Origin of the sequence: Sphingomonas sp. PP-F2F-A104-K0414 (assembly GCF_004340945.1) — a bacterium.
Classification (GTDB): domain Bacteria; phylum Pseudomonadota; class Alphaproteobacteria; order Sphingomonadales; family Sphingomonadaceae; genus Sphingomonas.
The window spans coordinates 519,045-575,146 of record NZ_SLYD01000002.1; the positions used below are offsets into that span (position 1 = coordinate 519,045).

The following is a 56,102-nucleotide window of genomic DNA, read 5'->3' on the forward strand; positions in this document are numbered from 1 at the left end:
CAGCGCGGCGCCACGGCAGTGATGCCGTATTCGGCGCGGGCGAGAGCGGGTGCGCCGGTGGCGGCACCAGTGTCGTGGACCGAGTTGCGCGATATCGAGACTGCCGCGCGGTGGGGCGTGAAGGATGGAGCGGAACTGATCGAGCGGGCTGGGTCGCGGGCGCTGGCGGGGTGGGGTGTGGCAGATCAGGTGCTACCGGATTTGTGAGCCTTGCCTCTCCCCGACCTACCACCACCCCGGCGAAGGCCGGGGCCCAATTGGAAAGGTGGTCGTAACGAAGCGATGCCCTTCACTAACGCCGTCCCCCCAATTGGGCCCCGGCCTACGCCGGGGTGGTGCTATGGTGGTGGGGAGTCTTTGCACTCCTCCCTCGCCTTGCCCCTATCGCTCCCCCTCCCCCGTCATCCCAGCGAAAGCTGGGATCTTAATGGGGCGAGCGTCACGTCCGCCAAGCGGAATATCCCAGCTTCCGCTGGGATGACGGGTGTGGCGGGGGATGAGGCAGATACTGCCGGGAGAACAAGGAGGTGAGGCCTCCCCAGCACGCTTTTATGTTGCACCGCCGCGTTGAAAGGTGAAACACCGCCGCCAGTATTCAGGGGCTCGAAACATTGGAAACCGCGACGCAACCGGCGACCCCCGCCGCCAATACGGCGTTCGACGCGATGATCCACGCCGAGCGCTGGATCGCCGACTATTGCGCGCGCAGCACCAGCGCCGACGTGCTCTGCGAAGATGCCGACCCCGCCTGGGCGGCGATGTTCGCCGAGCTGGCGACAGTCGCCTCCGACGACCTCGGCCACATCCGCGAGCGCGTCCAGCGCCACGCCACCGACATCGGCACCGGCTTCCGCATCGCCGACGAACCCGATGAGCGCCCCTGGCCCGTCTCCCCCGTCCCGCTCCTGATCGAGGCAGGCGAGTGGGCAGGCATCGAGCGCGGCGTGATCCAGCGCGCAACGTTGATGGAGACGGTGATCGCCGATCTCTACGGCGCGGGCAATCTGGTCGCCGACGGCCACATCCCCGCCGCGCTCGTCACTGGCAGCCCGTTCTTCCTCCGCCCGATGGTCGGGCTCGATCCACCCGGCGGCCGCCATCTCGATTTCATCGCGATCGATCTCGGCCGCGGCCCCTCCGGCGAATGGCGCGTGCTCGCGGATCACCTCCGCGCACCCGCCGGCGCCGGGTATGCGCTGGAGAACCGCATCGCCGTCAGCCGCACGCTCGGCGGGTTGCAGGATCGGCTCAACGTCCAGCGGCACGCGCCGTTCTTTGCCGCGTTTCGCGCAGGGATCGCGGCGATGTGCAAGCGGACCGATCCGCGGATCGGCCTGCTCACGCCCGGCCGGTTCAACCCGAGCTATCCTGAACAGGCGCATCTTGCACGCTATCTGGGGCTGCTGCTGGTCGAGGGCGCCGATCTCGCCGCGCTCGAGGACAAGGTGTATGTCCGCACAATTGGTGGGCTCAAGCGGATCGATGCGCTGTGGCGGCGACTCGACCCACGGCTGCTCGATCCGCTGGCGTTCGACACGCATTCGCAGATCGGCGTGCCCGGACTGATCGACGCCTATGCGGCCGGCAACGTCGTGTTGTCGAACGCGCCGGGCTCGGCGGTGCTGGAGGCGCCGGCGTTTTCGGCGTTCCTGCCGCAGCTGGCGAAATCGCTGCTCGGCGAGGACCTGATCCTCCCCAACATCGCGACATGGTGGTGCGGGCAGGACGGCGCGCGGGCGCAGGTCGAAGCCGATTTCGACCGTCTGCTGATCGGGCCCGCCTTCCATGCGCGCCCGCTCGGCATGACCGGCGGCCCGACCACCGGCGCCGACATCACCGGCGAAGACCGGACGCGCTTGCTCGCAGACATGGCGAACAGGCCGCAGGATTATGTCGGGCAGGAGCTGGTCCAACTCTCGACGATGCCGGTCGTCGTCGGCGATGCGCTGGTCCCGCGGCCCTTCACGCTGCGCGTGTTCGCGGCGCGTAACGGCGACGGCGAATGGACCGTCCTCCCCGGCGGATTCGCGCGGATCGGCGAGCATCCCGACGCGCGGGCGGCGGTGATGGGCGAAGGGATCTGGTCCGCCGATGTCTGCATCTATGGTGCCGAGCCGGTCGCGCCCGTATCGCTGCTGACCGCCGCGGACTCGCTTCAGGTGCGGCGCAATCCCGGGACGTTGCCGAGCCGGGTGGCGGACAATTTCTACTGGCTCGGGCGCTATCTGGAGCGGGGCGAGGCTCTGCTCGGCGCGATCCGGGTGATGCTGGGCAATTCGATCGACGTCGACGGGGGGGCGGTGTTGTCCCCCACCACGGTCGGCAAGCTGGTGGGGCTGATCGTCGGCGCGGGCAGCGCGCCGCACCCGCCGTCGCTGCGCCGTGCAGACCTGACCGCGCTCGCCCGTACCGCGATGGAGGACGAACGCTGGCAGTCGATCCTGACGCTCAACCGGCATGCGCGCGAGATCGGCGAAGGCTCGCGTGATCGGTTGTCAGCGGACATGGTGCGGCTGCTCGAGGCCCCCTTCCCTACGCATCGCGGGATGCTGGAGAGAGCCGGGTCGTTGCAACGGCGGTATGCTGCAATCGCGGGGCTATCGGCCGAGCATATGGGGCGGACGGCGGCGTGGCGGTTCCACGATCTCGGCCGGCGGATCGAGCGGGCGATGGCGATGGCGCGCGCGATCCGGTTGTTCGGGATGCCGGGCGCGTCGCCGGACGATTTGTCGGTGCTGCTCGACCTTGCCGACAGTCAGATCAGTTATCGCCAGCGCTATCCGACCGGGATCGCGCGGGTGCCGGTGATGGACCTGGTGGCGCTCGATCCGGGCAATCCACGGTCGTTGGCGTTTTCGGCGGAGCGGATTGCGGCGCGGTTGGCGGAGTTGCCGGTACTGAGCGACGACGAGATGGCGGAGCCGCAACAGGCGCAGGCGACCGGATTACAGGCGATCGTGATGACCGCGACCGCGGCTGAGCTGAATGCGGAGACGCTGGGGGATATCGAGCGGCGCTTGGGTGCGGTGTCGGATGCGCTGGCGCGGCGGTATTTCCTGCAGGGGGCCGAACCCTTGCGGACGAGTGGGCTGACGTTGGCGTGAGGAGCGGTGTGAGGGTAGATCTGCAAATCCTCCCCGGTACGGGGAGGGGGACCATGCAGCGCATGGTGGAGGGGGCTCTCCACCAGCGCACCGTTCGTAGCGCCCCCCCTCCACCACCAGCAAGCGGCTGGCGGTCCCCCTCCCCGTGCCGGGGAGGATTTTGATGATCTACGATATCCGCCACGTCACGACGTTCGATTACGGCGCGAGCGTGAAGTTCGCGCGGTGCAATCTGCGGTTGAAACCGATCGACTGGCCGGGGCAGCATCTGGACTCCTACACGCTGTCGGTGCATCCGGCGGGCCGCACCAGCGCCGCGAGAGCCGAGGCGGGGCTCGCCAACGTCACGCGACTGGTGGTCGACAGCCCGGTGCGGCACCTGACGATCGAGAGCCGGTCGCGGATGACGGTAGATCGGCTCGTGCCGGTGCCCGACGCCAGCGATCCGACTCTCGCAGAGATCGCGGCGATGGCGCGGACCAGCACCGATCTGTCTGCGGCGAGCCCGGCGAATTATATCTACCCCTCGCCGCTGATCCCTCTCGACCAGGCGATCGCGGACTATTGCGCACCCGATCTCGATCCTTCGCGCGGCGCACTGGAGGCCGGCATCGCGCTAGCGCGGCGAATCCAGCAGGAGTTCGAGTTCGACGCCGACGCGACGCTGGTCGATACCCCGCCGCACGAAGCGTTCCTGCAACACAAGGGCGTGTGCCAAGATTTCGCACAGATCATGATCACGGGTTTGCGGGCGGCGGGCCTCCCCGCGGCGTATGCCTCGGGCTACATCCGCACGATCCCGCCCGAGGGCCAGCCGCGGCTGGTCGGCGCGGATGCGACGCATGCGTGGGTGCTGCTGTGGTGCGGGCCGGTGCGTGGCTGGGTCGGGGTCGATCCGACCAACGGAATCTGGATGGCGAGCGATCACATCGTGATGGCGGTCGGGCGGGATTATGCGGAGATCGCGCCGGTCGACGGCGTGGTGCTCGGGTCGGGCGCGCAGAATATGGACGTCAGCGTCGATGTTGCGCCGTTGGAGTCCGCATAAGAGCGATGCGATCCTCCCCTGCAAGGGGAGGTGGCTGGCACTTGCCAGACGGAGGGGTGACACCGTCTCGATGGCGGGTCATCCCTCCGTCAGCCCAAGCGGGCTGCCACCTCCCCTCATAGGGGAGGATGAAGGCGTTACTTCTCGTCGTGCGGGTTCGGATACGAGCCGCCGCCGCTTTCGCCGCTCTTGTCCTTGGCCGGCGCGTTGTTGACTCCGTCCTTCTCCTTCGCGCCATCGTCGTTCTTCGGCACGCCCTGCATCGGTTGCTTGTCGGTCATGATCGTTCCTCTCGTTCAACCAAACACCCCGCGCGCAATTGCGTTGCGCGGGCGATCCCCCCACATAGACGCGCAAGGTATAATGGGGACGTAAGTGGCCGATCCGTACAAGACTCTGGGTGTAGCGCGCGACGCGACCGAAGCCGACATCAAGAAGGCGTACCGCAAGCTCGCAAAAGAGCTTCACCCCGACCGCAACAAGGACAATCCGAAGGCGTCGGAGAGGTTCAGCACGGTCACCAACGCGTATGACCTGCTGAACGACAAGGACAAGCGCGCACGGTTTGATCGCGGCGAGATCGACGGCGATGGCAACCCGGCGTCGCCGTTCGGCTTTGGCGGCGGTGGCGGCGGGCGACCGCAGCCCGGCGGCGGCTTCCGCAGCGAAGGCTATGAGAGCGGCCCCGGGGCCCCCGACATGAGCGACATCTTCGAGGGCCTGTTCGGCGGCGCGCAGCGCGGCGGTGGCGGCGGATTCTCCGGCGGCTTCGGTCGCAGGCCGCAGCCCAAGGGCGAGAACGTCGCGTATCGCCTGCAGGTGCCGTTCGTCGAAGCCGCAACGCTGGAGCCGCAGCGCGTGACGCTGTCCGACGGCAAGACGCTCGACCTCAAGCTCCCCGCCGGCGTCGAGACCGGCACGCAGATGAAGCTTGCCGGCAAGGGCGAGCAGGGTCCGGGCGGCGCCGGCGATGCGATCCTGACGATCGAGGTCCAGCCGCACAAGTTCTTCACGCGCGACGGCGACGACGTCCGCCTCGAACTGCCGATCACGCTGGCCGAGGCGGTCCTGGGCGGTTCGATCAAGGCGCCGACGGTCGACAAGCCGGTGATGCTGACGATCCCCAAGGGCACCACTTCGGGCAAGACGCTCCGCCTCAAGGGCAAGGGTTTCCACAAGAAGGGCGGCACGCGCGGCGACCAGCTGGTCACGCTGATGATCGACATTCCCGCGAGCGATGCGGCGCTGACCGCGTTCGTCGAAAGCTGGGATGGTCGCGATGCGGGGAACCCGCGGGGGGCCATGGGCGTCTGAACGCCTTGTGAACGATAGTCCCCTTACGCCCGAAGCGCGCGCGCACGAACATGGCGCCGCGCGATCCCGTCTCAACCGCGGCATGGCGAAGGTCAGGCCCGGCAGCTACGCATTTGAAGTATTCAAGCGCGCCGCGATCGGCGTGTTCAACGACGGCTTCATCCACGCCGGGAACCTCGCCTATCTCGCGCTGATGACGGTGTTCCCGTTCTTCATCGTCGCCGCCGCAATCCTGTCGCTGTTCGGACAGAGCGTCGAGACGGTGCGGGCGGTCGAATCGTTCCTGAACGTGTTGCCACCCAATGTCGGCGATCTGTTGCGCAAGCCGATCGCCGACGTGCTCGCCGCGCGGACCGGATCGCTGTTGTGGCTAGGTGCGCTCGTTGGTCTGTGGACGGTCGGCAGCTTCGTCGAGACGATCCGCGACATCTTCCACCGCGCCTACGGGATCAAGGCAACCGCGCCGTTCTGGAAGTCGCGGCTTGGCTCGTCCGCGGTGATCATCCTGTCGGTGGTGATCGCGCTGCTGTCGTTCCTGGTGCAGGGCATCCTGACCGCGGCCGAGCAGTTCATCTACCGCCTACTGCCGTTCGCGCAGGACGCCGCCGGGTGGGTTGGGCTATCTCGTCTTATCCCCGGCCTGCTGATGTTTGGCGCGCTGTACCTGCTGTTCTATTCGGTGACGCCGTCGCGCTATCGCTATTCGAAGTGCCGTAAATGGCCGGGTGCGCTGTTCACGACCGCCTGGTGGGTCAGCGCGACCGCGTTGCTGCCGGTTATCCTGTCGCGGCTCGGTGGTTACGACCTGACCTATGGCAGTCTGGCTGGCGTTGTCATCATGCTGTTGTTTTTCTACGTCATCGGGCTCGGGCTGGTATTCGGCGCCCATCTCAACGCGGCACTGGCGGAACCACCCGAAACAACGCTAGAGCAGCCTGCTACGGATATGCAGGAATAGGCGGGGACGGCGTGAACGGTTTGATGGCGGGCAAGCGTGGGTTGATCATGGGCCTGGCGAACGACAAGTCGCTCGCCTGGGGGATCGCCAAGAAGCTGTCCGAAGCGGGCGCGGAACTCGCGTTCAGCTACCAAGGCGAGACGATGATGAAGCGCGTCCGCCCGCTCGCCGAGCAGCTTGGCGTTGCGCGGCTGTTCGATTGCGACGTATCGGACATGGGTGCGCTCGATGCTACGTTCGCCAAGCTCGCCGAGGAATGGCCGACGATCGACTTCGTCGTCCACGCGATCGGCTTTTCGGACAAGAACGAGCTGCGAGGGCGGTTCGTCGACACCAGCCTCGACAATTTCCTGATGACGATGAACATCTCGGTCTATTCGTTCGTCGCGGTGGCGCAGCGCGCGGCCAAGATGATGACCGAGGGCGGCGCGATGCTGACGCTCAGCTATTATGGCGCCGAGAAGGTGATCCCGCATTACAACGTGATGGGTGTGGCGAAGGCCGCGCTCGAGACGAGTGTGCAGTATCTGGCGGTCGATCTCGGCCGCGACAACATCCGCGTCAATGCGATCTCGGCAGGTCCGATCAAGACGCTGGCGGCGAGTGGCATCGGCGATTTCCGGCTGATTTTGAAGTGGAACGAGCTGAACTCGCCGCTGAAGCGCAACGTGACGATCGACGACGTCGGCGGCGCGGGTCTGTACCTGCTGAGCGACCTGGCGAGCGGCGTGACCGGCGAGACGCACCACGTCGACGCCGGCTACAACGTGATCGGCATGAAGGCAGAAGACGCCCCCGACATCGCGCTGGTCTAGTGCCAACCGTGCTCCGGCTGCATGGCCTGCGGTTCATGATCTTCCTCGACGATCACGCACCAGCGCATGTTCATGTATTCGGAGACGGCGAAGCGAAGATCGAGATCGGAGGCGACGGGGGCTCTCCGCGCATGTTATACGCGGAACGACTGAGCGGCGCGATGCAGCGGCGTGCGCTTGCCGCCGTCGCACGGAACCGGGCAATGCTGCTGACGAGATGGGTCGAAATCCATGGCCGAACTGACTGACGAAGATATTCTGGCTGCGAACGAGCGCGGTCGCATCGCAATGGCGACCAAGCCACGGGCCAAAAGCGCCCGCTACGATCGGGACCAGGATCGGATCGTGGTCGATCTGGTGAATGGATCGACGTTCGCGTTCCCTCCGCATCTGTTGCAGGGCTTTGATCGCGCGACCCCGGACCAGATCGCCGAAGTCGAAATCCTGGGCGTCGGATTTGGCCTGCATTGGGAGTCGCTCGACGCTGACTTTACCGTGGCGGGGCTCATGGCCGGCCGCTTCGGCACGGCGCGCTATATGGCAGAGCGGTTCGGCGCCGCCTGGGACGCGGTCGCAGCGGAATGAGCTTCAATACGTTCGGACGGCTGTTCCGCTTTACGACTTGGGGTGAGTCGCATGGGCCTGCGCTCGGTGCGGTGGTCGATGGGTGCCCTCCTGGCATTCCGTTGAGCGAGGCCGATATCCAGCCCTGGCTTGACAAGCGTCGCCCCGGCACCTCGCGCTTCACCACGCAGCGGCGCGAGCCGGATACTGTCCGCATCCTGTCGGGCGTGTTCGAGGGGCGCACCACCGGCACGCCGATCAGCCTGATGATCGAGAATGTCGACCAGCGCTCCAAGGACTATTCCGACGTCGCCAAGGCGTATCGCCCCGGTCACGCCGATTATGCCTATGACGCGAAATACGGGTTTCGCGATTTCCGCGGTGGTGGCCGCTCCTCCGCGCGCGAGACCGCCGCCCGCGTTGCCGCCGGTGCGGTCGCACGCCTCGTCGTCCCGCAGGTCCGTATCCGCGCGTGGGTCGAGGCGATCGGCGGCGACGCGATCGACCCCGCGAACTTCGACGATGCACAGATCGACCAGAACCCGTTCTTCTGCCCGGACGCCGCCGCTGCCGCCCGCTGGGAGATACTCGTCGATGCCGCCCGGAAATCCGGATCGTCGCTCGGCGCTGTGATCGCGTGCGAGGCAACCGGCGTGCCAGCCGGCTGGGGCGCGCCACTCTACGCCAAGCTCGACTCCGAACTCGCCTCCGCCTGCATGAGCATCAACGCGGTCAAGGGCATCGAAATCGGCGACGGGTTCGCGGCCGCTGCGTTATCGGGCGAAGCAAATGCAGACCCAATGCGTCCAGGTGTGGATGGCCCGGAGTTCCTCGCCAACCATGCGGGCGGGATCGCCGGCGGGATCGCGACCGGCCAGCCAATCACCTTGCGCGTCGCGTTCAAGCCGACCAGCTCGATCCTCACCCCGGTCGAGACGATCAGCCCGACCGGCGAAGCCGCGACGATCGCCACCAAGGGGCGTCACGACCCATGCGTGGGCATCCGCGGAGTCCCCGTGGTCGAGGCGATGGTGGCGCTCGTGCTCGCCGACCAGGCGTTGCTGCATCGTGGACAGTGCGGCTGACGTCGGAACCTATGCGGAACTGAAGCGCTTGCTCTTCAACAACATAGGAGAGCGAAATGCGTATTCTGACTTCGATCGCAGCGGCAGCGTTGATCATTCCGGGCGTGGCACTGGCACAGACGGGCACCGGCGGCTCGATGGGCGGTACCACGGGTGGCACGATGAGCGGCGGCACCATGGGCGGTTCGACCGCAGGCAGCACGACCGGCGGCATGTCCACCGGCACGATGGATCAGGCCAATCCCTCGACCAGCACCCGTTCGACCACGACGCGCACGCAGCGTGGCACCAAGGCTCGTAGCCGCACGCGCGGTACTACGTCGGGCTCCATGAGCGGCACCGGCACGACGGGCAGCACGATGTCGGGCACGACCGGCAGCACGATGGGTGCCGACACGATGGGCGGTACGACGGGTACCAACGGCACGATGGGTGGCACGACCGGCACCACGGGCACGATGGGTGGCACGACCACCGGCACGATGGGTTCGACCACGGGCGGGACGACCGGCACGACGACACCGCGCTGATCCGACGTCGCCCCAGTAAATGAAAAGCCGGGCGAGCGATCGCCCGGCTTTTTAGTGTCCGCTCAGTCCGAGAACGGATCGCGGACGAGGATCGTGTCGGCACGCTGCGGGCTGGTCGACACCAGCGTCACCGGGCAGCGGATCAGCTCCTCGATCCGGCGGATGTACTTGATGGCCTGCGCGGGAAGGTCGGCCCAGCTGCGCGCACCGGCAGTCGTCTCCTGCCAACCTTCCATCGTCTCGTAGATCGGCTCGACCAGCGCCTGGTCCGCCGCATGCGCCGGGAAATAGTCGAGCGTCTCGCCGCGCAAGCTGTAGCCGGTGCAGATCGACACCGTCTCGAACCCGTCGAGCACGTCGATCTTGGTCAGCGCGATCCCGGTGATGCCACCGACCGCCGCCGCCTGGCGCACCAGCACAGCGTCGAACCAACCGCAGCGGCGCTTCCGCCCCGTGACCGTCCCGAACTCATGCCCGCGTACGCCGAGCCGCTCGCCGGTCTCGTTCTCGAGCTCGGTCGGGAAAGGACCCGAACCAACGCGCGTCGTGTATGCCTTAGCGATCCCCAGCACGAAGCCGACTGCCGATGGGCCGAGGCCGGAACCACCAGCCGCAGCGCCTGCGATGGTGTTCGACGAAGTGACGAACGGATACGTGCCGTGGTCGACGTCGAGCAGCACGCCCTGAGCGCCCTCGAACAGGATACGTTTGCCGGCCGAGCGCGCGGCATTGAGATCGCGCCATACAGGCTTGGCGAACGGCAACACGAAGCCAGCGATCTCGCGCAGTTCAGCGATCAGGCGCGCACGGTCGATCGGCGGCTCGCCGAAGCCGGCACGCAGCGCGTCGTGATGCGCGGTGAGACGATCGAGCTGCGGCCCGAGGTCGTCGAGATGCGCGAGATCACACACGCGGATCGCGCGGCGACCGACCTTGTCCTCATACGCAGGCCCGATGCCGCGGCGGGTCGTGCCGATCTTGCCGGCGCCGCTGGCGTCCTCTCGCAGACCGTCGAGGTCGCGGTGAAACGGCAGGATCAGCGCGCAGGTGTCGGCGATCCGCAACGTCTCGGGCGTGGCAACGACGCCCTGAGCACCCAACCGCGCGATCTCGTCCTTCAGCGCCCACGGATCGAGCACCACGCCATTACCGATGAACGACGGAGTCCCGCGGACGATGCCCGACGGCAGCAGCGACAATTTGTACACGTTGTCGCCGACGACCAGCGTGTGGCCGGCATTGTGCCCGCCCTGGAACCGCACGACCATGTCGGCGCGCTCGGCGAGCCAGTCGACGATCTTGCCCTTGCCTTCGTCGCCCCATTGCGCGCCGATGACTGCTACGTTGGCCAAACTCTATCTCCTGAGGATTACGCGCAGCGCCTACAGCGCGCGGGGCTCGCCCGCCACCCATAGATGCGTGCAGACTTGTGCTTCGGGGGTGTCGCCGGCGTCCAGAGCGGCGACGGTGACCCAGCCTTGCGCGCGCATTGCGGCGCCTTCGCCGGCTGTCGTGCCGAACGGGAGGAAGAGGCGGCGGCGATCGACGGTAACGACGCGTTCGACGAGCGCATCGGCGAACAACGAGAAGCCCGTCGCAGCTTCCTCCGCGCCGTTCTCGTGGACGATGGTGTAGGTGCCACCGCGGCCGACTTCGCGTGCGCTACCGTCGGCGAAGAGCGAGAAGCCGAGCCAGGTCTGGTATTCGAAGCCGTGCCGCTCGGTTGGGTCGAGCGTCAGCGCGACGCGGCCGTCGAGTGCTTCGGCGATGCGCGCGAGGCCGTCGAGGCGAGAGGCGAGCGCGCCGGTCGTGTCGAAGGCGCGGAGGCGGTCCATCGCCTGGTCGAACGGGCCCGCGGCTTCGATCAGCGGGAGGTAGGTGGGCGCGAGTGCGGCCACGGCGCCCGCGTCCTTTGCGTCTAGGCGGTCGCGCAAGGTTGCGACGAGGTCATCCGCGACCGGCAATGGTCCAGCGGCCAGCGTCGGCACCAGATCGGGCAGCGTAAAGTCGATCGATGCGCCGGTAACATCGGCGGCGGCAATCATTTCGACTGCAACCGCGACCAGTTCCTGCGCCGCGGCAACCGAGTCGAGCCCGATGAGTTCGCACCCGATCTGCCGCGTCTCCCGCGCTGGCGCGAGTTGCGACGCGCGCAGTTTCAGCACGGAGCCGGCATAGCTCAGGCGAACCGGCCGCGGGTGGTGGCCCATCCGCGTCGCGGCGATCCGCGCGACCTGTGCGGTGATGTCGGGGCGGATCGCGAGCGTCCGCTGCGACACCGGATCGACGAAGCGCACCGCATCGTGGAGGCCGCCGGCTTTGAGTCGCATCTCAAGCCCATCGGCGAATTCGGCGAGCGGCGGATCGACGCGCTCGTAGCCGTGGAGTCGCGCAGCTTCGAGCACGCGGGCTTCCAGCGCCGCCGCCGAATCGGCGAACGGGGGGAGGCGATCTCGGAAGCCTTCGGGGAGGAGTGCGGTCATCGTGTCAGATCCACGCGTGTGACAAGTGCATCGCCCAACACCTGCAAAACGCCTTCGAGATTGGTCATCACATCGGTATTGGCGAAACGGATCACCCGATATCCCTGCTCTTCCAGCCACGCCGTCCTGCGGGCGTCGCGTGCTTGATCGGTGTGCGTATCGCCGTCAAGCTCGACAACAAGCATGTGCGAACGCGCGACGAAATCCGCGATAAATGGGCCGATCACGACCTGGCGGATGAACTTCACGCCTTGGAAGCGCTTGGCTCGAACTTCGTACCAGAACCGCATTTCCGGTCCGGTCTGCCCGGACCGCATCGCCTTCGCCCGGCGCAGCATGCTGTCATCGGTTTTGGGCACGACTCCCTCTCCCCTTTGGGGAGAGGGCCGGGGAGAGGGGCGCCCCAAACGCCATCTCTTGGTACTGCCCCTCTCCCCTACCCTCTCCCCGAGGGGAGAGGGAGTCTTGTTAGAAGTTCAGGCCCATTGCGGTCTTTACGCCTGGCAGCGCGCGGACCTTGGTGAGCAGGTCGGGCGTCACCGCTTCGTCAACCGACAGCAACAACACAGCCTCGCCGCCCGCCGACCGACGCCCGAGGTGGAACGTCCCGATATTCACGCCAGCCTCGCCCAGCGCCGTCCCGAGACGACCGATGAACCCAGGCGCATCCTCGTTGACGACGTACAGCATCGGCCCCGCCAGATCGGCCTCAATCTTGATCCCGAGCAGCTCGACCAGACGCGGCGCCGAATCGCCGAACAGCGTGCCCGCCACCGAACGCTCGCCATCCTCGGTCTTCACCGCGACGCGCAGCAGCGTGTGGTAATCCGCCTCGCGCTCAGTACGCACTTCGCGAACCTCAAGACCACGCTCGCGTGCCAGCACCGGCGCATTGACCATGTTGACGGTCGCGGTCTGCGTCTGGAGATAGCCGGCGAGCACCGCGCTCACGATCGGCTTGGCGTTCAGATCCGCCGCCGCGCCCTCGGTATGCACCGAAATCCGCGACACCGCGCCGGTGGTGAGTTGCCCGACCAGCGACCCCAGCTTCTCCGCCAGCGCCATGTACGGCTTCAGCTTTGGGGCTTCCTCCGCCGACAGCGACGGCATGTTGAGCGCGTTGGTGACGCCGCCCGACATCAGGAAATCGGCCATCTGCTCGGCGACCTGGATCGCGACGTTGACCTGCGCCTCGGTGGTCGACGCGCCGAGATGCGGCGTGCTGACGAAGTTCGGCGTGTTGAACAACGGCGACGCCTTGGCAGGCTCCTCGACGAACACGTCGAGCGCTGCGCCGCCGACCTGCCCCGAATCAAGCGCCGCCTTCAGCGCGACCTCGTCGATCAGCCCGCCGCGCGCGCAGTTGATGATGCGGACACCCTTCTTGGTCTTGGCGAGCGCCTCGGCCGAGAGGATGTTGCGCGTCTGGTCGGTCAGCGGCGTGTGCAGCGTGATGAAGTCGGCGCGCGCCAGCAGTTCGTCGAGCGTGACCTTCTCGACGCCGATCTCGATCGCGCGCTCGGGCGTCAGGAACGGATCGAACGCGACGACCTTCATCTTGAGGCCGCGCGCACGGTCGGCGACGATCGAGCCGATATTGCCCGCACCGATCAGCCCGAGCGTCTTCGACGTCAGCTCGACGCCCATGAAGCGGTTCTTCTCCCACTTGCCGGCCTGCGTGGAAGCGTCGGCCTCGGGCAGCTGGCGGGCGAGCGCGAACATCAGCGCGATCGCGTGCTCGGCGGTGGTGATCGAGTTGCCGAACGGCGTATTCATCACGACCACGCCCTTCGCCGACGCGGCGGGGATGTCGACATTGTCGACGCCGATCCCGGCGCGGCCGACGACCTTCAGGTTGGTCGCGTGCTCGAGGATTTCCTTGGTGACCTTGGTCGAGCTGCGGATCGCGAGGCCGTCATACTCGCCGATGATCGCGATCAGCTCGGCGGGCGTCTTGCCGGTGATCTCGTCGACCTCGACGCCGCGCTCGCGGAAGATCTGCGCCGCACGGGGATCCATTTTGTCGGAAATGAGGACTTTTGGCATGGGATTGCTCCTGGGAATTCGGTGAATTGGGGTGTCGCCTTCCGTTCCGATCCTGCCCCCCGTCATCCCGGGCGGAAGCCGGGACCCACGGTTGCGGTCCGCATCATGAGCGGGCGCTCCGTGTCCATGGGTCCCGGCGTGCGCCGGGATGACGGAGTAGGGGTGGTAGTTGGAAGGAGGGCGTAAAAGACGCGGTAGCTAGCTAGGCGGCCTTGGCGGTCGCGTAGGCCCAGTCGAGCCAGGGGCCGAGCGCCTCGATATCGGCGGTGTCGACGGTCGCGCCGCACCAGATACGAAGCCCCGGAGGCGCATCGCGATAGCCCGCCACGTCATACGCCGCGCCAGCCTTTTCTAGCGCCGAAGCCATCGCCTTGATCAACGCCTCGTCGGCACCCTCGACCGTCAGGCACACGCTGGTCTTCGACCGCGTCGCCGGATCGACCGCGAGATGGCCGAGCCAATCGCGCTCCGCGACGATCTTGTCCAACGCCGCCGCATTCGCATCCGAGCGCTTGATCAGCCCGTCTTCGCCGAGCGACTTCGCCCATTCGAGACTAAAGATCGCATCTTCGACGGCCAGCATCGACGGCGTGTTGATCGTCTCGCCCTTGAACACACCCTCGGTCAGCTTGCCCTTAGAGACGAGACGAAACACCTTCGGCAACGGCCATGCCGGCGTGTAGCTCTCAAGCCGCTCGACCGCGCGAGGCCCGAGGATCAGCACGCCGTGCGCGCCCTCGCCGCCGAGCACCTTCTGCCACGAGAAGGTGGCGACATCGATCTTGGTCCAGTCGATGTCGTACGCGAACACGCCGGAGGTCGCATCGGCGAACGACAGACCCTCGCGGTCGTCGGGGATCCAGTCGGCATTCGGCACGCGCACGCCGCTCGTGGTGCCGTTCCAGGTGAACAGCACGTCGTTCGACCAGTCGACCGCGTTCAGATCGGGGATCTGGCCGTAGTCGGCGCGCACGACGGTGGGATCGATCTTGAGCTGCTTCACGGCATCCGTGACCCAGCCCTCGCCGAAGCTTTCCCAAGCGAGCGCGGTGACGGGCTTGGCGCCCAGCATCGTCCACATCGCCATCTCGTACGCGCCGGTGTCGGAGCCGGGGACGATGCCGATGCGGTGCGTATCGGGGAGCTTGAGCAGCTCGCGCATCAGGTCGATGCTGTACTGGAGGCGGGTCTTGCCGATCTTCGAGCGATGCGAGCGACCGAGCGATGCGGTGGCGAGCTTGTCCGCGGACCAACCCGGAGGTTTCGCGCAGGGACCGGAGCTGAAAAAGGGACGTGCCGGCTTCGTAGCGGGCAGTGCAGGCGCATTTGTAGCGGGTGCGTAGGTCGTATCAGTCATGTATCTCTCCTCACAGAGAGCACGCGCGGCGTTGGGACCGCGTGGCCCGTCGCCGGCCCTAACGGCGTTCGCGGGGGTGTCAACTCTTCTCCCTGCCGTTCGCCCTGAGCGAAGTCGAAGGGTCCCGTGCCTGCGGCGAGATGCTTCGACTTCGCTCAGCACGAACGGAGATAGGGTGACAATGATGGCCAAGGCGAGGATTATACGCCCATGTATCGCGTATTTTATTCCCTTATCGTCACCCTTCTGCTTGCCGCCTGCGGACGCGCCGATCGTCCCACTGCCCCTACTCAAACCCGCCCCAACCTCTCCGTCCCGAGCAATCGGGAAACAGCGCAGTGCCTCGCCGACCTTCGCCAGCTCCACGTTTCGTTCCAGGTCCTGCCCGACCGCGAGACCGGCCCCGGTTGCGGGCTCGCCGGCACCGTGAAGCTCGTCGATATCGGCGTCCCCGTCGCCAACCTCACCGCGGTGCGTTGCGGCGCGGCGCGCGCGTTCATCGGCTGGACGCGCAACGCGGTCGCGCCCGCCGCGTACCAGATGCTCGGCAGCGAACTCGCGCGGATCGACAGCATGGGGAGCTATTCGTGCCGCAACGTCGTCGGCTCTGCACGCAATGTGAGCAGGCGCTCCGGCCACGCGATCGCCAACGCGATCGATATCGGCGGGTTCGTGCTGAAGGACGGGCGGCGAATCACCGTGCTGAACGACTGGAACTCGCCCGACCCGCAGGTCCGGCAATTCCTCCAGATGATCCGCGCGTCGGCGTGCAAGCGGTTCGGGACGGTGCTCAGCCCCGACTACAACGCCGCACACCGCAACCACCTCCATCTCGAAGACGATCGCGCGGGTTTCTGCCGCTGATGTTCTCCTGCGAAAGCAGGAGCCTAGGGTTACGAACGCGGTACTCCGCGACCCTGGATTCCTGCGTTCGCAGGAAAACGGCAGTCTAGCCCTCCCTGCCCCTTTCCTCTAATCGCGCCTGAATGACAGATACACGAGTACCGACGCGCGTTTTTCCGAACGCCAGCCAGGATGCCGAGTCCGCCCGCGACTCCGTTTCCACCCCGCAGACACAGCACCCGCATTACCGGCTCGCCTTCCAGGACATGGATTTCCTGTTGCGCGAAGACCTGCGGCCGGTGCGGTTCCAGCTCGAACTGCTGAAAACCGAACTCGTCCTCGACGAGGCGAAGATCGGCTCGACGTTCGTGTTCTACGGCTCTGCGCGCATCCCCGAGCCTTCGAAGGCGCAGGCGCTGCTGGCGCTTGCGACCGACGAGAAGTCGAAGAAGATCGCCGAGCGGCTGGTCGAGAAGTCGAAATATTACGACGTCGCGCGAGAGCTGGCCGCCAAGGTCAGCGTGCTGCCGCGCGACGAGCGTGGCTGGCGGCAGTTCGTGGTGTGTTCGGGCGGTGGTCCATCGATCATGGAGGCCGCCAACCGCGGCGCTGATGACGTCGGCGCCGAGTCGATCGGGCTCAACATCGTCCTGCCGCACGAGCAGGCGCCGAATCCGTATGTGACGCCGTCGTTGTCGGTGCAGTTCCACTATTTCGCGCTGCGGAAGATGCACTTCCTGCTGCATGCGCGGGCGCTCGCGGCGTTTCCGGGTGGATTCGGGACGTTCGACGAGCTGTTCGAGCTGCTGACGCTGATCCAGACGGGGAAGATCCAGCCGATCCCGGTGCTGCTGTTCGGACGCGAATTCTGGGAGCGGGTCGTGAACTTCGACGCGCTGGTCGAGGAAGGCGTCGTCAGCGAGAAGGACCTGGGGATCTTCCGCTATGTCGAGACCGCGGACGAGGCCTGGGACGCTGTGCATTCGTTCTATCGCGAGCGGGCGGAGAAGGATGCAGCGGAGGGGTAAGCTCCCTCCGCAGACGCCCACCAAACCCGTCCGCCAACTGATTCGTCACCCCAGCGAAAGCTGGGGTCTCCCGGTTTCAGGCGAACCGATCGAGAACCAACTGGGATACCCCAGCTTTCGCTGGGGTGACGGATTGAGGCTTGCGAGCGGGTAAGTTGTTCCACGCCGAGTGCTGCTGGGCGGCCCCTCACCCCGCCCCTCTCCCCCCAGGGGAGGGGGAGAAGCGATTACTTCTCCGAGCGGGCGCCCTTGCGCGCTGCTTCGGGATCGACCGATGGCGCGCCAGACGCTGGCGTACCAGTGTTGGCAATGTCGGCGGTCGGCGCACCTTCCGTCGCCGCAGCCTCGGCCGCATTCGCCGTCGCCGGCTGATCCTTTGCCGCCGCATCCTTGGCCGCCGGCGCAGCGCCAGCCGCAGGCGCCGCGGGGAGCGGCAGGTTCGAGCCCTGCTGGTTGAGATACAGGATCACGTTCGCGCGATCCTGCGCGTTGCCTAAGCCAGCGAAGGTCATCTTCGTGCCATTCGCGAACTTGCGCGGTGAGGTCAGCCAGGCGTTGAGCTTGTCGAAGTCCCACTTGCCGCCGACGCCCGCCAGTGCCGCGGAGAAGGCGTACCCGCCCTTGCCCTTGGCGATTTCCTCGCCGACCGTGCCGTACAGGTTCGGGCCGACGCCGTTCGCGCCGCCCTGGTTGATCGTGTGGCAGGCGGCGCACTTCTTGAACACTTCCGCACCCTTGGCGGCATCGGCGGTCGGCAGCAGCGACGCGATCGGCACTTCGGCGGCGGCACCTTCGCCGCCCTCGGCGACGACGCCCTCGATCGCATAGCCCATCTTCTCGGGGCGCTCGCCGTGGAACATCATCCCGCCGACGATCGACAGCCCGAGCGCCGCACCACAGCCTGCGAGCACCCAGCCGGCGATCGTATTGGTCCGATTGTCCATCTTGTGCATCCGCCCTGTTCTGTTTGGGATAGCCATAGAAAACGCTGGCGCGCACCGCAAGCCGCGCTTGTCTGGCGGGCGGCAGCTCTCTACTCGGCCTGCGCATGGAAAACTTCGCCGCCCCCGCCCGTCCGATCGTCGCGCGGATGACCGAGGCCGCTGCGGCAGACCCCACGCGCGCGGTCGCGTTCCAGGGTGCGCCGGGCGCCAACAGCCATGTCGCGGCGGTCGAGGCGTTCCCCGACGGCCTCCCCCTGCCCTGTTTCGATTTCTCCGACGCGATCGATGCGGTGAAGGACGGCCGCGCCGACTGCGCGATCATCCCGATCGAGAATTCCCTCCACGGCCGCGTCGCCGACATCCATTTCCTGCTCCCCGAATCGGGGCTGGTGATCACCGGCGAGCATTTCCTGCCGATCCGCCATGCGTTGATGGGCGCCGGCCCGCGAGACGGCATCCGCCAGGCGATGAGCCATCCGCAGGCGCTCGGCCAGTGCCGGCATTGGCTGAAAGCGCACGGGATCGAGCCGGTGAGCTATCCCGACACCGCGGGCGCCGCGGCAAAGGTTGCCGAACTCGCCGATCCTGCGATCGCGGCACTCGCGCCACCTGCCGCTGCCGGGCTGTACGGGCTGGACCTGCTCGCGACCGACATCGCCGACGCGGATCACAACACGACGCGGTTCGTGGTTCTCGCACGGGGCGGCAAGCCGCCGGCGGCGCAGGAGCCGGTCGGGGCTGAGTGGATGACGACGCTGATCTTTGAGGTGAAGAACGTTCCCGCCGCGCTCTACAAGGCGGTCGGCGGGTTCGCGACCAACGGGGTGAACATCACCAAGCTGGAGAGCTACCAGCGCAACGGCAGCTTCTCCGCGACCGAGTTCTATGCGGATGTGGTTGGGAAGCCCGGCGACGCAAACCTCGATCATGCATTGGAGGAACTCGGGTTCCACTCGAAATGGCTCCGCGTGTTGGGGACGTACCGCCAGGCGCGATCGCGGGGGTGACGTGATCCTGCCCTGCAAGGGGAGGATCGAAGCAGGGTCAGTTCGCCGCGGGCAGCCTGAGCCGTACGAGCAACCCGCCAAGGTCTTCGCTCTCTTCGAGCGCGACGGTCCCCTCGTAGATCTCCGCCACATCGCGCACGATCGCGAGCCCTAGCCCGGTCCCAGGCTTGCCCGTATCCAGTCGCACCCCGCGATCGAAGATACGCACGCGCTCCTCTTCGGGAATCCCGACACCGTCGTCCTCGACCAGGAACTCGACGAAGCCCGACTGCGCGCCGACCGTCACGAACACGCTGCCGCCGCCGTATTTCGCCGCGTTCTCGATCAGATTGCCGAGCATCTCGTCGAGATCCTGCCGCTCGACATGGACCTGAAGCCCGCGCGGCCCCGTCACGTCGATCCGAACATGCCGATACAGCCGCCCAACCGCGCGCTCGACCGATTCGAGGCTCGGCCACACGTCCGCGCGGCTATGTGCCGACCCGCGCCGCCCGACAGCCCGCGCGCGCGCGAGGTGGTGATCGACCTGCCGCCGCATCGTCCGCGCCTCGCGGATCACCGTGTCGGCGAGATCGTCCGACTGCGCGGTGGCAGCGTTCATGATCACCGTCAGCGGCGTCTTCAGCGCATGCGCGAGGTTGCCGGCGTGACGGCGCGCTTCCTCCGCCTGGCGCTCGTTATGCTCGATCAGCGCGTTGAGTTCCTCGACCATCGGCGCAACCTCGACCGGCATCGCGCTCGACACCCGGTTCGACTGGCCGGCGCGCATCCGCGCGATCTCCTCGCGCACCCGTCGCAGCGGCCACAGCCCATAGAAGGTCTGCAGCGCCGCCATAACGATCAGCCCGAGCGCGAGCAGCGCGAAGCTGCGGACGAGCGTTCGACGCAACGTCGTGATCTGCGCATCGAGCCCGTCGCGGCTCTGCGCGACCTGGAACCGCCAATGCACCTTGGAGCCGGGGATCACCGCATCGCGCTCGACGATCCGCAGCTTCTCGTCGGGAAACTGCGCGCTATCGTAGAAATGCGCGGTGCGGTCGTCATGCGTGCTGCCGAACGCCAATTTCCGATCCCACAGCGAGCGTGACAGCAGGTCGTCCTGCCCCTTGGCCGACACCTGATAATACAGCCCGGAATACGGCTCGAGGAATCGCTGGTCGGCGACGGCCTCGCGGGTGAAAATCACCTCGCCCTCAGGACCGATTTCGGACGAGTTCAGTAGCGAGCGGAGGACGTATTCGAGCTGGTCGTCGAAATTGCGCGTCACCGCCGCCGACAGCACGCGGTCGAGCGCGAACCCGCCGCCGCTGAGCAGCACGCCGATCCACACCGCCGCAATCAGGATCATCCGCCGCGACAGCGATCCCTTCACCGCCGCCGGCACGCGGAGCGGCGTGTCGGCGGTTGGGGGGGCAGGTATCGACGCGCTGTCCATAACCGGACCGATCAGGCGTCCGGATCTTCGAGGCTGTAGCCAAGGCCGCGGATCGTCGTGATCACGTCCTGGCCGAGCTTCTTGCGAATCCGCGTGACGAACACCTCGATCGTGTTCGAATCGCGATCGAAATCCTGGTCGTAGATATGCTCGATCAGCTCGGTACGGCTGACGACCTTGCCCTTGTGATGGAGCAAATAACTCAGCAGCTTGTACTCCTGCGCGGTCAGCTTCACCGGCTCGCCAGCGCGCGTGACCTTGCCGCTGCGCGTGTCGAGGCGGATATCGCCCGCGGTCAGCTCCGACGAGGCGTTGCCGCTCGCGCGACGGATCAGCGCCCGCAGACGCGCAATCAGCTCCTCGCTCTGGAACGGTTTCGCCACATAGTCGTCGGCGCCCGCATCGAGCCCGGCGACCTTGTCGGACCAGCTGTCGCGTGCAGTCAGGACTAGCACGGGCATCGTCTTGCCCTCTTTCCGCCAGCGGTCGAGCACGGTCAGCCCGTCAATCTCGGGCAGGCCGAGATCGAGCACGACCGCGTCGTAATTCTCGGTCGAACCGAGGAAATGCCCCTCCTCGCCATCGACCGCGAGATCGATCGCATAGCCGGCGCCCTCAAGGGTATTCTTCAATTGCTGGCCGAGATTCGGCTCGTCCTCGACGATCAGAACGCGCATGATTATCCTCTCGATTGGGGTTTTCAGCGACCCGTGCGGCCGACGATCTGGCCGGTGCGGCCATCGACGTCGACCCAGATGACGGTTCCATCGCGCAGGAATTTCAGCGTGTAAATGGCGCTGCCCGAATCATAGTCCGAGCCGAGATACTGCGCGCCCTTCATCGTCGGGATCACGCGCGACTCGATCTCGCGCAAAGACGGCGCTCCGGTCCTGCGCGCCTCCAACGCCGACATCTGGTCGCTGCGACGTTGCGGGGGCTCGCCCACCAACAGGGGTGCCGCACCCATCAGCAAAGGCGCCGCGGCCAAGGTCGCAAGGAAAAGCAACATCTTCATCGCCGTGGCATAGGGCCTGCGCATTGAACAGCCTGTGAATGAGGCGGCGCATGGTCCTGACGCCGGTTACCACGACGGTGTAACTTGCCTGCATCACTTGGCGCCCCTACGTGGCGCGAACATGGCAGCACCAATCTTAGCATTCGAAGGCCTCGGACTCGTCCAGGGCTCGGGATGGCTCTTTCGCAACCTCGACATCCACATCGGCCCGCGCGACCGGCTCGCGCTGATCGGCCGCAACGGCGCCGGAAAGACGACCTTGCTCAAACTGCTCGGCGGCAGCGTCATCGCCGACGAAGGCCGCCGAGTGATCGTCCCCGGCACCCGCGTCGTGATCCTCGAGCAGGAGCCCGACCTGCGCGGCTTCGCGACGTTGCGCGATTACGTGATGGCGGGCGACGACGCGCCGGTGAATTACGAAGCGGATTCGATCGCGGATCAGCTCGGCATCGACCTCTCGCGCGAGGCGGCGTCGGCGTCGGGTGGCGAGCGGCGCCGCGCGGCGATCGTCCGCGCGTTGTCGCAGGACCCCGACGTGCTGCTGCTCGACGAGCCGACCAACCATCTCGACATCGGCGCGATCGAGTGGATCGAGGAGTGGCTCAAGCGCTTCCGCGGCGCGTTCGTCGTCATCAGCCATGACCGAACCTTCCTGACGCGACTCACCAAGCAGACCTTGTGGCTCGATCGCGGCGCGATCCGCCGCGCGGAGGTCGGTTTCGGCGGGTTCGAGGCGTGGACCGAGCAGGTGTATGCCGAGGAACAGCGCCAGGCCGAGAAGCTCGATGCACGCCTGAAGCTGGAGGAGCATTGGCTGCTGCGCGGCGTCACCGGCCGTCGCAAGCGCAACCAGGGCCGCCTGACCAAGCTGCACGAGATGCGCGCCGAACGCGCGTCGATGATCGGACCGCAGGGGTCTGCGAACCTGACGACCAGCAGCGACGACTCCAAGACGAAGGTTGTGATCGACGCGAAGAACGTCACCAAGGCCTACGGCGACCGCACGATCATCGGCGACCTGACGCTACGTGTGACGCGAGGCGACAGGATCGGCATCGTCGGCCGCAACGGTGCGGGCAAGTCGACGCTGTTGAAGCTGCTCACCGGCGAGATCCAGCCCGACAGCGGCTCGATCAAGCTCGCCCAGACCCTGGACGCGGTCGTGATCGACCAGCAGCGCAGCCTGATGGCGCCCGAGAAGACGGTCCGCGAAGTCGTCGTCGACGGCGGCGAATGGATCGACGTGCTCGGCGTGCGGAAACACATCCACGGCTATCTGAAGGACTTCCTGTTCGATCCGAACATGGTCGACGCGAAGATCGGCTCGCTGTCGGGTGGCGAGCGCTCGCGGCTGTTGCTGGCGCGCGAATTCGCCAAGCCGTCGAACCTGCTCGTCCTCGACGAGCCGACCAACGATCTCGATCTCGAGACGCTCGACCTGTTGCAGGAGGTGATCGGCGATTACGACGGCACCGTGCTGATCGTCAGCCATGATCGCGACTTCCTCGACCGGACCGTGACGATCACGCTCGGGCTCGATGGCTCGGGGACGGTCGATGTCGTCGCGGGCGGGTATGAGGACTGGGAGAAGCGTCGCGCGTCGACGACCACCGGCAAGCGCGCGTCGAAAAAGGTCGCCGCCACTGCACCGCCGGCCGCCGCGCCCCGCGCGAAACTGACGTACAAGGATCAGCGCGACTACGAATTGCTGCCCAAACGAATCGAGGAACTCGACGCGCAGATGGCGGCCGATGCGGCTAAACTCGCCAAGCCCGACCTGTACATGCGCGACAATGCGACGTTCGCGAGACTGACCAAGGCGATCGAAACCGCGCGGGCCGAGAAGGAATCGGCCGAGCTACGCTGGCTCGAGCTTGCAGAAATGGTTGAAGGCACGTCTTAAACTAGATTTAGCTGGACTTTTACGCCTCTGATAAATAGTGGAACCAGCTTGCAATTGCTGCGTTGCGGCAGTTCGGTTCGTTTATTGTGGAGATGTTTATGAAGCTCAAGGCCCTTACCGGCAGCGCACTTGCTGTCGCAATGATGACCACCTCGGTTGCAGCGTCGGCTGCTCCTGCATCGACGGTCCGCGCCGGTTCGGTTTCGGCTGACAAGAGCGACCTCGCTGGCGGCGGCGGCATCTTCGCGATCCTGATCGCAGCTGGCGTTGCAGCCATCGGCGTGATTGCTATCGTCAAGGACGATAACAACGACGATTCGGACAGCAACTAAGCGTTTCGGGCCGACGCCAAACGCGTCGGCCCACTCGTTTCGCGGCTAGAGTGACCTACCGGCCCGACCCGCGAGATCGACGATGAACTGCCACGCTACGCGGCCCGAACGGCTCCCGCGGCGTGTTGCCCACGAAATCGCATCGCTGGTTTCGAATTTCAGATCGTTTGCTCTGGCATAGGCCGCAACGATCGCAAGATACCCATCCTGATCCAATGCGTGAAAGCCCAGGCTGAGACCGAAACGGTCCGCCAAGGCCATATGATCGTCCGCCGAGTCGCGCGGATTGATCGCGCTTTCCTGTTCGGCGATATCACGTGGCGCGAGATGCCGACGGTTTGCGGTGACGACCAAGCGAACATTGGCGGGCCTCGGCTCTGCCCCGCCCTCCAGGATCGATCGCAGCGCGCGCGCATCGGCCGGCACATCGAACCCCAGATCGTCGATGAACACCGCAAAGGCCCGATCGACCCGCGCCAACGCATCGAACAATGCCGGTAGCCCGCTCAGATCCGACACCTCGACGAGCGCGAGATCACCAGGCGATGTTGCATCCCGTGCTTCCCCCTGCACCGCTCCGACCGCGCTCTTCACCAGCGCCGACTTGCCCGTGCCGCGGGCACCCCACAGCAACACGTCCTGCGCAGCATAGCCAGTCGCCAGATGACGCAGATTCGCGATCAGCGCGGCCTTCTGACGATCGACGCCGATCAGCATGTCGAGCGCAAGCGGCGCGAAGCGGCGGACCGGAATCAGTGATCCGCTACGCCAGACATAGGCGGGATGAATATGGGGATCGGCCGGCGGCGGCGGCGGCGGCGAAAGCCGCTCCAGCGCGGCGGCGATGCGGTCCAGTGGGTCGGTCATAGCCCGCTCTTGGCGGCTTGCAGCCGGTTGAACAAGCATCCAACGAGACAGCCTTCAGATGGCAAGACACCGGCTGAACGGGCCTTCAACCGAGTTGGCGGAGATGTCCTGCGATCGCGCCATCGTCCGGTGCGAGCCGGGTCGCCTTGACCAGCAACTGCCGAGCGCCCGCGGTATCGCCGTTCGCCGCCAGCGCGATACCATAGGCATCGGCGGCAGCGGCATTCATCGGCATCAAGGCATAGGCCGCGCGGCCGTAGCGGACCGCGATCGCACCATCGTCGCTTCCCGCATAAGCCAGCGCAAGATCGACAAGCACGCCGCCATCGCGGTTGCCGACACGGCGGCGGAGGCCTTCCAACGTCTCGATCGCCCGCCCCCAATCGCCCGACGCAACCTGCCAATGGCCTAGCAGCCGCTGTCCGGCCACGCTCTGAGGGTTCTGCGACAAATACAAATCGAGTGATGCCGCGGCATCCTCACCGCGACCAGCGCGGCCCAGGGCATCGACCAGCCTGAGCATCGTCGGCTCGTCGAACGCGAGGTCCGCCGCACGCGCATAGGTGCCGGCGGCCTCGCCAAAACGACCCGCCGCAACCAGCGAGTCGCCGAGCGCCAGTTGTGCGGCCGGTGCCCCCGGCCCCGCCGCTACCAGCGTACCCGCACGCGCGATCGCGCCTGCGGTATCGCCATTGGCGAGTTGGCCGCGGATCACGCCAAGAACATAGGTCGGGTCGTCGATCGCGGTATCGGCCCCGGCCATCAATGCGCCAAGCGAATCGTCGGTCGCAAACGCAGCGGCAGGTGCGGCGGGGCCGGTCGCGGCGCGGTCGAGAAATTGTGCGGCCATAACCCGGTCGCCGGTGGCTTCGCAGGCGCGCGCGATCAACATGAGCGTGTAGCTGTCGGCGTCGCGGCGCAATCCGATCGGTCGCAGCACGTCGAGCGCGCCACGCGGATCGCCGGAACGCAGCAGAGCTGCCCCCAGCAAGCGTCGGGCGACGATGTTGAGCGGCTGTTCGGTCATCAGCTGGCGCCAGGTGGTCGCGGCCTGTTCGAACTTGCCCTGCGCATGATCGAGGTTCGCCGAAAGCAGCAACGCGCCCGGCAGGCCACTAATCGCTCCCCCCGTGCGGCGAAGCAGCGCACGGGCCAGGTCGATTCGCCCTGCCCGCGCGGCGAGCACCGCCTGGAGATACAGCGCCTGAGGGCTACCCGGTCGGGCCTGCAATGCGCGCCGCGTCGCGACCAGCATGTCGGCGTTGCGTCCGACGTCGCCCAACGTCGCGGCATATTCGATCAGCGCCGGATGGTAATAGGCATCGCGCTTGAGCGCTGCTTCGAACCACGGCAACGCCGCCACCAACCCGTAGCGGTCACGGATCACCTCGCCCTGCAGCGTCAGTGCGGAGGGCTCGCGCGGCGCCAGCGCCACCGCGCGTGCCGCAGCGACCGATGCATCGCCGATATCGCCGGCAGTCAGCCGGATACGGCCGAGATCGGTCCATGCCGCTGCGTCATCCGGCGCGCCGTCGAGCAGCGTCTGCAGGATCGTGCGTGCGTCGGCCAGCTTGCCCTGCGACGCAAGCGCGCGCGCCTGGATACGCTGGGCATAGGCGGCGTAGCGAGGTTGCGCCGCTGCGGCTTCGTCGATCGCTCCTTCCGGGTCGCCCTGCAACAGGCGTGCATGCGCCAGAAGCTGATGCAGCCGATCCGCGGACAGCCCTGCATCGACCGCTCGTGCCAGCTCGGCTTCGGCTGCAAGCCCGTCGCCGAGTTCGAGATAGGCGCGCGCCAGCACGGCATGAGCGATTCCCAGCGTCGGCATCGCGGCGACGGCCGCTTGCGCATTGGTCCGCGCCGCGCTGTAATTTCCGGCCTCCAACGTCGTCAGGCTATCGGCAAGCGACCGGCGCGCATCGGGCCGCGGCGAGCGCATCGCCAATCCGACACCGACCGCCACCACCAGCAGACACAACACGCAGATCGCGAGCAGCCGCGGACGATTGCCGGACAGCACGGCTGACAGCGCGATCGGCATCCTGAACCGCCGCCGCCGGCGCCGCCGCAGCATCGGATAGGTCGCCTCAGGCATGGAGGTCGTAGCTTTTCAGCAGATCGTACAACGTCGGTCGGCTGATCCCGAGCAACCGCGCTGCGCCCGCGATATTGCCATCCGAACGCGCGAGCGCCTGGCGGATCGCCTTGCGATCGGCGAGCTCGCGCGCGGCGCGCAGATTGAGCATGGACGCGTCCTCCGCCTTGCCGTCGAGATCGAGGTCGGTTGCGGTGATCAGCTTGCCGTCCGCCATGATGACCGCGCGCTTGATCCGGTTCTCCAGTTCGCGGACGTTGCCCGGCCACCCCCAGCCATCGATCGCAGCACGCGCGTCGGGAGCAAGGCCGGTGACGACGGGGTTCATCGACGTGGCGTAGCGCGTGACGAAGTGGCGCGCGAGCAATACCGCGTCGCCAGTCCGATCGGCCAGCGCCGGGATCCGCACGACGATCTCCGCGAGGCGGTAATACAAATCCTCGCGGAACCGCCCGTCGGCGACCATCGCGTCGACATTCTGGTGTGTCGCGCAGACGATCCGGGTGTCCACCGGGATCGCCTTGCGCCCGCCGACACGTTCGATCACGCGCTCCTGAAGGAACCGCAACAGCTTCACCTGAAGCGCGAGCGGCACGTCGCCGATCTCGTCGAGGAACAGCGTGCCACCGGCTGCCTGTTCGATCTTGCCTTCGGTCGTCTTCACGGCGCCGGTGAACGCGCCTTTTTCGTGACCGAACAACTCGCTTTCGAGCAACGTCTCGGGAATCGCCGCGCAGTTGATCGCGACGAAATTGCCGCGCGATCGCGGCGAGGCATCGTGGAGCCCGCGCGCGAGCAGCTCCTTGCCGGTACCACTCGCACCGAGCAGCATCACCGAGACGTTGGCGGGTGCGACTCGCTCCAGCGTGCGCGTGACCGCCGCCATCTCGGGCGACGCGCTGATAAGGCCACCGAACCCGCCCGCGTCGATCCGCGCGGCGAGGCGTCGGTTTTCGGCCTCCAGCGCATGGACGTGAAACGCGCGACTGACGATCATGCCCAGCGCGTCGATATCGATCGGCTTGGCGTAGAAATCCCAGGCTCCGTCGGCAATCGCCTGCAACGCGCTTTCACGCGCGCCGTGGCCAGAGGCGACGATCACCTTGGTATCGGGCTTGATGGCGAGGATGTCGCGTAGCGTGGCGAACCCTTCGGTGACGCCGTCCGGGTCGGGCGGTAAGCCCAGGTCGAGTGTAACGACGGCGGGCTCATGCGCGCGGATCGCATCCAGCGCCTGTGTCCGATCGCTGGCAACGACGATCTCATACCCTTCATACGCCCAGCGAAGCTGACGCTGAAGCCCAACATCGTCCTCAACGATCAGCAGGACCCGCCGCGGTCCCTCGCTCGTGCCGCCGCTCATGCCGCCGCCTCCAGCGACGCGACCGCAGGAAGCAGGACGCGGAACCGAGTCCCCTCACCTTCGCGACTGGTGACGTCGAGCGCGCCGCCCATCGCATGCACCAGCTGGCGTGCCTCGAACGCACCGATACCGAATCCTGTCGGTTTCGAGGAGACGAACGGGCGGAACAGCTGGTCGCGTACAAAGCCTGGCGCCATTCCGCTGCCATGATCGATCACGTCCACCGCGACCCGGTCGCCGACCGTCTCGACGGACAGCAGGATGGGCGCATCGGCATCGCTCGCCTCGATCGCATTCTGGACGAGATGACCCAGTACCTGTTCGAGACGCGCGGCGTGACCGAGCACGAAAACCGACGCGGCGCGCGCGGCGATCGGGTGCTGGCCACGTCGGCTGGCTGCGACGCGCTCGACGATCGCCGCGACGTCGAGCGGCTGAAGCGGCTCCCCGCGGACCGGGCCATGCTGCGAGAGGCGAGCGAGCAACACGTTCATGCGGTCTGAAGAGTCCTTGAGGGTGGCAACCATGTCGACGCGAAACTCGGGATTGTCGGCATGGCGCTCGGCATTGCGCGCGACCAGCGTCAGCTGGCTGACGAGGTTCTTGATGTCGTGCAGGATAAACGCGAAGCGCCGGTTGAACTCGTCGAACCGCGCCGCATCGGCGAGTGCAGCATGCGCCCGGCCCTCGGCGAGATAGCTTGCCGCCTGCCGCCCGGCGACCCGGAGCAGGTCGAAATCTTCCCAGTCGAGCGCCCGGTCGACGGGTGGTCGCGCGAGCACGATCGCCCCCACCAGCGCGCCGCCATGGATCAGCGGGACGATCGCCCACGCATCCAGGCAATCCTGAAGCCAGCCGGGAACGCTGGCCATGTCCTCGGCCGGCGCGGTGCCTGCGCGGACACGATCCAGTTCGATGATCCGGGCGTCCCTGGCGAGGAACCGGGCCAGCGTGTCATCCTGCGGACCGGTGGCGGCACAGTCCCAGTTCCACATGGCTTCCGGCCCTAGCGATACGCCGTCTGCCACCAGCAACAGGCCACCCGGCGAGTCGGTCAGGTCGGCGATCGACTTCACGACACGCGCGTGCAGCGTATCGGCACCGGCCGCCGGCTTGCCCAGCGTGTCGGTAAAGCGTTGCCATTCCGCGCGGTAGTCATAGCGATGACGAAAGAGATGCTTGGCGACCTTCACCTTGGTCCAGGCTCGCAGCCACGGGGTCGAGAGCATCGCCAACGCACCGGCGGTCGCACCGAAGACGATCGCGGTCTGGGCGACGCGGACATAGGAACCGGCATAGCTGGCGGCGATGCTGGTCGCGAGTGCGGTCAGGCCGGCGTACAGGATCAACGCCACCGTCGACAACGCACGCACCGTGATCGGCCGCGACAAGGCGAGCGTCCAGTCGCCGCTGCGGTGTACGCCGACCACCAGCAACGCCGCGACGCCGGTCATGACGATACCGCGCACGACGATCGCTGCGGGCATCCACCGCATGTCGAAATACACGCCCGCAGACACGAGCAGGTCGACGCCCCACATCGCTGCGAGCGCGAGCACGACAAGACGAATGCCGCCCCGCGACGGAGGTGCCGCCTGGTACAGATGGTGGACCAGCACCAGACCGCTGACCGCGCTCATCATTCGAAACACGACACGGGCCGACTCGACCGCCGTCAGCGCCTCGGCGTCCAGCCCCATCCGCACGGCAACCGCGAGCATCGCCGCGGTTCCGGCAAGTGCCATCACCACGAAATACACCGCGCCGAGCGCATAATTGCCGGCGCGATCGCGCCGGACGAGCGCGAGCATGAAGCCGAGCCATGCGATGTCGCGCGCGCTTGCGACGATCCGTGTCGCGACATCGCGTGTGTCGATCCCGGCGACCGCAAGCGCCCAAAGGCTTGTCGTCGCGAGCGCAACGACGAACGCGGCATGCGGCCATTGACCGCTCGGTTGCCGGACCTGGGTCAGCGCCAGCGCACCGAACAGCAGAGCGGCCAGCGCGTAACTCCACAGGATTAACGTGGTGATCATGCCTGGGACATCACGACGCTCATCGTGCCCCCGCCGGCCACAGCACGACGCGCAGCGTCTGCAACAGGATCAGCAGGTCGAGAAACGGCGAGTAATTCTTGGCGTAATAGAGGTCGTATTCGAGCTTGTGCCGGGCGTCTTCGATCGATGCGCCATAGGGATAGTTGATCTGTGCCCAGCCGGTAATGCCGGGCTTCACCATGTGCCGCTCGGCATAATAGGGTAGCTGCTCCTCGAGCTGCTCGACGAACTGGGGCCGTTCGGGGCGCGGGCCGACAAAGCTCATCTCGCCCTTCAGCACGGTCCAGGTCTGCGGCAGTTCGTCGATCCGGACCTTTCGGATGAAGCGACCGATCCGCGTGATCCGGGGATCGTCCTCCGCCGCCCACACTGCCTTGCCCGACACCTCGGCATCCTGCCGCATCGATCGCAGCTTCAGGATATCGAACCCCTCGCTGTAGAGGCCGACGCGACGCTGACGGTAGAAGGCCGGCCCTTTCGACTCGAGCTTGATCGCGACCGCAGTGACCAGGATGATCGGCAAGGTGATCGCCAGCAGCAGCCCGCCGGCGATGATGTCGAACGCCCGCTTGAAGACGCTCGACAGCATCCGGCTCGAGGCAAACCCGTCGGAGAAGATCAACCAGGACGGGTTCACGCTCTTGAGGTCGATCCGCCCCGTCTCGCGTTCGAGGAAGCTCGATATCTCGCTGACCTGCACGCCCGTGGTACGGACGCGGAGCAAATCCTTCATAGGCAGCGCATTGCGGCGTTCGTCGAGTGCGAGCACGACCTCACTCGCATTCTGATCGACGATATAAGCCGCCAGATTGGGAATATCGCCACGCGGCAGCGCTCCCTGGACGACCGGCTCGGTCTCTCCCATCAAGACGAACTTGGCGACGATGAAGTTTACCCCGGGCTGTCCCGACAGGCTCAGGATCTGGGCGGCACGCACCCCCGCGCCCAACACGACGATGCGCCGCTTGAACGTTTCGCCACCCAGCGTCTTGCCGAGCAGCGCGCGAACCGTGACGAGCAACACCGTCGCGATGACGGTCGAATAGAGAAGATTGGAGCGCCACAGCGCAAGCGGCGGTACCAGGAAGAAGATCAACGACAAGAACATCACGCCGATCGACAGCGCCACCGCGAGCCGCGCGGCGGCAAAGCGCAGCGACAGGAACGACGCCACGCCGTACGCGCCGACTGCCACCAGCGACACCTGCAAGGCGAATGCAAAAGTAAGCAACTGCCCGATACGGGTCTGGATCGGCTCGACCTGCATACCGATCTGGTGCGCGCGGACGACCCAGCCGATCTCCGCGGACGTGATGAGCAGCACCAGATCGACCAGACCGAGCATCAGGACCACATGGGGTACATAGTGCTTGAAGAGCCGTATCATGGTCCGTTGTTCCCGACGCCTATCTGTAAAATCTGCCGACGCTGAACAAAGCTTGGCAGCAATTCCCAAAAAAAGGCTGAAGACCCTGCAACCGCTTGGGCCACTTGACGATTGCGAAGCTAACGCCGGCACTATAGCGCGACCGGCAGGAGGCTCCATGACCGTACGTACGATCGTTCCCGTGATACTTTCAGGCGGTTCCGGCACACGCCTGTGGCCGATGTCGCGCCCAGAGATGCCCAAGCAGATGCTGGCACTGACGGCAAACGAAACGATGCTGCAACTCACCGCGGGCCGCACCCAGGGCGAACGCTATGCGGCGCCGATCGTGGTGGCCAACGCGCGTCACGCCGATCTGGTCGAGCAACAGCTTGCCGATGCTGGCGCTATGCCACAGGCTCTCATTCTCGAACCCACCGGTCGCAACACCGCGCCGGCGATCGCCCTGGCAGCGATCGCAGCCGGCGGCGGCGGTAACGCGCTGCTCGTGATGCCATCCGACCACGTCATCAACGACGTCGCCGCATTCCACGCAGCGATCGAGGCGGCGATGCCGCTGGTGTCGCAGGGCTGGCTCGTCACGTTCGGTATCGCGCCGGACTCGCCAGAGATCGGCTATGGCTGGATTCAGATCGGCGACGAACTCCAGCCAGGCGTTCACCGCGTCGCGCGGTTCGTCGAAAAGCCGCCGCTCGACAAGGCCCAGTCGATGCTCGCCAGTGGCGATCATGCCTGGAACGGCGGCATGTTCCTGTTCCAGGCGGATGCCTATCTCGAAGCGCTCGCTCAATTCGATCCGGGTATCCTGATCGCCACTCGGGAAGCGATGGACAAGGCACGCACCGAAGGCACCCGGATCTATCCCGATGCGACGGCGTTCGCGGCGTCGCCTGACGATTCGATCGATTATGCCGTCATGGAGAAGGCCGAGCGCGTTGCCGTCGTACCGGTTGCGATGGGCTGGAACGACGTCGGCAGCTGGGACGCCCTGCACGCGATCAGCGACCTCGACGATGCCGGCAACGCGCATCGCAGCGAAGGCGGCGGCAATGTACTGGCGATCGATACCAAGCAGTGCTTCGTCCGGAGCGACGGGATCCGCGTGTCGCTCGTCGGGGTCGAAGATCTGATCGTCGTAGCAAGCGGCAACGACGTCCTGATCATGCCGCGCGGCCGCAGCCAGGAGGTCAAGAAGCTGATCGAGGCGATGAAGACGGACGCGGCGAAAACAGACGCGGCAAAGACAGGCGCGGCGCACTGAGCCAAGCTTTCCTCGGATCCTCAACAGGATCCGGGGCAGGCCGCCTGCCCGCCTCTACTCGGCTTTTCGGCGAACCTTGGGCACGCGCGACAAGCGGGTCAGCAGCGTTGGAATGTCATCGGTAATCATCGTGTCGGTCGGGGTCTGCCAAGACGAGCGCAGCGTTTCGCCGACATCCTGCAATCGGGCGCCGGCTGGACGTTTGGCTGTCTCGTTTCGCACTACAACCTCTATCACGCATACTAAACCCGACGGGTCCTTCGGGGGGGGGGGTAAGGACACCGCCGGGCTCGCAGGTCTAACCGACGATCGTTGGTCTGGTTCCGGGGCATGCGCCGTCCCGCGAAACGCGCGCCCGATTTTCCGCCCCCTCCGGCTCTGGCGGTCCGTGTGCCGATCGGCTTAGATGCGCGAAAGTTCACGGGAGAATTCGTCATGGATCGTCGCCAGTTCCTCGCATCGGGAGGCGTCGCCGCGCTTGCCACCACGCTGCTGCCGTCTTCGGCCCTCGCGCAGTCGGGCAGCGATACTGCGCTCAACGCGGACTTCGAACGGATTTTCCAGCGTAGCGTGGCGCGGTCGCCTGAACTCGCGACCTCGCTGGGTCTCGACAAGGGACCGTTCGCCGGACTCAAGAGCCAGCTTTCGCCGCGAACCCCCGATAAGCGCGCGCGTGATGTCGCCGAGACGAAGGCTGCGCTCGCCAGCCTCGCGCGCTATGACGGCGTCGGCCTGTCGCCAGCGGCCAAGCTGAACCTCGAAGTGGTGCGGTATTCGCTGAACACGCAGATCGCCGCGCCCGAGAAATTCGGCATGGACAGCCCGATCCGCCCCTACCGGATCTTCCAGCAGGGCGGCGCCTATTTCCAGGTGCCCGACTTTCTCAACACCGCGCACACGATTGCCGCGACGCCCGATGCCGAAGCGTATCTGTCACGGCTCGACCAGTTCGGCACGGTGCTCGACCAGGAAAGCGCGATGCAGCAGGCGGAGGCAGCGCGCGGGCTGCTCGCACCCGGTTGGTCGCTCGACCTGACGCTCGGCCAGATGCGGAAGTTGCGGGGCCAGCCCGCCGCAACGTCGAGCATCGTCCAGTCGCTGGTCAAGCGTGCCGCCGCCAAGGGTCTTACAGGCGACTGGCAAGCACGCGCCGCGAAGATCGTCGACGAGAAAGTCTATCCCGCGCTCGATCGCCAGATCGCGCTGATCGAGCGACTAAAGCCGGCGACCAAGCCAGGCGACGGAATCTGGCGCGTGCCGAACGGCGACGCGATCTACGCGATGGCGCTGAACCAGGCGACAACCACGACGATGAACCCCGACGAGGTCCACCGGATTGGCCTGGCACAGGTCGCCGAGATCACCGCCCAGCTCGACACGATCCTCAAGTCGCAGGGCTATGCGACGGGGACGGTCGGCGAGCGGCTCGCCAAGCTGAACGTGATGCCGGATCAGCTCTACGCGAACACGGCGGAGGGGCGGACCGAACTGATCGCCGGGCTGAACGACGGTATCAAGGCGATGTACGCCAAGCTGCCCCAAGCCTTTTCGGAGGTGCCAACGCAGCCGCTCGAAATCCGGAGCGTACCGGTCGAGATACAGGACGGTGCGGCGAACGGCTATTACAACCGCGCCTCGCTCGATGGCAGCCGTCCGGCGATCTACTTCGTCAATCTGAAGGACGTCGGCGACTGGCCGAAATATACGCTGCCGTCGCTCACCTATCACGAGGGCGTGCCGGGGCATCACCTCCAGATCAGCCTCGCGCAGGAGTCGAAGGACATTCCCACGCTGCGGAAAATCGGCTTCTTCTCGGCCTATTCGGAAGGCTGGGCGCTGTATGCCGAGCAGCTGGCCGATGAACTGGGAGCGTATGCATCGCCGTTGGAGCGCGCAGGGTATCTCCAGTCGTTCCTGTTCCGCGCGACGCGACTGGTGGTCGATACCGGCATTCACGCGAAGCAGTGGAGCCGCGAGAAGGCGACCGACTACATGGTCGCGACCACTGGGTTTGCGCGGCCAAGGACGCTGCGCGAGGTCGAGCGCTATTGCACGCAGGCCGGCCAGGCGTGCAGCTACAAGGTCGGCCACATGGCATGGACGCGCGCGCGGCTGAAGGCGAAGGCGGCACTGGGCGACCGGTTCGACCTGAAGCAGTTTCACGACATCCTGAAGGAAGGCGCCATGCCGCTGACGATCTTGGAACGCCGCGTCGACGAGCGGATCGCGGCGATACGCGGGCGGGCGTAAGTCGCCATGAAGGTGGCGATCATCGGGCTGGCCGCGATGCTGTCGGGGGCTGGCGCTCCCGGCAATGCCCCGCGGCCGTCAGCGTCGGATGCCATCCTGACGGCCGAACTGATCGACGCGCACGCCCCCTATCCACAGGCGCACGCGTCGACGATTGTGCAGCTCGCCGACGGCACCTTGATGGCGGCCTGGTTCGCCGGATCGGGCGAAGGCAATACCGACGTCCGCATCTGGACATCGCGTAGCAGCAGCCGCGGGGACGGCGGATGGAGTGCGCCCGAACCGGTGGCGGCGGGTATCGGCGCCGATGGTCGCCATCTTCCGACTTGGAACCCCGTCCTGTTCCAGCCTGCACCGGGCGACCTCCGCCTGTTCTACAAGGTCGGGCCGAACCCGCGTGATTGGTGGGGGATGATGATCCGCTCGACCGACGACGGCCGTAGCTGGAGCAAGCCGGAGCGCCTGCCCGACGGCGTCCTCGGCCCGATCAAGAACAAGCCGGTCGTGCTGCGCGACGGCAGTTGGCTTGCACCATCGAGCCGCGAAGAAGGCACCGCGGAGGCCAATCGCTGGTCGCTCCGCATGGAACGCAGCACCGATCGCGGTGCGCATTGGACGGTCGAGCCACCGATCCCCTCGCCGATGCATATCGAGGCGATCCAGCCCAGCGTACTGTCCTATCCCGATGGCCGGCTCGAACTGATCGCCCGCACGCGCCAGGGTGCGCTCGCCATGAGTTGGTCGAAGGATACCGGCCGGACCTGGTCGCCCCTCGCCGCGATCGACCTTCCCAATCCGAACGCCGGCACCGATGCGGTGACGTTGCGCGATGGGCGACAGCTGATCGTGTACAATCACAGCGGTCATTGGCCCGACCGCCCCGGCGACGGACCGCGCTGGCCGCTCAATCTCGCTCTGTCGGACGATGGCGTGCGCTGGCATCAGGTGCTGACGCTGGAAAACAAGCCGCTGCCCGACGGCTATGCCTATCCCGCGGTGATCCAGACTCGCGACGGGCTGGTCCGGATCACCTACACTTACGATCGCAAGCACATCAAATATGTCGTGGTCGACCCGCGCCGGCTCCGCTGATGGGGGGCGGCGTTTAACACCGCACCCCCAACATTCAGATAACGCTTACTTGCCGCTCGCGTCGAGCGTCTGCGCGGCCACACGAACCGTTGCGGTCTGGACGATGTCCGCAGCGGAGGTCGCCAGCATTACCTTGTAGTCGCCGCCGGCGATCTTCCACCCGCCGCTGGCGACATCGAACGTCGCAAGCAGGCGCGGGTCGATCGTCACCGAGACCGTCTGACCCTTGCCGGGTGCGAGATCGACCTTGCGGAATGCGCCGAGCCGCTTGGGCGCTTCCCAGCCTGCGCCCGAAACATAGACCTGCGCGACCGTCTTGCCTTGCACCGCGCCGGTGTTCTGGACCGTGAAGTCCGCCTTGATGCCCTTGCCCGCGGGGGACGCGGTCAGCCCGGTCATCGCAAAGTTGGTGTAGGACAGGCCGTAGCCGAACGGGAACAGCGGCTTGGCACCGGTCTTGTCGAACCACTTATAGCCGACCGCCGCGCCCTCGATGTCGTAATTCCCCATCGGATGCGAATCGCGGTCGAGCTTGGGATCGCCCTCCAGCTTGGGCCGCGGGGTCTGTGCGAGCGACGCCGGGAAGGTCGCAGGCAGGTGGCCCGACGGATTGACCTCGCCGGTCAGCACGCGTGCGATCGCCTCGCCGCCCGCCGTGCCCGGATACCACGCTTCCAGCACCGCGCCGACCTTGCCGAGCCACGGCATCACCACCGGACCGCCGGTTTCGAGCACGACCACCGTCTTCGCATTCGCGCGCGCGACCGCATCGATCAGCGCGTTCTGGCCAGCCGGCAGGTTCAGGTCGGGGACGTCGAACGACTCGCCCGTCCACTGCTCGCCGAACACCACGACGACGTCCGCCTTCCGCGCCGCCGCGGCGGCCGCCTTAACGTCCTTGCCGTCGAGATACGTCACGGTCGCGCCGGTGCGTGCCTGCAACGCCTTCATCGGCGACGAAGCGTGATAGGTCTTGGGACCGGGGAAACCGCTCGGGAATTCATCCGGCACGACCAGGCCGTTGGTCGGCGCATTATGCGAATAGACCTGGCTCGATCCACCGCCCGACAGCACCCCGACATCGGCATGCGCACCGATCAGCAGGATCGACTTCGCCGTCTTCGCGATCGGCAGCAGCCCGGCGGTGTTCTTGAGAAGGACGATGCCCTCCTCGGCATCCGCGCGCGTCACCGCAGCATGCGCGGAATAGTCGATTTTGGTCGCCTGATCGCCGTTCACGACGGTGTCGAACGCCCCCACGGAAAACATTCCCCAGAGCACGCGGCGCGCCATGTCGGTCGCGCGCGCTTCGCTGACATGGCCGTTGTTGACAGCCTCGCGCAGCGCATCCGCGAAATACGCCGAGCGATCGAACGCCCAGCCCGACTGCTGGTCGAGCCCGGCATTGGCCGCCTCGCTGGTCGAATGCGTCGCGCCCCAATCGGACATGACATAGCCCTTGAAGCCCCAGTCGCGCTTAAGGACTTTGTTCAAGAGCCAGTCGTTCTCGCACGCGTAATGGCCGTTCACGCGGTTGTACGAACACATCACCGAGCCGGGCTGACCGACCTCGTTGGCTATCTCGAACGCGAGCAGATCGGACTGGCGTGCGGCCTGTTCGCCGATCTTGTGATCGATGTTGTTGCGGTTCGTCTCCTGCCCGTTGAACGCGTAATGCTTCATCGTCGAGACGACGTGCTGCGACTGGATCCCCTTGATCTCGTGGCCGGTGATCACACCCGCCAGCAACGGATCCTCGCCGCCATATTCGAAGTTGCGACCGTTGCGCGGCTCGCGCGTCAGGTTCATGCCGCCCGCGAGCTGCACGTTGAAGCCCGACAGGAACGCCTCGCGGCCGATCATCGCGCCGCCCGCCTGTGCGAGTTCGGGGTTCCAGGTCGCCGCGGTCGTGATCCCCGACGGCAGCGAAGTGCGCAGCCGCGGCGTCGGCCCACGCTGGCTGGCGACGCCGACGCCGGCATCGGTCTGCCACTGGTTCGGGATGCCGAGCCGCGGGATACCCGGCACGATCCCGGCGGACGCGGGCAGGCCGTCCTTCGGATAGACCCAGTTCTTTACCGGCGTCTTCAGCCAGTCGGCATTGGTCGCGAAATAGCCGAAGGTGAGTTGCAGCTTCTCGTCGAGCGTCATCTCCTTGAGGAGTAGATCGACGCGTGCATCGGCGCTCAGCGCAGTGTTCATCCATGGCCGCGCTTTCGGCGCTTCGGTTCGCGCCGCCGCGGCGCCGGGCGCGTTGTTGGTCGTCTGTGCGATGGCGGGCGATGCCGCCACGACGCCGATCACGACCGAACCCGCAAGGAGACGTGCGAAAATGGTCTTGGTGCGAGATGCGGTCATGGAACCCTCTTTTTTTGACTGATGTGCACGTCGGATACGGTCTGCCGAGGCTGTCGCCTAGTGGGTGCGGGCATTCCAGATCTGGCCGATCGTTAAATTGATCGGCCCGCGACATACTTTAATCTAAAGCAAATTGTCGGCGGCTTCGCGATGTAGTCGTGTCTCTCCATGTACGTTTTTACAAAAATTACCGCATAATTGCTAATCTGGCGGTTGAACCCAGTCTCACACGTTGTTACGGCGACGTCAGTCAATGGAGTTTAACATGTCCGAAGATACCACCGACCTGAGTGCCGTCGAACTTGCGACAGAGCTGACCATTGCTTGGCTTGGTAATCCCAATACGCGAAGCTCGGCCGATGACGTTCCTGCCTTTCTGGGCAGAATGCACGATACGGTCGCAGCGCTGTTGGGCGCTACCACCGAAGCGCCTCCCGTCGAAGCAGCGGCTGAATATACGCCGGCCGTGTCGGCACGAAAGTCGCTGGCATCGAAGGATCACATCATCTCGATGATCGACGGCAAGTCCTACAAGACCTTGCGCCGTCATCTCGCGACGCACGGCATGACGCCGGCCGAGTACCGCGAACGCTATGGCCTGAAGCCCGACTATCCGATGGTCGCCGAGAATTATTCGGAAAGCCGTCGTGCGATGGCGAAGAAGATCGGCCTGGGTCGCAAGCCGGGTGCGCGCAAGGCCGAAGCGGCGCCTGCCCCCGCCGCGACCGCGCGCAAGCGCAAGACGGATACCGTCGCCGCCGAATAAGCGGCTGCACAGGGCGTAAAACGAAAAGGGGACCGGTGCGCCAAGCACCGGTCCCCTTTTTTTGTCTGCGTCGATTTGTCGGGGGATACCGGCCTATTTGCCGAAGCGGCCCCGCCGGTAGAGCAACGTGATCGCGACGCGGCGGTTACGCGGATCGGCCGCATCCTTCACGATCAGGGGCTCCCGGTCGGCGACGCCTTCGATCCGTTCGAAGCGTGCTTCCGGGGTTCCGCCCAACAGCAACCGGCGGCGGGTCGCCTCGGCACGCCCCGACGATAGCATCCAGTTGTTCATCGCGCGCGGATCGCCATACGGCACGCTGTCGGTATGGCCCCGGATCATGATCGGGTTCTGCATGCCCTTGATCGACGTGGCGATCATCCCGATCAGGTCGCCCGCCTGCGGATCGAGCGCGGTCGTACCGAGCGCGAACATCGAATAATCCGCATCGTCGACCAGGTCGATCCGCATGCCGTCCTGCGTCGGAACGAAGCGGACGTGGCTCGCGAGCCGCGACAGCTTGGGCGACGCGGCGATCTGGCTCAGCACGCGCTTGCGCATCGAATCGAAGTTCTTGCGATCTTCGCTGGCGAGCGCCTGTCGGTTCTTGATCGTACCCTGCTCGCCGGTACCGGTGGACGCGCCGCCCTTGCCTGCATCGGGCACCGCGATCTGCGGCATGCTCGTCTGCCCAGCCTTCGGACCGATCTTGTTCTTGTCGAGAATAGACTCCCCGCCGAACAGCCCACCGCCACCGATCCCGAGCGAGCGTGTATCGAGCAGCGTCGGCGCGAAGTAATCGGCGATACCCTTGCGCTGTTTCTCGGTGGTCGCGCCAAGGATCCACAGCAGCAAAAAGAACGCCATCATCGCGGTCACGAAATCGGCATAGGCGACCTTCCAGGCGCCGCCGTGATGGCCGCCATGTCCCTCGATATAGATCTTCTTGACGATGATCTTGGGCGGCTGAATGTTGCCATGGGGTGCGCGGGCCATATCGATCGCGCCTTACTTGCCGCGAAGCCCGTCGAAGACTTCGGCGAAGCCCGGCTGGTTCTTGTGCGCGATGCCCGAGCGCGCGGCCTCGATCACCAGCGGCTGCGGATGGCCGTGGAGCGAGGCGATGATGATCTGCTTGACCACGCCGTAGATCGCCGCGTCGGCATCGAGCACCTGGCGCAGCCGGTTGGCAAGCGGCGCGACCATGCCATAGGCGAGCAACACGCCCATGAACGTGCCGACCAGCGCCGAGCCGATCATCGAGCCGAGGATCGACGGCGGCTTGTCGATCGACCCCATCGTCTTCACCACGCCCAGCACCGCGGCGACGATGCCGAGTGCGGGCAGCGCGTCGGCGAGGCTGGTCAGCGTGCCGTGCGCACTTTCTTCCTCGTGATGATGCGTCTTGATCGACTGGTCCATCACCTCCTCGACCGCGTGCACGTCGAGCGTACCCGACGACACCACGACCAAGCGCAGCGTGTCGGCGATCAGGTTGATGAGCGCATGATCCTTTAACAACTTGGGATATTCGGCGAACACCGCGGAAGACTGCGGGTCCTCGACATGCGGCTCGAGCGCGATCGGCCCGTCCATCCGCAGCATCTTCATCAGCTTGCTGACGAGGAAGATGACGTCGAGGTAATCCTGCTTCTTGTATTTCGGGCCCTTGAAGACCTTGCCGAGGCCGCCGCCAAGCGCCTTCAGTTCCTTGCCCGAATTGCCGATGATCAGGGCGCCCGCAGCGGCACCGCCGATGATCAACATCTCGTGCGGGATCGCCTCCAGGACGGGACCGAGCGCGCCGCCGGTGAACGCGAACCCGCCGAACACCATGACGAGAAGGACGACGATGCCGATGACCGGAAACATGCTGCTGGAAAATCCCTCTGGGTCGACGACGGTTAATGCGTAGCCAGAGAATTAACCGGATTTCGTAGCCAACCCGTTACCGCGGCGCGGCGCACGGCAAAAAAACTCCCGGTCGCCACGGCTCAGCGCAAATAGTCGAACAGCGATAGCGCCGACAGCTTCGAGAAACTCGCCTGTGTCGCGGACAGGACCGTCATGGTCTTTTGCAACTCGACGACCGCACTGGTGATGTCGGTATCCTCGAGGCCCGACCGGGTCGCCTCGCGGTCGGTGCCGACGTCCTTCAGCCGCGACGTCTCGAGATCGACCCGTGCCGCACGCGCGCCGAGCGACGCCTGGACGCTGGTCACCTGATCCGATGCCGCACTGATGTCGGCCAGCGAACCGTCGAGCGATACCGGCTTAAAATCATCCGACTGCAACGCGGTCGCGATCGCCGACAGCATCGCCAGCGTGTTGGTGCCGCCCTCGATGCTGCCATCGGCCTTGGTCGTGCCACCGACCGTAAAGATCCGTGCCGCGGTCTCGTTGGCCTGGACGCTTTGGCCATCGCCGATCGGGATGCCCGATACCGGCTTCGCCGCCAACGCGAAGCTACCGTCGGCGGCGACCGCGGCGGCGCCGTCTCCACCACCGAACAGGGCTTGGCCGCGCGCGTCCTTGGTATTGGCAATCGCCGTAAGCGAGGCGACGATTCCGGCAACCTGTTCGCCGATCGCCTTGCGGTCGACGGCATTGAGCGTCCCGTTCTTCGCCTGGGTCACGAGCGTCACCGCACTCTGCAGCTGATCGGTCATCGCGCTGAGGCTGGTATCGCCTTGTTTGAGCACCGATTCGGCGGTGCCGAGATTGGCCGTATAGACCTTGTCGTTCGCGGTATCGCGCGCGAGCCCCTGCAACCGTTGATAGGCAACACTGTCCTGCGACGGCGCGAAGAATCGCTTGGTCGTCGAGATCTGCGTCTGGAGCGAATCGGCCTTCGCCGAGAGCGACGTCATCGCGGTCGCGGAACGATCATAGAAAAGGCTGGTGGCGATTTGCATGGGCGTTACCGGATCTCGAGGATGGTCTGGAACGTGTCGCGTGCGGTCTGAATGACCCGGCTCGATGCCTGATAGGCCTGCTGGAAGCGGAGCAGGTCGACCGCTTCGCTATCAAGATCGACCCCGGACGCCGCCGCCAGCGAGCTGACCGCACCATCGCGGATCGCGCTCTGCGCATCGGCAACCGTCTTGCGCTGCTCCAATGAGGCAGCGTTACCGGCAATGAGGTTGGTCGTCCGCGTCTCAAACCCGCCGCTGCCGCGCACTGCCTGCAACGCCGACAGGTTCGATGCATCGCGGATGCTGCCGTTCGCGCTCGCCGCGGCAATACCGCGCGGATCGGTCATCGTGACGGATATATCGGTCGGCGTGGCACCCGTCGTGAACAACGCGGCCCCGGCCTTGCCGTCGAGGTCCCGCCCCTGCATCTGCACGGCGTTGACCTGCGCGGTGAAATCGCTGGCGATCGCGTTCAAACCCTCGCGCGCCGACGCGATCCGTTGCGCCCCATCGGCGAACCCGGCCAGCGTCCCGCCCGATGGCGACAAGGCCGAGGTGGCGCCGGCACGAGTCACCGCGAACTGCACCGCGCCCTCGTCGTTGCGGGCGAACGATACCTGGCCGCTATCGGTGCCGACGACGAACACCGACCCCGCCGCGCCGCCGAGACGCACGGTGGCGCGTCCGAGATCGTCGAACGCGGTGTTGACGTCGGTGAGCGTGCTCATCTGTTCGAGCACCTGATCGCGCTGATCGGCAAGCTGCGCCGCACTCGACGAACCAGGCTGAGTCCGGGCGAGGCCGTCGTTGATCTTGGCCAGCGCGGTTCCAAGCGAATTGAGCGACTGGACCGCCTGCGATGCCGATGCATCAAGTTCGGTCGCCGCGGTATCGAGCGCCTTGCCGGTGGTGGCGAAGGCGGCCGCGACCGTGCTGGCGGATTCGAGCATGACCGCGCGCGCCGGAACCGATGTGGGGTCGGCGGACAGCGCCTGCGCCGCGCCGAAGAAACTGGTGAGCCGGTCGCCCAGCTTGTTGTCGCCGAGCGACGTTTCGATCCGACCCATCCAGGCGACGCTGGTTTCGGTCTTGGCGAGATCGGTACCGGCGCTGCGCACCGCCTGCGACCGATAGGCATCGGCGCTCCGCGCAATGCCCGTGACCGTCACGCCGCTGCCGATCGAGGATGTGCGCGCGTTGATCCCGCCGCTGATCGATCCGACTTCGCCAAGCGTGGTCGTACGCCGGGTGTAGCCCGCCGTGCCCGTGTTGGCGATGTTCTCCGACACCGTCGACAGCGCGGTCTGATACGCACGCACGCCCGAAGCGCCGATCGAAAGGAGATCGCTCATGGCGGTGAGTCTGTCGCGGTCGGGTTAATATCGGATTGAGATTTGGCGAGAAAGTCCGTCATCGCCTTGCCGATGCCGAGCGGCGTGTGCTCGGCCATCGCCTTTGCGGTCAGCCCATCCTGCATGTCGGTGAAGGTATCGATCGCCTTCGAATCGAACAGCGGGTCGCTGAGTTTCGCCTGGCGCATGCTCTTCAGCATCATGCCCGTGAAAACCGCCTCGAACTTCTGGCCGGCCTTGTCGAGATTGTCCTTCGACTTGAGCCGGCTTGTATCGGTCGAGATCCCGGTGGTGGCGCCCGCAGTCGGCGTCGTAGGGGTGGAGATCACGCTCACAGGACGATCAACTCGGCCTTGAGCGCGCCAGCTTCCTTCAGCGCCTCGAGGATCGCGACCAGATCGGCCGGCGAGGCGCCGATCGCGTTGACCGCCTTGACGATGTCGGCAAGCTTGGGGCCGGGTGCGAGCAGGAACATCGGGCGACGCTCTTCCTCCACCGCGACCGCGCTGTTCGGCGTGACGACGGTCTGGCCGCCACTGAACGGTGCGGGCTGGCTGACCTGCGGCTTCTCGTCGATCCGCACCGTCATCTTGCCGTGCGTGATCGCCGCCGGACCGACCCGGACCGCCGAATTGATGACCACGGTGCCGGTGCGCGCGTTGACGATCACCTTGGCCGATGGTTCGGCGGAGACGACGTCGAGATTCTCGATCGTCGACATCAGCGTGGCCCGGATGTCGGCACCGATCGGTGCACGGACCGCGACCGAGACCGCGTCGATCGCCTGCGCGCTGCCGAAGCCGAGCTTGGAATTGATCGCGCCGGCAACGTTCTGCGCAGTCGTGAAATCGGCACGTGCGAGGTTGAAGGTGAGCGTCGGCGCGCTGTCGAACCCGGTGGCGACCGCACGTTCGACCGTGGCGCCCTCGGGGATGCGGCCAGTCGAGGGCACGTTGACGACGATCTTCGACCCGTCCGCGCCTTCCGCACCGAGCCCGCCGACCGCGAGGTTGCCCTGCGCCATCGCGTAGATCTGGTTATCCGCACCGAGCAGCGGGGTCATGATCAGGCTACCGCCGCGGAGCGACTTGGCCTTGCCCATCGATGCGACGGTGATGTCGAGGCGCTGGCCGGGCTTGGCGAATGGCGGGAGTTCGGCGGTGATCATGACGACCGCCGCGTTCTTCATGCCAGGGTTCGCAGATGGCGGTAGTTGCAGGCCAAAGCGCGACGCGACGGCCTTTAGCGACTGCACGGTGTATTCGAGATTGTCGTCGCCCGTGCCTGGCAGGCCGACGACGATGCCGTAGCCGGTCAGCTGGTTCGAACGAATACCCTGGAACCCGCCAAGGTCCTTGATCCGGTCGGCCGAGGCCGGCGCGGCGATCAGGAGCGCGGCGAAAAGGGCGAGCAGGAAGCGCATGGTCACGGCCTTAGAATGGGCTGACGACGGAGAAGAAGCGGCCGAGCCACCCCTGGCGGCCGGCGCGGGCGACGTCGCCCTTGCCGGTGTACGAGATCTGCGCATCGGCGACGCGGGTCGACAGCACGCGGTTGTTCGCATCGACGTCGGCGGTGCGGACGAGGCCCTTGATCTTCAGGAACTCGTCGCCGCGGTTGAGCGTGACGCGCTTCTGGCCCTGCACCAGCATCGTGCCGTTCGGATAGACCTCGGCGACCGTCACGCTGACTTCGCCCGACAGCGAGTTCGCCTGGTCCGCGGCGCCGGTGCCATTGAAGCTGCGCCCGCCGCTGATCGTCGCATCGGTCTTACTGAACAGATTGAGCGCGCCGGTGGTCGGCGGTGTGATGCTGCCCGAGCCATTGCTGTCGAGCTTCGAGCCCGACGACTTCGACGCGGCGGTCCGCTCGACCAGCACGATCGTCAGCGGATCGCCGACTTTGCGCGCGCGCCAGCCTTCGTACAGCGCGGCATAGCCGTCCTGCGCCTGGAAGATCGATCCGGTCGCGACGACCGGCACCGGCTGGACCGGCAAGGGCCGTGCCACCGAAAAATCCTCGGGCGGAGCCTTTTTGCCGAACAGGCTGGCGTCCACCGGGGAGGCACCAAGTCCGGCGATGACGAGCGTGCCGACCAGCACGACGATTTGAGCGTTGCGCATCACGATCAGATGTTCTGGTTGATGTATTTGAGCATGTCGTCGGTCGCCGAGATCATCTTCGAATTAACCTCGTACGCGCGTTGTGTCTCGATCATGTCGACGAGCTCCTCGACGACGTTGACGTTCGACGCCTCGAGCATCCCCTGCTTGATATTGCCGCGACCGTCCTGCCCTGCGACGCCGACATTAGCCGCGCCGCTGGCAGCGGTCTCGACGAGGTAATTATCGCCGGTCGCTTGCAGGCCTGCGCCGTTGGGGAAGTTCGCGACCTGGATCTGGCCGAGCTGCGATGCTTCGGTCTGGCCGGGGATGGTCGCCGACACGGTCCCGTCGGAGCCTATCGTAATCGCGGTCGTACCCTCGGGCACGGTGATTCCGGGCTGCACCTGATAGCCTTCGCTGGTGACCAGCAAGCCCTCGGCCGAACGCGAGAAATTACCCGAACGCGTATAGCCGAGCGTACCGCCGGGCATCTGCACCTGGAAATAGCCATCGCCGTCGAGCGCGAGATCGAGGCTGTTGCCGGTCGTCTGCATCGCGCCCTGCGTATCGACGCGCGCGGTGCCCTGGATCTTGACGCCGGTGCCGAGATTGAGCCCGGTCGCATATTTGGTCTCGGACGTGCTCTGCGCACCCGGCGTCGTGACGGTCTGGTACGCGAGCGTCTCGAACGCCGCGCGGTCCTTCTTGAAGCCGGTGGTGTTCACGTTGGCGAGGTTGTTCGAGATGACGCGCATGCGCATGTCCTGGGCGTCGAGCCCGGTGCGCGCGATATGCATGGCTGCGGATGACATTCGTCGGTTCCTTCTAGCTCGGCAGGCGCATCAGCGATGCACCGCTCTCATCCATGTCCTTGGCGTTCTTCATCATGTTCGCCTGGACTTCGTAGCTGCGCTGGTTCTCGATCATGTCGACCAGCGCCTGAGTCATGTTGACGTTCGATCCCTCGATCGCGCCGCCCAGCACTTTCGCGTCGAGATCCTCGGGCAGCGTCCCCCCGCCCTTCACGCGCAGCAGGTTGTCGAGGCCCTTGACCGTGTCCGACCCCTTGGTGTCGGCGAGCTTGAGCTTGTCGATTACCTGAGGGTTCTTCGCGTCGCCCCCCTGCGGCACGATCGAGATCGTCCCGTCGCCGGCGATCGTCAGCGACTGATAGGGTGGCAGCGTGATCGGCCCCCCCGAGCCGATCACCGGGTGCCCGTCGCCGGTCTGCAGCACGCCCGATGGCGCGACCTCCAGATCGCCGCGGCGGGTGTACGCCTCCGAGCCGTCCGACGCCTGCACCGCAAGCCAAGCCGTGGTGCCGGTGATCGCAACGTCGAGCGGACGCCCGGTCAGCTGGATCGCACCGGGTGCGCGGTCCGCGTCGGTCACCTCTTCCGAGGTCGGCGCGCGTGCCTCGATCGTGCTGCCGTCGCCCTTCAGGTTGAGCCGGTCGAACACCACGCGATCGGCGCGAAATCCGGTGGTCGACGCGTTCGCCATGTTGTTGGCGATCGCTGCCTGCGCCGCCATGTGCGCGCGCAGGCCCGTCGCCGCGGTGTAGACCAGCTTATCCATTCAGGGTCCCCTGCGCGCGCTTGCTTAGCTGCGGATGTTGAAGATGGTCTGCGAGATCTGGCTGGCGGTATCCAAGGCCTTCGAGTTCGCCTGGAAATTGCGCTGCGCCGCGATCAGGTCGACCAGTTCCTCGGTGATATCGACGTTCGATCGCTCGATCGTTCCCGACATCAGATTGCCGAACCCATTGGCGCCCGCCGACCCCAGCTTCGCCTCGCCCGACACGCCGGTCGACGACCAGTTGCTGTTGCCGATCTGCCGCAACCCTTCCGGGTTCGAGAAATTGGCGAGCATCACCTGACCCAGCGCCTGCGTATCGCCGTTCGAGAAGCTCGCCTTGACGATCCCCTTCTCGTCGATCGTCACGCCCTGGATCTGACCGACTGCCTTGCCGTCCTGCGTCCGCGACGTGACGTTGAACGCGCTGGCTTTCTGCGTCGTATCCGCGCCGAACGTGAACGCGATGTTCTGCGGCGTGGCCGAACCGGCGGTGGTGAACTCGTCATACGTGATCGGGCCGGTCGGTGCGGTCATCTTGCCCGCGGAGTCGAACGTCATCGTCGTGCCGGCATTGCCGCCCGACGTCAGCTCCTTGTCGCCGACGAAGCTATGGACTTCCCAGCTGCTGTTCGGATTGTCCGCGGTCGGCGACGATGTGCGCTTGAAATAATTGGTGAGCGTCATCGCGTTGCCCGACGCGTCATAGACCGTGGTCTGTGCCGACTGGTTGTAGCTCGACGGATCGAAGCGATCGAAGGTCGCGGTCGTCGGCACGGTCGCGCTCGAATTGAGATTGACGCTCAGTGCGACGGCCTTGGTCGGCGCTGCGGTGCCGCTCGTTTCCGGCAGCTGCAGGCTGACCGCGGAATTGAGACCGGTCGCGACGACCGAACCCGACCCATCCACCGGATATACCTGAAGATGGCTGCCGCTCGAATCGACGACGAAGCGGTTGGCGTCGACCAGAAAGCCGCCGTTGCGGGTGAAGTTGACCTGCGACGACGCGCTGTCGGGCTTCACCACGAAGAACCCGTCACCCGACACGGCAAGATCGAGCGCGTTCGACGACTGGATCAGATTGCCCTGCGCGAACTGCTGGCGGTTGCCCTTGACCATGACGCCCGAGCCGATCTGCTGCGACGGCGCGACCGAGACGCTCGACGCAATCACGTCGGCGAAATCGGTGCGGCTCTTCTTGAAGCCGTTGGTCGAGACGTTCGCCAGATTGTGCGAGATCGTCGACATCTCAGTCTGCGATGCCTGGAGACCGGAAAGCGAAGTGTAGAAGGACATGCGTTTGACTCCGTTGAATTAGGGTGCGGTCAGCCGATCTGGCGGACGGCGCTGACCGGCACTTCGCCGATCCCGGGAAGGGTGAGGATGGCGGAACCGGTGGTGGTCGAGACCGACTGGACGGGCGCCCAGACCAGGCTGGTCGCGGCGACCGCGGTGCCGTCGTTCTGCGCGTTGATGCTGACCTTGAACGGGCCGCTGCCGGCGTCGGCCCCGGCGCTGTCCTTGCCGTCCCAGTCATAGCCGACCGTGCCCTTGGCTTGCGCGCCAAGCTGCATCGTCTTGATCGCGACGCCGTTGGCATCACTGATCGTGACGTTGACGCCGGTTGCCGCACCGCCGAGTTCGACCGATCCCGCAATCCCGCCAGAGCTGCGTCCATAGGCCGTCGACCCTTCGGTCAGCACGGTCTTGCCGACATAGGCGAGCGCATCGCTGGTGCTGGTCGCGCCGAGCTTGTCGGAGATCGCCTTCATCGTCGTGTTCATTTCGGAGATGCCGGCGAGCGAAGAGAACTGCGCCATCTGTGCGACCATCTGCGTGTTGTCGACCGGGTTGAACGGGTCCTGATTCTGCATTTGTGCGGTCATCAGCTTGAGAAAGTCGTTCTGATTCAGCGTCGATGCACTGGCCGCGGTGCTTGTAGTGGCGGTCGTCGAGGTGCGCGTAATGCCCAGACCGTTCAGCGTGGAATCGAAGGAAGTTGCCATGATCAGCGGCCTAGCTTGAGGGTATCGATGATGAGCGACTTCGCGGTGTTCATCACTTCGATGTTGTTCTGGTAGCTGCGGGCGGTCTCCATCATGTCGACCATCTCGCGGGTTTCATCGACTGCCGCCTCGAAGATGTTGCCATCCTTATCGGCCATCGGATTGTCAGGGTCGTAGCGCTTGGTCGGCGCTTCACCGGCGGTGACGACGCGCTCGACGTCGACCGTGGACATGCCGCTGGCCGCATCGAAGCTGGTGCGGAACACCGGCTTCATCGTCTTGTACGCGGTCTCCGCCGAGCCGGTGGTGCCGCCGGCATTGGCGAGGTTCGACGCGGTGGTGTTCATCCGGACGAGCTGCGCGGACATCGCGCGGCCGGCGACCTGAAAAATCGTCATGGGCTGATTGGACATCTTATTCCCCCTTCAGCGCGCGCGTAATCTGGCCGATCCGCCCGTTCAGGAACGACAGGGTCGTCTGATACTGGACGGCGTTCTCGGCGAACGCGGTCTGCTCCTGGCTCAGCTCGACGGTGTTGCCATCCATCGAGGTCTGCGTCGGCACGCGGTATTTGGTCGCGGCGCTGGTGCTGCCCTCATTCTCGACCGACGCGAGCGCCGACTGGAAATCGATGTCGCGCGCCTTAAAGCCGGGCGTCGACGCGTTGGCGATGTTCGACGCCAGCACACCCATGCGCTGCGAGCGCACCTCGAGTGCTGCCCCATGAACTCCGAAAAGCGTGTCGCCTGACACAAGCCCGTCTCCTGGCGCACCCATTGCGCAACCGGACATAAGCAATGGCCGTGCCAGTTTTTGGTGCGAGGGTGGCGGATGGCGGTTTGCCGGGTGACGGCAAACGGGCGGCAAGGCGAACGGCAAGCGGTTGCCGGTGTTGCAGGGATGGCCGGCAAGGCGGTTGCCGGTTGGATCGGTCAAGTCGGCAAACCGAACTCCGACACCCGCCCTATCATGTTTCCCCGCGAAGGCGGGGATCCAGCCTGGGCTCCCGCCTTCGCGGGAGAACAAGGAGAAGAGTGCTGCCGTGCGATGGTTGCGACACCCTTCACCGGAGTGGCGCGCGGGGTACCTATCCCAACAGGTCGACCACCCCGGCGACGGCCGGGGCCCAATTGGAGAGGTTGCAGTAACGAAGCGCGCGCTCAGTGAGCGACGTCCCTCAATTGGGCCCCGGCCTTCGCCGGGGAGGTGCTTTGGTGGAGGGATTGAGAGGTCCCACCCGCTCTTTCCTCCCGGACCTGCTCCGGGGTCCATTGCTCCGCACACTGGATGCCATCGCCTACCCGGTAGGTAGCCGCCGGAACCGGTCCGACATGACGGAGACGCCCCAAACCCAATCCGGCACACCCCTTGCATCATCCCACGCACATGATCACGCTCGCCCAACTTCTCGACCCAGCAGCGCTCGCCATCGTCGGTGGCGGCACCGCGCTGGCGGTCATCCTCCGCACCCCGTTCCGCGATCTCGGCCGCGCGCTCGTTGCGGTCACGACGCTCGCCCGCGGTCGGTTCGATGCGGACCCGCTGCTCCAGCAGATCACCGCGCTCGCCCGGATCGCCAAGCGCCACGGCGTGATGGCGCTCGATCGCTCGGTCATTGCCGATGCCGACGTCGCCGCCGCGATCGCCGCGATCGTCGATGGAGCCTCGGCGACCGGCGTTTCGACGCTCGTCCAGCACCGCCGCCGTGCCCGCATAGAGCGCCACGTCGCCGCCGCCGACGTCTGGGCCGGCGCTGCCGAAGTCGCCCCCGCGATGGGCATGATCGGCACGCTGATCGGCCTTGCCCAGATGTTCGCGACGATGAGCGATCCCGGTGCGATCGGTGGCGCGATGGCGGTTGCGCTGCTCGCCACGCTGTACGGCGCGCTGTTCGCCAATTTGCTCTTCATGCCGATCGCCAACCGGCTGCGTGCGCAAGGGCGCAACGAAGCGTTCGAGCGCGCCCGCATCGAAGCGCCGCTCGTGACGCTCGCCGACCGCGAGACGCCGCGGGGCTATGTCGCGCCAAGCTTGGCACCGACCCTGGCTACCGTGGCATGAACGCTAGCGACTATCCCGATGCGCCGACCGGCAAGTCGCTCTGGCTGATCACGCTCGCCGACCTCGCCTTGTTGCTGGTCGGCTTCCTCGTGCTCCTGCAGGCAACCCAGCACATCGGCGGCAAGGATTTGGCAAAGGGTATCCGCGAAGGCTTTGGCGCCAACGATGCCGAGCCCGCGCCGATGCCTGTTGCCGCCGCCGGGATCCTCGATTTCGCGCCCGGCTCGGCGATCCTGCCGACCACGCCTGGCGCGCTCGTCGCCTGGGCGCGGGAAGCGGCACGCGATCCCCGCGTGATGCTCACGGTTACCGGATCCACCGACGGTACGCCCGCCGATATCGATCGCGTCACAGGTAGCGCCGCGATCCTCGCCGCCGACCGTGCGCGCACCGTCGCCGCCGCGCTCGCCGCGGTCGCGCCGTCGCGCGTGGCGATCGTCACCGCCACCAAACCCGGCCGCCGCGCCGCGATCGTCTCCGTCGCCTTTGTCGGCGAACTCCAAACGGGCCCAGTTCGAAGGACACCGCAATGATCATCCCGTTTCTGCTCATGGCCGCGAGCTTCCAGGATACCGCCGCGCTCGATCGCTCGGTCACCGCGTTTACCGGGCGCCCGATCGGCGCCGAGGGTGGCGCACGCACGCCCGTCGATGTACGGCTGCGGCTCGCGACCTGCCCGACAGTGTCGCTGTCGTGGCGTACCGAACAGCATGATGCGGTCGTCGTCGCGTGCGAAGGGCCATCATGGCGGATCTTCGTGCCCGTGATCCGGCCGGCGAACGCTCCCGCCGCGATTGCCGCGTCGTTCGTGCCCGTGGCCAAGGCCGCGCCGGTCATCAAGCGCGGCGATCCGATCGTGATCGAGGCTGGCACCGAGGGCTTTTCGATCAGCCGCGAAGGCGTTGCGATGGGCGATGCCGCCCCCGGCGGGCGCTTCATGGTCAAGGTGGACGCGACGCGGACGCCGGTCCAGGCGATCGCCGTAGAGGCGGGTCGCGCGACTTTGCCCGGCTGGTCGAACTAAATTTTCGAACAGATTAATTTTGCTAAAGCTTTTCGCGGTGCGGTCGTTTCTTCTCATGTCAGCGCAAACCAGAGGATGCGGACATGGTGGACTCGATCGGTGCGAAGCCGTCAGTAGCAGGAGATCGCTCCGTCGCGCGCGTCGCCGCCGCGACGCCGACGACGCCCGTTCAGACTCCGGTACAGCCCTCGCCGCAAGCCGCGGCACAGGCGCAAAACCCGGTCCTCTCGGACTCGTTGGCACTGGCCAGGACGATGGCATCGTCGCCGCCGATCAACGCGACGCGCGTTGCCGAGATCAAGAAGGCGATCGCCAGCGGCACCTTCCCCATCCTTCCCGCGACCATCGCCGATCGGCTGATGGCGCTCAGCCTCGCCTGGAATTCCAATGAAGCGGCGTGAAGCCCTGATCCGCGTGATCGACTCGCTGCATGCCGAGATCGCCGCGCTGAAGTCGAACGACGTCGCCAGCCTCGAGCGCGCGACCGCGGACAAGCTCGCCGGGATCGAACAGGTCGCGCTGCTCGGCACCGGGCCTGCGGGCACCGAGATCCGCGAGCTGGCCGACGAGGCGAACCGGCTCAACGAGACGTGCCGGATCTACACCAATTTGATGGCGGCAAATGTTCGCCGCCGCCTGCAAACCCTGACCGGCGACGGTGCCGTTGCCGGGTACCGGCCGGGACTTAGGGCAGCGTACGCATAACATCGCGACCGTTTAGAGCACCGCCCCCTCCCCCAACCCAAACGACCGTCACCCCAGCGAAAGCTGGGGTATCCCCGTGATAGGGCGCATCCTTGCCGCGGAAGACCCCAGCTTTCGCTGGGGTGACGGTCTTTTGAATGCGCGCCATACTGCTGGCGGGCGACAAGCGCGAAAACTGGCACGCCCCTTGCTGAGCATCCCCTGAACCAGGGGCACCGCACACGGGCATGACCGTCAATCCTATCACTACCGGCCGGATCCAATCCGCGATCGCGCTTGCGAGCAGCAAGACGGGCGTGGATTTCGACTATCTGCTGGGCCAGGCGAAGCTCGAAAGCGGGCTCAACGCCAATGCCAAGGCCGGCACGTCGAGCGCCTCGGGCCTCTACCAGTTCATCGAACAGAGCTGGCTCTCCGTCGTCAAGAAGCACGGCGCCGAGCACGGCATGGCGTGGGCTGCGAACAGCATCGGCCAGTCGTCGAGCGGCCGCCTCTCGGTCGGCGATGCCGGCACCAAGGCGGCGATCCTCGCGCTGCGCAACGATCCCAATGCCGCCTCGCTGATGGCCGCCGAATACGCCTCGGACAACAAGGCGTCGCTCGAAGGCACGCTGAACCGCCCGGCGTCCGGCACCGACCTGTATATGGCGCACTTCATGGGTCTCGGCGGCGCGACCAAGTTCCTCAAGACGATGCAGGCCAACCCGCAGGCTAGCGGCGCCGCGCTCTTCCCCGCCGCGGCGCGCGCGAACCACAACGTCTTCTACGATTCGAACAACCAGCCGCGCACGCTATCGGCGATCTACGACCGCTTCGCCGACAAGCTCGGCGGTGCCGCCGCCGGTGCGAGCACGACCGCGACGCCCGCCAACTACGCCGCGCAGGCGCTGGACATGAACGGCTCCACGGTCATCACCGGCAACAACGAAAGCGCGGACGACGCGCTCGCCTGGGCGACTACCGCGATGAACAAGTTCACCGGCAAGACGGCCCAGACTGCGGTGAACGTCCTGCGCCCGACGCCCGACACCGCGCGGCTCGCCTACATGATGCTCGCACGGTTGGGTGGCTAAGCCATGAACCGCATCCTTTCCAACGCCCGCGCGTCGGTCCTGCCGCTCGCGATCCTGCTGCTCGTGCTCGTCATGGTCGTGCCGATCCCGGCGTTCATGCTCGACATCTTCTTCGTGGCGAACATCGCGATCAGCCTCGCGGTGCTGATGGTCGCGCTCAACGCGCAGAAGCCGCTCGATTTCTCCGCCTTCCCGACCGTCCTGCTGTTCGCCACGCTCTTCCGTCTCGGCCTGAACGTAGCCTCGACCCGCATCGTGCTGGTTCACGGCCACGAGGGCGAGAGCGCGGCGGGTCACGTCATCGAGGCGTTCGGCACGTTCCTGATCGGCGGCGATTACGTCGTCGGCATCTTCGTCTTCGCGATCCTGATGATCATCAACATGATCGTCGTCACCAAGGGCGCCGGCCGCGTCTCCGAAGTCAGCGCGCGTTTCACGCTCGACGCGCTGCCCGGCAAGCAGATGGCGATCGACGCCGACCTGAACGCCGGCCTCATCACCCCCGACGAAGCCAAGGCACGCCGCGTCGAAGTCTCCACCGAAGCCGATTTCTACGGCTCGATGGACGGCTCGTCGAAGTTCGTGAAGGGCGATGCGGTCGCGGCGATGCTGATCCTCGCCGCCAACATCATCGGCGGCCTGATCCTCGGCCCGGTCAGCCACGGCATGACGATCGCGGATGCGGCGCACAATTACATCCTGCTCGCGATCGGCGACGCGCTGGTCGCGCAGCTGCCGTCGCTGATGCTGTCGATCGCCGCCGCCTCGATCGTCACGCGAGTCACCTCGGACAAGGATCTCGCCGGCCAGATCGGTGGCCAGTTCGGGTCGCCCCGCACCTGGACCCCGGTCGCGGTGATCCTCGCGCTGCTCGGCATCCTGCCCGGCATGCCGCACATGGTGATCCTGCCGGCCGCGGCGATCGCCGGGTTCGCCGCGTGGAAGCTTCGCCAGATCGAGCGCCGTCCTGCCCCCGTCGTTGTCGTCCCCGTCGAGACGATCGACCAGTCGAAAATCGGCTGGGAGGAAGTTACGGATGGCATGCAGGTCAATCTCGACATCGGCTACGGCCTGGTGCCGCTCGCCGACGAGCGCCGCGGCTCGCCGCTGATGGGGCGCATCACCGGCGTCCGCCGCCAGCTGTCGAAGGAACTCGGCTTCGTCGTGCCGCAGGTCCGCGTCCGCGACGACATCAACCTCGCGCCCTATGTATACCGCATCCTCGTCAACGGCGTCGTCGTCGGCGAGGACACCGTGTCGCCCGACGAGATGCTCGCGCTCGATACGGGGCAGGCGTTCGGCGATCTGTTCGGCAAGAAGGTCAAGGATCCGACCTTCGGGCTCGACGCGACCTGGGTCGATGCGAGCGATGCCGATGCGGCGACCGGTGCGGGCTATCTCGTGGTCGATCCCGGCACCGTGATGGCGACGCATCTGAACCACCTGCTCGGCCAGAACGCGGCCGAGCTGCTCGGCCAGGACGAAGTGCAGGCGCTGCTCGACGGCCTCAAGGAGCGCGCCGCACAGCTGGTGGCAGCACTCGCGCCGCTGCCGATCACGACGCTGACGCAGGTCCTAAAAGGTCTGCTCGCGGAGAACGTGCCGCTCAAGGAATTCCGTCGCATCGCCGGCGCGATCGCGGTCGCGGCGCAGCGCACGCAGGACGCCGAGGAGATCATCGAGACGATCCGTCCCGAGCTCGGCGCGCTCATCATCCAGAAACTGTGCGGCGTGCGCGAACCGCTGCGCGTCATGACGTTGGAGGGTCAATTGGAAGGTCTGCTCGGCCAGGCGATGCGCGCCGATCAATCGCGCCGCCACGTCATCGAACCCGATCTCGGCCGCCGCATCGTCGAGGCACTGCAACGCGCCGCCGAACCGCTGATCGCCGAAGCGAAACCGTTCGCGCTGGTCGTCCAGCCGACCATCCGCATCGCGATCCGCAAGCTGGTGCGGACGTGCCTGCCCGATACGCCGGT

55 protein-coding genes (2 of these 55 cut by a window edge) are annotated in these 56,102 nt (G+C 66.1%); 26 read left to right on the forward strand and 29 right to left on the reverse strand.

The annotated features are described in order from the left end of the window. From ligD to C8J46_RS06530, 3 genes are all read left to right on the forward strand, one after another. Positions 1–207, forward strand: the final stretch of a protein-coding gene (gene ligD, locus C8J46_RS06520) for a DNA ligase D (protein ID WP_132736440.1). It extends 2,325 nt beyond the left edge of the window; 207 of the gene's 2,532 nt are visible here — the last part of the coding sequence; its start codon lies beyond the left edge, outside the window; the stop codon is at positions 205–207. Between the two features lie 458 nt (positions 208–665). Then, positions 666–3,104 carry a circularly permuted type 2 ATP-grasp protein gene (locus C8J46_RS06525; protein ID WP_132736931.1) on the forward strand — a complete coding sequence of 813 codons (2,439 nt, stop codon included), beginning with the start codon at positions 666–668 and terminating at the stop codon, positions 3,102–3,104. A 163-nt stretch (positions 3,105–3,267) separates the two neighbouring features. Beyond that, on the forward strand, positions 3,268–4,152 hold the full coding sequence (locus C8J46_RS06530) for a transglutaminase family protein (protein WP_132736442.1): 885 nt from the start codon (positions 3,268–3,270) through the stop codon (positions 4,150–4,152). Positions 4,153–4,289: 137 nt separating this feature from the next. Here the strand turns inward: C8J46_RS06530 and C8J46_RS20740 are convergent, their stop codons facing one another. Then, positions 4,290–4,433 carry a hypothetical protein gene (locus tag C8J46_RS20740; RefSeq protein ID WP_165886470.1) on the reverse strand — a complete coding sequence of 48 codons (144 nt, stop codon included), beginning with the start codon at positions 4,431–4,433 and terminating at the stop codon, positions 4,290–4,292. 94 nt (positions 4,434–4,527) lie between these two features. On the opposite strand from C8J46_RS20740, the gene C8J46_RS06535 reads away from it, so the two are divergent. From C8J46_RS06535 to C8J46_RS06565, 7 genes are read left to right on the forward strand one after another with little or no spacing between them, the layout of a single operon-like run. Then, positions 4,528–5,466, forward strand: coding sequence for a DnaJ C-terminal domain-containing protein (locus C8J46_RS06535; protein ID WP_132736445.1), 939 nt, complete (start codon positions 4,528–4,530; stop codon positions 5,464–5,466). After that, on the forward strand, positions 5,432–6,424 hold the full coding sequence (locus C8J46_RS06540; RefSeq protein ID WP_207894118.1) for a YihY/virulence factor BrkB family protein: 993 nt from the start codon (positions 5,432–5,434) through the stop codon (positions 6,422–6,424). The genes C8J46_RS06535 and C8J46_RS06540 overlap by 35 nt, the downstream gene beginning before the upstream one ends. 11 nt (positions 6,425–6,435) lie before the next feature. After that, on the forward strand, positions 6,436–7,239 hold the full coding sequence (gene fabI / locus C8J46_RS06545; RefSeq protein WP_132736451.1) for an enoyl-ACP reductase FabI: 804 nt from the start codon (positions 6,436–6,438) through the stop codon (positions 7,237–7,239). A gap of 35 nt (positions 7,240–7,274) precedes the next feature. Then, a complete protein-coding gene (locus C8J46_RS06550) occupies positions 7,275–7,487 on the forward strand; it encodes a DUF4160 domain-containing protein (RefSeq protein WP_243643245.1) in 213 nt (70 codons plus the stop codon). Further along, positions 7,471–7,824, forward strand: a complete 354-nt coding sequence (locus tag C8J46_RS06555; protein ID WP_132736456.1) for a DUF2442 domain-containing protein — start codon at positions 7,471–7,473, stop codon at positions 7,822–7,824. Before C8J46_RS06550 ends, C8J46_RS06555 begins: the two co-directional genes overlap by 17 nt. After that, positions 7,821–8,888 (forward strand): chorismate synthase, encoded by a 1,068-nt coding sequence (aroC, locus tag C8J46_RS06560; protein ID WP_132736458.1) that lies wholly within the window; start codon positions 7,821–7,823, stop codon positions 8,886–8,888. The genes C8J46_RS06555 and aroC overlap by 4 nt, the downstream gene beginning before the upstream one ends. A 56-nt stretch (positions 8,889–8,944) precedes the next feature. After that, positions 8,945–9,418 (forward strand): hypothetical protein, encoded by a 474-nt coding sequence (locus C8J46_RS06565; protein ID WP_132736461.1) that lies wholly within the window; start codon positions 8,945–8,947, stop codon positions 9,416–9,418. A 62-nt stretch (positions 9,419–9,480) separates the two neighbouring features. Here C8J46_RS06565 and C8J46_RS06570 read toward each other — a convergent pair whose 3' ends face one another. The 5 genes from C8J46_RS06570 to C8J46_RS06590 all read right to left on the reverse strand — a co-directional run bounded on the left by C8J46_RS06570 (position 9,481) and on the right by C8J46_RS06590 (position 15,304). Further along, positions 9,481–10,770, reverse strand: a complete 1,290-nt coding sequence (locus C8J46_RS06570; protein WP_121885604.1) for an adenylosuccinate synthase — start codon at positions 10,768–10,770, stop codon at positions 9,481–9,483. 30 nt (positions 10,771–10,800) lie between these two features. Continuing rightward, positions 10,801–11,901: an ATP phosphoribosyltransferase regulatory subunit gene (locus tag C8J46_RS06575; RefSeq protein WP_132736463.1), complete on the reverse strand. Its 1,101-nt coding sequence runs from the start codon at positions 11,899–11,901 to the stop codon at positions 10,801–10,803. Next, a complete protein-coding gene (locus C8J46_RS06580) occupies positions 11,898–12,260 on the reverse strand; it encodes an endonuclease domain-containing protein (RefSeq protein WP_279388892.1) in 363 nt (120 codons plus the stop codon). Before C8J46_RS06580 ends, C8J46_RS06575 begins: the two co-directional genes overlap by 4 nt. A gap of 109 nt (positions 12,261–12,369) precedes the next feature. After that, positions 12,370–13,947, reverse strand: a complete 1,578-nt coding sequence (gene serA / locus C8J46_RS06585; protein WP_056061130.1) for a phosphoglycerate dehydrogenase — start codon at positions 13,945–13,947, stop codon at positions 12,370–12,372. 202 nt (positions 13,948–14,149) lie between these two features. Next, positions 14,150–15,304 (reverse strand): phosphoserine transaminase, encoded by a 1,155-nt coding sequence (locus tag C8J46_RS06590; RefSeq protein WP_132736466.1) that lies wholly within the window; start codon positions 15,302–15,304, stop codon positions 14,150–14,152. A 210-nt stretch (positions 15,305–15,514) separates the two neighbouring features. Here C8J46_RS06590 and C8J46_RS06595 point away from each other — a divergent pair, with 210 nt between their 5' ends. Both C8J46_RS06595 and C8J46_RS06600 read left to right on the forward strand, forming a co-directional pair. Continuing rightward, positions 15,515–16,168, forward strand: coding sequence for an extensin family protein (locus C8J46_RS06595; RefSeq protein ID WP_132736469.1), 654 nt, complete (start codon positions 15,515–15,517; stop codon positions 16,166–16,168). Positions 16,169–16,290: 122 nt separating this feature from the next. Next, a complete protein-coding gene (locus C8J46_RS06600) occupies positions 16,291–17,175 on the forward strand; it encodes a TIGR00730 family Rossman fold protein (RefSeq protein ID WP_132736472.1) in 885 nt (294 codons plus the stop codon). Between the two features lie 227 nt (positions 17,176–17,402). On the opposite strand, the gene C8J46_RS06605 is transcribed toward C8J46_RS06600, so the two are convergent. Next, the gene (locus C8J46_RS06605) at positions 17,403–18,119 is read right to left on the reverse strand and encodes a cytochrome c family protein (RefSeq protein WP_132736475.1); all 717 of its coding nucleotides are present in this window, start codon (positions 18,117–18,119) and stop codon (positions 17,403–17,405) included. A 104-nt stretch (positions 18,120–18,223) separates the two neighbouring features. Between C8J46_RS06605 and C8J46_RS06610 the strand changes: the two genes are divergently transcribed. Next, positions 18,224–19,126 carry a prephenate dehydratase gene (locus C8J46_RS06610; protein WP_132736478.1) on the forward strand — a complete coding sequence of 301 codons (903 nt, stop codon included), beginning with the start codon at positions 18,224–18,226 and terminating at the stop codon, positions 19,124–19,126. A gap of 37 nt (positions 19,127–19,163) precedes the next feature. Here C8J46_RS06610 and C8J46_RS06615 read toward each other — a convergent pair whose 3' ends face one another. From C8J46_RS06615 to C8J46_RS06625, 3 genes are all read right to left on the reverse strand, one after another. Beyond that, the gene (locus C8J46_RS06615; protein WP_132736936.1) at positions 19,164–20,474 is read right to left on the reverse strand and encodes an ATP-binding protein; all 1,311 of its coding nucleotides are present in this window, start codon (positions 20,472–20,474) and stop codon (positions 19,164–19,166) included. 98 nt (positions 20,475–20,572) lie between these two features. Continuing rightward, positions 20,573–21,238: a response regulator transcription factor gene (locus C8J46_RS06620; RefSeq protein WP_056061146.1), complete on the reverse strand. Its 666-nt coding sequence runs from the start codon at positions 21,236–21,238 to the stop codon at positions 20,573–20,575. A 23-nt stretch (positions 21,239–21,261) separates the two neighbouring features. Beyond that, the gene (locus tag C8J46_RS06625; RefSeq protein ID WP_132736481.1) at positions 21,262–21,576 is read right to left on the reverse strand and encodes a hypothetical protein; all 315 of its coding nucleotides are present in this window, start codon (positions 21,574–21,576) and stop codon (positions 21,262–21,264) included. Between the two features lie 121 nt (positions 21,577–21,697). Between C8J46_RS06625 and C8J46_RS06630 the strand changes: the two genes are divergently transcribed. Together C8J46_RS06630 and C8J46_RS06635 are read left to right on the forward strand one after the other, a co-directional pair. Further along, positions 21,698–23,479 (forward strand): ATP-binding cassette domain-containing protein, encoded by a 1,782-nt coding sequence (locus C8J46_RS06630; protein WP_132736484.1) that lies wholly within the window; start codon positions 21,698–21,700, stop codon positions 23,477–23,479. 62 nt (positions 23,480–23,541) lie between these two features. Then, complete coding sequence (locus C8J46_RS06635) at positions 23,542–23,811, forward strand: hypothetical protein (protein ID WP_243643246.1); 270 nt, start codon at positions 23,542–23,544, stop codon at positions 23,809–23,811. 45 nt (positions 23,812–23,856) lie between these two features. Here C8J46_RS06635 and C8J46_RS06640 read toward each other — a convergent pair whose 3' ends face one another. The 5 genes from C8J46_RS06640 to C8J46_RS06660 all read right to left on the reverse strand — a co-directional run bounded on the left by C8J46_RS06640 (position 23,857) and on the right by C8J46_RS06660 (position 31,580). Further along, positions 23,857–24,678, reverse strand: coding sequence for an ATP-binding protein (locus C8J46_RS06640; RefSeq protein ID WP_132736489.1), 822 nt, complete (start codon positions 24,676–24,678; stop codon positions 23,857–23,859). 85 nt (positions 24,679–24,763) lie between these two features. Further along, the gene (locus C8J46_RS06645; RefSeq protein ID WP_132736492.1) at positions 24,764–26,773 is read right to left on the reverse strand and encodes a tetratricopeptide repeat protein; all 2,010 of its coding nucleotides are present in this window, start codon (positions 26,771–26,773) and stop codon (positions 24,764–24,766) included. Next, positions 26,766–28,136 carry a PEP-CTERM-box response regulator transcription factor gene (prsR, locus tag C8J46_RS06650; protein ID WP_132736495.1) on the reverse strand — a complete coding sequence of 457 codons (1,371 nt, stop codon included), beginning with the start codon at positions 28,134–28,136 and terminating at the stop codon, positions 26,766–26,768. The genes C8J46_RS06645 and prsR overlap by 8 nt, the downstream gene beginning before the upstream one ends. After that, on the reverse strand, positions 28,133–30,172 hold the full coding sequence (gene prsK / locus C8J46_RS06655) for an XrtA/PEP-CTERM system histidine kinase PrsK (protein WP_132736498.1): 2,040 nt from the start codon (positions 30,170–30,172) through the stop codon (positions 28,133–28,135). Before prsK ends, prsR begins: the two co-directional genes overlap by 4 nt. Positions 30,173–30,191: 19 nt before the next feature. Further along, positions 30,192–31,580, reverse strand: a complete 1,389-nt coding sequence (locus C8J46_RS06660) for a TIGR03013 family XrtA/PEP-CTERM system glycosyltransferase (protein ID WP_132736501.1) — start codon at positions 31,578–31,580, stop codon at positions 30,192–30,194. Between the two features lie 157 nt (positions 31,581–31,737). Here C8J46_RS06660 and C8J46_RS06665 point away from each other — a divergent pair, with 157 nt between their 5' ends. From C8J46_RS06665 to C8J46_RS06675, 3 genes are all read left to right on the forward strand, one after another. After that, a complete protein-coding gene (locus tag C8J46_RS06665; protein ID WP_132736504.1) occupies positions 31,738–32,841 on the forward strand; it encodes a mannose-1-phosphate guanylyltransferase/mannose-6-phosphate isomerase in 1,104 nt (367 codons plus the stop codon). Between the two features lie 435 nt (positions 32,842–33,276). Continuing rightward, positions 33,277–35,091: a DUF885 family protein gene (locus C8J46_RS06670; RefSeq protein WP_132736507.1), complete on the forward strand. Its 1,815-nt coding sequence runs from the start codon at positions 33,277–33,279 to the stop codon at positions 35,089–35,091. A 6-nt stretch (positions 35,092–35,097) separates the two neighbouring features. Beyond that, positions 35,098–36,183, forward strand: coding sequence for a sialidase family protein (locus tag C8J46_RS06675; RefSeq protein WP_165886471.1), 1,086 nt, complete (start codon positions 35,098–35,100; stop codon positions 36,181–36,183). Between the two features lie 45 nt (positions 36,184–36,228). On the opposite strand, the gene C8J46_RS06680 is transcribed toward C8J46_RS06675, so the two are convergent. Next, a complete protein-coding gene (locus C8J46_RS06680) occupies positions 36,229–38,541 on the reverse strand; it encodes a glycoside hydrolase family 3 C-terminal domain-containing protein (RefSeq protein WP_132736510.1) in 2,313 nt (770 codons plus the stop codon). A 265-nt stretch (positions 38,542–38,806) separates the two neighbouring features. Here C8J46_RS06680 and C8J46_RS06685 point away from each other — a divergent pair, with 265 nt between their 5' ends. After that, positions 38,807–39,307, forward strand: coding sequence for a MucR family transcriptional regulator (locus C8J46_RS06685; protein WP_132736513.1), 501 nt, complete (start codon positions 38,807–38,809; stop codon positions 39,305–39,307). Positions 39,308–39,400: 93 nt separating this feature from the next. Here C8J46_RS06685 and C8J46_RS06690 read toward each other — a convergent pair whose 3' ends face one another. From C8J46_RS06690 to C8J46_RS06750, 13 genes are all read right to left on the reverse strand, one after another. Next, entirely contained in the window at positions 39,401–40,303 is a 903-nt protein-coding gene (locus C8J46_RS06690; RefSeq protein WP_132736516.1) for a flagellar motor protein MotB, read from the reverse strand. Positions 40,304–40,315: 12 nt separating this feature from the next. Beyond that, positions 40,316–41,179: a flagellar motor stator protein MotA gene (gene motA, locus C8J46_RS06695; RefSeq protein ID WP_132736518.1), complete on the reverse strand. Its 864-nt coding sequence runs from the start codon at positions 41,177–41,179 to the stop codon at positions 40,316–40,318. Positions 41,180–41,301: 122 nt separating this feature from the next. Next, positions 41,302–42,222 carry a flagellin gene (locus C8J46_RS06700; RefSeq protein WP_132736521.1) on the reverse strand — a complete coding sequence of 307 codons (921 nt, stop codon included), beginning with the start codon at positions 42,220–42,222 and terminating at the stop codon, positions 41,302–41,304. Positions 42,223–42,227: 5 nt separating this feature from the next. Continuing rightward, complete coding sequence (gene flgK / locus C8J46_RS06705) at positions 42,228–43,574, reverse strand: flagellar hook-associated protein FlgK (RefSeq protein ID WP_132736523.1); 1,347 nt, start codon at positions 43,572–43,574, stop codon at positions 42,228–42,230. After that, a complete protein-coding gene (locus tag C8J46_RS06710) occupies positions 43,571–43,903 on the reverse strand; it encodes a rod-binding protein (protein WP_132736942.1) in 333 nt (110 codons plus the stop codon). Before C8J46_RS06710 ends, flgK begins: the two co-directional genes overlap by 4 nt. A 2-nt stretch (positions 43,904–43,905) precedes the next feature. Beyond that, positions 43,906–44,997: a flagellar basal body P-ring protein FlgI gene (locus C8J46_RS06715; protein ID WP_207894129.1), complete on the reverse strand. Its 1,092-nt coding sequence runs from the start codon at positions 44,995–44,997 to the stop codon at positions 43,906–43,908. Between the two features lie 10 nt (positions 44,998–45,007). Next, positions 45,008–45,697: a flagellar basal body L-ring protein FlgH gene (locus tag C8J46_RS06720; RefSeq protein WP_132736528.1), complete on the reverse strand. Its 690-nt coding sequence runs from the start codon at positions 45,695–45,697 to the stop codon at positions 45,008–45,010. A 5-nt stretch (positions 45,698–45,702) separates the two neighbouring features. After that, complete coding sequence (gene flgG / locus C8J46_RS06725; RefSeq protein ID WP_132736530.1) at positions 45,703–46,491, reverse strand: flagellar basal-body rod protein FlgG; 789 nt, start codon at positions 46,489–46,491, stop codon at positions 45,703–45,705. 13 nt (positions 46,492–46,504) lie between these two features. After that, complete coding sequence (gene flgF / locus C8J46_RS06730) at positions 46,505–47,257, reverse strand: flagellar basal-body rod protein FlgF (RefSeq protein ID WP_132736533.1); 753 nt, start codon at positions 47,255–47,257, stop codon at positions 46,505–46,507. Between the two features lie 24 nt (positions 47,258–47,281). After that, entirely contained in the window at positions 47,282–48,550 is a 1,269-nt protein-coding gene (locus C8J46_RS06735) for a flagellar hook protein FlgE (RefSeq protein ID WP_132736535.1), read from the reverse strand. Between the two features lie 29 nt (positions 48,551–48,579). Beyond that, positions 48,580–49,260: a flagellar hook capping FlgD N-terminal domain-containing protein gene (locus C8J46_RS06740; RefSeq protein ID WP_132736538.1), complete on the reverse strand. Its 681-nt coding sequence runs from the start codon at positions 49,258–49,260 to the stop codon at positions 48,580–48,582. A gap of 2 nt (positions 49,261–49,262) precedes the next feature. Then, on the reverse strand, positions 49,263–49,673 hold the full coding sequence (flgC, locus tag C8J46_RS06745; protein ID WP_056061586.1) for a flagellar basal body rod protein FlgC: 411 nt from the start codon (positions 49,671–49,673) through the stop codon (positions 49,263–49,265). A gap of 1 nt (position 49,674) precedes the next feature. Next, a complete protein-coding gene (locus C8J46_RS06750; protein ID WP_132736540.1) occupies positions 49,675–50,037 on the reverse strand; it encodes a flagellar basal body protein in 363 nt (120 codons plus the stop codon). A gap of 609 nt (positions 50,038–50,646) precedes the next feature. Between C8J46_RS06750 and C8J46_RS06755 the strand changes: the two genes are divergently transcribed. The 7 genes from C8J46_RS06755 to flhA form a co-directional block, all read left to right on the forward strand. Further along, positions 50,647–51,321, forward strand: coding sequence for a MotA/TolQ/ExbB proton channel family protein (locus C8J46_RS06755; protein WP_132736543.1), 675 nt, complete (start codon positions 50,647–50,649; stop codon positions 51,319–51,321). After that, positions 51,318–51,854 (forward strand): hypothetical protein, encoded by a 537-nt coding sequence (locus C8J46_RS06760; RefSeq protein ID WP_132736545.1) that lies wholly within the window; start codon positions 51,318–51,320, stop codon positions 51,852–51,854. The genes C8J46_RS06755 and C8J46_RS06760 overlap by 4 nt, the downstream gene beginning before the upstream one ends. Next, positions 51,851–52,345: a flagella basal body P-ring formation protein FlgA gene (locus C8J46_RS06765; RefSeq protein ID WP_132736548.1), complete on the forward strand. Its 495-nt coding sequence runs from the start codon at positions 51,851–51,853 to the stop codon at positions 52,343–52,345. Before C8J46_RS06760 ends, C8J46_RS06765 begins: the two co-directional genes overlap by 4 nt. Positions 52,346–52,428: 83 nt before the next feature. Continuing rightward, entirely contained in the window at positions 52,429–52,746 is a 318-nt protein-coding gene (gene flgM, locus C8J46_RS06770; protein WP_132736550.1) for a flagellar biosynthesis anti-sigma factor FlgM, read from the forward strand. Further along, a complete protein-coding gene (locus tag C8J46_RS06775; RefSeq protein ID WP_121885744.1) occupies positions 52,733–53,050 on the forward strand; it encodes a flagellar protein FlgN in 318 nt (105 codons plus the stop codon). Before flgM ends, C8J46_RS06775 begins: the two co-directional genes overlap by 14 nt. A 227-nt stretch (positions 53,051–53,277) precedes the next feature. Next, positions 53,278–54,123, forward strand: a complete 846-nt coding sequence (locus tag C8J46_RS06780) for a lytic transglycosylase domain-containing protein (RefSeq protein ID WP_132736553.1) — start codon at positions 53,278–53,280, stop codon at positions 54,121–54,123. A 3-nt stretch (positions 54,124–54,126) separates the two neighbouring features. Further along, on the forward strand, positions 54,127–56,102 hold the 5' portion of the coding sequence (gene flhA, locus C8J46_RS06785) for a flagellar biosynthesis protein FlhA (protein ID WP_132736556.1). It continues 85 nt past the right edge of the window; 1,976 of the gene's 2,061 nt are visible here — the first part of the coding sequence; the start codon lies at positions 54,127–54,129; its stop codon lies off the right edge, out of view.

Coding starts and splice junctions, on each gene's coding strand:
- C8J46_RS06680 (WP_132736510.1), bottom strand. CDS start 38,541: ATGACCGCATCTCGCACCAAGACCATTTTCGCACGTCTCCTTGCGGGT.
- C8J46_RS20740 (WP_165886470.1), bottom strand. CDS start 4,433: ATGACCGACAAGCAACCGATGCAGGGCGTGCCGAAGAACGACGATGGC.
- flgF (WP_132736533.1), bottom strand. CDS start 47,257: ATGGATAAGCTGGTCTACACCGCGGCGACGGGCCTGCGCGCGCACATG.
- C8J46_RS06600 (WP_132736472.1), top strand. CDS start 16,291: ATGACAGATACACGAGTACCGACGCGCGTTTTTCCGAACGCCAGCCAG.
- C8J46_RS06610 (WP_132736478.1), top strand. CDS start 18,224: ATGGAAAACTTCGCCGCCCCCGCCCGTCCGATCGTCGCGCGGATGACC.
- C8J46_RS06550 (WP_243643245.1), top strand. CDS start 7,275: ATGATCTTCCTCGACGATCACGCACCAGCGCATGTTCATGTATTCGGA.
- flgK (WP_132736523.1), bottom strand. CDS start 43,574: ATGAGCGATCTCCTTTCGATCGGCGCTTCGGGCGTGCGTGCGTATCAG.
- C8J46_RS06525 (WP_132736931.1), top strand. CDS start 666: ATGATCCACGCCGAGCGCTGGATCGCCGACTATTGCGCGCGCAGCACC.
- C8J46_RS06565 (WP_132736461.1), top strand. CDS start 8,945: ATGCGTATTCTGACTTCGATCGCAGCGGCAGCGTTGATCATTCCGGGC.
- C8J46_RS06575 (WP_132736463.1), bottom strand. CDS start 11,901: ATGACCGCACTCCTCCCCGAAGGCTTCCGAGATCGCCTCCCCCCGTTC.
- prsR (WP_132736495.1), bottom strand. CDS start 28,136: ATGAGCGGCGGCACGAGCGAGGGACCGCGGCGGGTCCTGCTGATCGTT.
- C8J46_RS06765 (WP_132736548.1), top strand. CDS start 51,851: ATGATCATCCCGTTTCTGCTCATGGCCGCGAGCTTCCAGGATACCGCC.
- C8J46_RS06625 (WP_132736481.1), bottom strand. CDS start 21,576: ATGAAGATGTTGCTTTTCCTTGCGACCTTGGCCGCGGCGCCTTTGCTG.
- C8J46_RS06555 (WP_132736456.1), top strand. CDS start 7,471: ATGGCCGAACTGACTGACGAAGATATTCTGGCTGCGAACGAGCGCGGT.
- flgM (WP_132736550.1), top strand. CDS start 52,429: ATGGTGGACTCGATCGGTGCGAAGCCGTCAGTAGCAGGAGATCGCTCC.
- C8J46_RS06720 (WP_132736528.1), bottom strand. CDS start 45,697: ATGCGCAACGCTCAAATCGTCGTGCTGGTCGGCACGCTCGTCATCGCC.
- C8J46_RS06775 (WP_121885744.1), top strand. CDS start 52,733: ATGAAGCGGCGTGAAGCCCTGATCCGCGTGATCGACTCGCTGCATGCC.
- C8J46_RS06620 (WP_056061146.1), bottom strand. CDS start 21,238: ATGCGCGTTCTGATCGTCGAGGACGAGCCGAATCTCGGCCAGCAATTG.
- C8J46_RS06685 (WP_132736513.1), top strand. CDS start 38,807: ATGTCCGAAGATACCACCGACCTGAGTGCCGTCGAACTTGCGACAGAG.
- C8J46_RS06690 (WP_132736516.1), bottom strand. CDS start 40,303: ATGGCCCGCGCACCCCATGGCAACATTCAGCCGCCCAAGATCATCGTC.
- C8J46_RS06540 (WP_207894118.1), top strand. CDS start 5,432: ATGCGGGGAACCCGCGGGGGGCCATGGGCGTCTGAACGCCTTGTGAAC.
- C8J46_RS06715 (WP_207894129.1), bottom strand. CDS start 44,997: ATGCGCTTCCTGCTCGCCCTTTTCGCCGCGCTCCTGATCGCCGCGCCG.
- motA (WP_132736518.1), bottom strand. CDS start 41,179: ATGTTTCCGGTCATCGGCATCGTCGTCCTTCTCGTCATGGTGTTCGGC.
- C8J46_RS06780 (WP_132736553.1), top strand. CDS start 53,278: ATGACCGTCAATCCTATCACTACCGGCCGGATCCAATCCGCGATCGCG.
- flgC (WP_056061586.1), bottom strand. CDS start 49,673: ATGTCCAATCAGCCCATGACGATTTTTCAGGTCGCCGGCCGCGCGATG.
- C8J46_RS06700 (WP_132736521.1), bottom strand. CDS start 42,222: ATGCAAATCGCCACCAGCCTTTTCTATGATCGTTCCGCGACCGCGATG.
- C8J46_RS06660 (WP_132736501.1), bottom strand. CDS start 31,580: ATGATACGGCTCTTCAAGCACTATGTACCCCATGTGGTCCTGATGCTC.
- C8J46_RS06670 (WP_132736507.1), top strand. CDS start 33,277: ATGGATCGTCGCCAGTTCCTCGCATCGGGAGGCGTCGCCGCGCTTGCC.
- C8J46_RS06605 (WP_132736475.1), bottom strand. CDS start 18,119: ATGGACAATCGGACCAATACGATCGCCGGCTGGGTGCTCGCAGGCTGT.
- C8J46_RS06645 (WP_132736492.1), bottom strand. CDS start 26,773: ATGCCTGAGGCGACCTATCCGATGCTGCGGCGGCGCCGGCGGCGGCGG.
- flgG (WP_132736530.1), bottom strand. CDS start 46,491: ATGTCATCCGCAGCCATGCATATCGCGCGCACCGGGCTCGACGCCCAG.
- serA (WP_056061130.1), bottom strand. CDS start 13,947: ATGCCAAAAGTCCTCATTTCCGACAAAATGGATCCCCGTGCGGCGCAG.
- aroC (WP_132736458.1), top strand. CDS start 7,821: ATGAGCTTCAATACGTTCGGACGGCTGTTCCGCTTTACGACTTGGGGT.
- C8J46_RS06755 (WP_132736543.1), top strand. CDS start 50,647: ATGATCACGCTCGCCCAACTTCTCGACCCAGCAGCGCTCGCCATCGTC.
- C8J46_RS06675 (WP_165886471.1), top strand. CDS start 35,098: ATGAAGGTGGCGATCATCGGGCTGGCCGCGATGCTGTCGGGGGCTGGC.
- C8J46_RS06740 (WP_132736538.1), bottom strand. CDS start 49,260: ATGGCAACTTCCTTCGATTCCACGCTGAACGGTCTGGGCATTACGCGC.
- C8J46_RS06735 (WP_132736535.1), bottom strand. CDS start 48,550: ATGTCCTTCTACACTTCGCTTTCCGGTCTCCAGGCATCGCAGACTGAG.
- prsK (WP_132736498.1), bottom strand. CDS start 30,172: ATGATCACCACGTTAATCCTGTGGAGTTACGCGCTGGCCGCTCTGCTG.
- C8J46_RS06595 (WP_132736469.1), top strand. CDS start 15,515: ATGTATCGCGTATTTTATTCCCTTATCGTCACCCTTCTGCTTGCCGCC.
- C8J46_RS06615 (WP_132736936.1), bottom strand. CDS start 20,474: ATGATCCTGATTGCGGCGGTGTGGATCGGCGTGCTGCTCAGCGGCGGC.
- C8J46_RS06590 (WP_132736466.1), bottom strand. CDS start 15,304: ATGACTGATACGACCTACGCACCCGCTACAAATGCGCCTGCACTGCCC.
- C8J46_RS06665 (WP_132736504.1), top strand. CDS start 31,738: ATGACCGTACGTACGATCGTTCCCGTGATACTTTCAGGCGGTTCCGGC.
- C8J46_RS06530 (WP_132736442.1), top strand. CDS start 3,268: ATGATCTACGATATCCGCCACGTCACGACGTTCGATTACGGCGCGAGC.
- C8J46_RS06750 (WP_132736540.1), bottom strand. CDS start 50,037: ATGGGTGCGCCAGGAGACGGGCTTGTGTCAGGCGACACGCTTTTCGGA.
- C8J46_RS06640 (WP_132736489.1), bottom strand. CDS start 24,678: ATGACCGACCCACTGGACCGCATCGCCGCCGCGCTGGAGCGGCTTTCG.
- C8J46_RS06760 (WP_132736545.1), top strand. CDS start 51,318: ATGAACGCTAGCGACTATCCCGATGCGCCGACCGGCAAGTCGCTCTGG.
- C8J46_RS06630 (WP_132736484.1), top strand. CDS start 21,698: ATGGCAGCACCAATCTTAGCATTCGAAGGCCTCGGACTCGTCCAGGGC.